58 protein-coding genes and 1 riboswitch (2 of these 59 only partly in view) are annotated in these 57,355 nt (G+C 45.3%); of the genes, 17 read left to right on the forward strand and 41 right to left on the reverse strand.

Annotated features, from left to right (window positions below):
• From BAZ21_RS17840 to BAZ21_RS17860, 5 genes are all read right to left on the reverse strand, one after another.
• Positions 1 to 80, reverse strand: partial view of an aminopeptidase gene (locus BAZ21_RS17840; RefSeq protein ID WP_068503648.1) — the 5' portion only. 871 nt of this gene lie to the left of the window's left edge; the window shows 80 of its 951 coding nt (coding positions 1-80); it begins with the start codon at positions 78 to 80; the stop codon falls past the left edge of the window.
• Positions 81 to 338: 258 nt separating this feature from the next.
• The gene (locus BAZ21_RS17845; RefSeq protein WP_068503650.1) at positions 339 to 1,034 is read right to left on the reverse strand and encodes an AroM family protein; all 696 of its coding nucleotides are present in this window, start codon (positions 1,032 to 1,034) and stop codon (positions 339 to 341) included.
• A 55-nt stretch (positions 1,035 to 1,089) separates the two neighbouring features.
• Positions 1,090 to 2,037 (reverse strand): DUF1177 domain-containing protein, encoded by a 948-nt coding sequence (locus tag BAZ21_RS17850; RefSeq protein ID WP_068503652.1) that lies wholly within the window; start codon positions 2,035 to 2,037, stop codon positions 1,090 to 1,092.
• Positions 2,038 to 2,059: 22 nt separating this feature from the next.
• Positions 2,060 to 3,127, reverse strand: a complete 1,068-nt coding sequence (locus BAZ21_RS17855; RefSeq protein WP_068503929.1) for a DUF917 domain-containing protein — start codon at positions 3,125 to 3,127, stop codon at positions 2,060 to 2,062.
• A 10-nt stretch (positions 3,128 to 3,137) separates the two neighbouring features.
• Positions 3,138 to 4,745, reverse strand: a complete 1,608-nt coding sequence (locus BAZ21_RS17860) for an OPT/YSL family transporter (protein WP_068503653.1) — start codon at positions 4,743 to 4,745, stop codon at positions 3,138 to 3,140.
• 309 nt (positions 4,746 to 5,054) lie between these two features.
• On the opposite strand from BAZ21_RS17860, the gene BAZ21_RS17865 reads away from it, so the two are divergent.
• The 6 genes from BAZ21_RS17865 (at position 5,055) to BAZ21_RS17890 (ending at position 10,504) form a co-directional block, all read left to right on the forward strand.
• Positions 5,055 to 5,756, forward strand: coding sequence for a response regulator transcription factor (locus BAZ21_RS17865; protein ID WP_068503655.1), 702 nt, complete (start codon positions 5,055 to 5,057; stop codon positions 5,754 to 5,756).
• On the forward strand, positions 5,753 to 7,114 hold the full coding sequence (locus BAZ21_RS17870; protein ID WP_068503658.1) for a sensor histidine kinase: 1,362 nt from the start codon (positions 5,753 to 5,755) through the stop codon (positions 7,112 to 7,114). The genes BAZ21_RS17865 and BAZ21_RS17870 overlap by 4 nt, the downstream gene beginning before the upstream one ends.
• A gap of 22 nt (positions 7,115 to 7,136) precedes the next feature.
• Positions 7,137 to 7,730 (forward strand): PepSY domain-containing protein, encoded by a 594-nt coding sequence (locus BAZ21_RS17875; protein ID WP_068503660.1) that lies wholly within the window; start codon positions 7,137 to 7,139, stop codon positions 7,728 to 7,730.
• A gap of 114 nt (positions 7,731 to 7,844) precedes the next feature.
• The gene (locus BAZ21_RS17880) at positions 7,845 to 8,423 is read left to right on the forward strand and encodes a PepSY domain-containing protein (RefSeq protein WP_068503662.1); all 579 of its coding nucleotides are present in this window, start codon (positions 7,845 to 7,847) and stop codon (positions 8,421 to 8,423) included.
• Between the two features lie 159 nt (positions 8,424 to 8,582).
• Positions 8,583 to 9,599, forward strand: a complete 1,017-nt coding sequence (locus tag BAZ21_RS17885; protein ID WP_068503664.1) for an aminoglycoside phosphotransferase family protein — start codon at positions 8,583 to 8,585, stop codon at positions 9,597 to 9,599.
• Positions 9,600 to 9,607: 8 nt separating this feature from the next.
• Positions 9,608 to 10,504 carry a phosphotransferase gene (locus BAZ21_RS17890; RefSeq protein ID WP_068503666.1) on the forward strand — a complete coding sequence of 299 codons (897 nt, stop codon included), beginning with the start codon at positions 9,608 to 9,610 and terminating at the stop codon, positions 10,502 to 10,504.
• Between the two features lie 174 nt (positions 10,505 to 10,678).
• Here the strand turns inward: BAZ21_RS17890 and BAZ21_RS17895 are convergent, their stop codons facing one another.
• Positions 10,679 to 12,574, reverse strand: a complete 1,896-nt coding sequence (locus BAZ21_RS17895) for a PrkA family serine protein kinase (RefSeq protein WP_068503668.1) — start codon at positions 12,572 to 12,574, stop codon at positions 10,679 to 10,681.
• Positions 12,575 to 12,854: 280 nt separating this feature from the next.
• Here BAZ21_RS17895 and BAZ21_RS17900 point away from each other — a divergent pair, with 280 nt between their 5' ends.
• Positions 12,855 to 13,691, forward strand: coding sequence for a DUF2161 family putative PD-(D/E)XK-type phosphodiesterase (locus BAZ21_RS17900; protein WP_068503669.1), 837 nt, complete (start codon positions 12,855 to 12,857; stop codon positions 13,689 to 13,691).
• Between the two features lie 29 nt (positions 13,692 to 13,720).
• On the opposite strand, the gene BAZ21_RS17905 is transcribed toward BAZ21_RS17900, so the two are convergent.
• Both BAZ21_RS17905 and BAZ21_RS17910 read right to left on the reverse strand, forming a co-directional pair.
• Positions 13,721 to 14,974 (reverse strand): aminotransferase-like domain-containing protein, encoded by a 1,254-nt coding sequence (locus tag BAZ21_RS17905; protein WP_068503671.1) that lies wholly within the window; start codon positions 14,972 to 14,974, stop codon positions 13,721 to 13,723.
• Positions 14,975 to 15,023: 49 nt separating this feature from the next.
• The gene (locus tag BAZ21_RS17910; RefSeq protein WP_068503673.1) at positions 15,024 to 15,680 is read right to left on the reverse strand and encodes a response regulator transcription factor; all 657 of its coding nucleotides are present in this window, start codon (positions 15,678 to 15,680) and stop codon (positions 15,024 to 15,026) included.
• A gap of 276 nt (positions 15,681 to 15,956) precedes the next feature.
• Here BAZ21_RS17910 and BAZ21_RS17915 point away from each other — a divergent pair, with 276 nt between their 5' ends.
• Positions 15,957 to 16,364: a hypothetical protein gene (locus tag BAZ21_RS17915; protein WP_068503931.1), complete on the forward strand. Its 408-nt coding sequence runs from the start codon at positions 15,957 to 15,959 to the stop codon at positions 16,362 to 16,364.
• Positions 16,361 to 17,428 carry a phosphodiester glycosidase family protein gene (locus BAZ21_RS17920; RefSeq protein ID WP_068503675.1) on the forward strand — a complete coding sequence of 356 codons (1,068 nt, stop codon included), beginning with the start codon at positions 16,361 to 16,363 and terminating at the stop codon, positions 17,426 to 17,428. Before BAZ21_RS17915 ends, BAZ21_RS17920 begins: the two co-directional genes overlap by 4 nt.
• 83 nt (positions 17,429 to 17,511) lie before the next feature.
• Here BAZ21_RS17920 and BAZ21_RS17925 read toward each other — a convergent pair whose 3' ends face one another.
• From BAZ21_RS17925 to BAZ21_RS17980, 12 genes are all read right to left on the reverse strand, one after another.
• Complete coding sequence (locus tag BAZ21_RS17925; protein ID WP_007429587.1) at positions 17,512 to 17,760, reverse strand: AbrB/MazE/SpoVT family DNA-binding domain-containing protein; 249 nt, start codon at positions 17,758 to 17,760, stop codon at positions 17,512 to 17,514.
• 364 nt (positions 17,761 to 18,124) lie between these two features.
• A complete protein-coding gene (gene trmL / locus BAZ21_RS17930; protein ID WP_025720556.1) occupies positions 18,125 to 18,589 on the reverse strand; it encodes a tRNA (uridine(34)/cytosine(34)/5-carboxymethylaminomethyluridine(34)-2'-O)-methyltransferase TrmL in 465 nt (154 codons plus the stop codon).
• 134 nt (positions 18,590 to 18,723) lie between these two features.
• Positions 18,724 to 19,815: a 3-phosphoserine/phosphohydroxythreonine transaminase gene (gene serC, locus BAZ21_RS17935; RefSeq protein WP_084011740.1), complete on the reverse strand. Its 1,092-nt coding sequence runs from the start codon at positions 19,813 to 19,815 to the stop codon at positions 18,724 to 18,726.
• A gap of 265 nt (positions 19,816 to 20,080) precedes the next feature.
• Positions 20,081 to 21,505 carry a type I glutamate--ammonia ligase gene (gene glnA / locus BAZ21_RS17940; protein ID WP_068503677.1) on the reverse strand — a complete coding sequence of 475 codons (1,425 nt, stop codon included), beginning with the start codon at positions 21,503 to 21,505 and terminating at the stop codon, positions 20,081 to 20,083.
• Positions 21,506 to 21,776: 271 nt separating this feature from the next.
• The gene (gene aroF / locus BAZ21_RS17945; protein WP_068503680.1) at positions 21,777 to 22,814 is read right to left on the reverse strand and encodes a 3-deoxy-7-phosphoheptulonate synthase; all 1,038 of its coding nucleotides are present in this window, start codon (positions 22,812 to 22,814) and stop codon (positions 21,777 to 21,779) included.
• Positions 22,815 to 23,034: 220 nt separating this feature from the next.
• Entirely contained in the window at positions 23,035 to 23,991 is a 957-nt protein-coding gene (locus BAZ21_RS17950) for a 4-hydroxy-3-methylbut-2-enyl diphosphate reductase (RefSeq protein ID WP_068503682.1), read from the reverse strand.
• Positions 23,992 to 24,102: 111 nt separating this feature from the next.
• A complete protein-coding gene (locus BAZ21_RS17955) occupies positions 24,103 to 25,581 on the reverse strand; it encodes a sensor histidine kinase (RefSeq protein ID WP_068503685.1) in 1,479 nt (492 codons plus the stop codon).
• 1 nt (position 25,582) lies between these two features.
• Positions 25,583 to 26,272 carry a response regulator transcription factor gene (locus BAZ21_RS17960; protein WP_068503687.1) on the reverse strand — a complete coding sequence of 230 codons (690 nt, stop codon included), beginning with the start codon at positions 26,270 to 26,272 and terminating at the stop codon, positions 25,583 to 25,585.
• Between the two features lie 147 nt (positions 26,273 to 26,419).
• Positions 26,420 to 28,006, reverse strand: coding sequence for a S1C family serine protease (locus BAZ21_RS17965; RefSeq protein ID WP_068503689.1), 1,587 nt, complete (start codon positions 28,004 to 28,006; stop codon positions 26,420 to 26,422).
• Between the two features lie 195 nt (positions 28,007 to 28,201).
• Positions 28,202 to 28,510, reverse strand: a complete 309-nt coding sequence (locus BAZ21_RS17970; protein ID WP_068503691.1) for a hypothetical protein — start codon at positions 28,508 to 28,510, stop codon at positions 28,202 to 28,204.
• A gap of 83 nt (positions 28,511 to 28,593) precedes the next feature.
• Positions 28,594 to 29,169 (reverse strand): 3D domain-containing protein, encoded by a 576-nt coding sequence (locus BAZ21_RS17975; protein ID WP_068503693.1) that lies wholly within the window; start codon positions 29,167 to 29,169, stop codon positions 28,594 to 28,596.
• A 61-nt stretch (positions 29,170 to 29,230) separates the two neighbouring features.
• A complete protein-coding gene (locus tag BAZ21_RS17980) occupies positions 29,231 to 30,112 on the reverse strand; it encodes a putative sporulation protein YtxC (protein ID WP_068503695.1) in 882 nt (293 codons plus the stop codon).
• 203 nt (positions 30,113 to 30,315) lie between these two features.
• Between BAZ21_RS17980 and BAZ21_RS17985 the strand changes: the two genes are divergently transcribed.
• From BAZ21_RS17985 to BAZ21_RS18000, 4 genes are all read left to right on the forward strand, one after another.
• Positions 30,316 to 30,711 (forward strand): hypothetical protein, encoded by a 396-nt coding sequence (locus tag BAZ21_RS17985; RefSeq protein WP_068503697.1) that lies wholly within the window; start codon positions 30,316 to 30,318, stop codon positions 30,709 to 30,711.
• Between the two features lie 210 nt (positions 30,712 to 30,921).
• On the forward strand, positions 30,922 to 31,416 hold the full coding sequence (locus BAZ21_RS17990; RefSeq protein ID WP_068503701.1) for a cation:proton antiporter regulatory subunit: 495 nt from the start codon (positions 30,922 to 30,924) through the stop codon (positions 31,414 to 31,416).
• A gap of 4 nt (positions 31,417 to 31,420) precedes the next feature.
• Positions 31,421 to 32,647 (forward strand): cation:proton antiporter, encoded by a 1,227-nt coding sequence (locus BAZ21_RS17995; RefSeq protein ID WP_068503703.1) that lies wholly within the window; start codon positions 31,421 to 31,423, stop codon positions 32,645 to 32,647.
• A gap of 85 nt (positions 32,648 to 32,732) precedes the next feature.
• The gene (locus BAZ21_RS18000) at positions 32,733 to 33,596 is read left to right on the forward strand and encodes a YitT family protein (protein WP_068503935.1); all 864 of its coding nucleotides are present in this window, start codon (positions 32,733 to 32,735) and stop codon (positions 33,594 to 33,596) included.
• Positions 33,597 to 33,804: 208 nt separating this feature from the next.
• Here the strand turns inward: BAZ21_RS18000 and BAZ21_RS30260 are convergent, their stop codons facing one another.
• On the reverse strand, positions 33,805 to 33,894 hold the full coding sequence (locus BAZ21_RS30260; RefSeq protein WP_373441561.1) for a putative holin-like toxin: 90 nt from the start codon (positions 33,892 to 33,894) through the stop codon (positions 33,805 to 33,807).
• 102 nt (positions 33,895 to 33,996) lie between these two features.
• Complete coding sequence (locus BAZ21_RS18005) at positions 33,997 to 34,215, reverse strand: hypothetical protein (protein WP_068503705.1); 219 nt, start codon at positions 34,213 to 34,215, stop codon at positions 33,997 to 33,999.
• A 93-nt stretch (positions 34,216 to 34,308) separates the two neighbouring features.
• Here BAZ21_RS18005 and BAZ21_RS18010 point away from each other — a divergent pair, with 93 nt between their 5' ends.
• The gene (locus BAZ21_RS18010; RefSeq protein WP_068503708.1) at positions 34,309 to 34,521 is read left to right on the forward strand and encodes a helix-turn-helix domain-containing protein; all 213 of its coding nucleotides are present in this window, start codon (positions 34,309 to 34,311) and stop codon (positions 34,519 to 34,521) included.
• A 107-nt stretch (positions 34,522 to 34,628) separates the two neighbouring features.
• Here BAZ21_RS18010 and mqnC read toward each other — a convergent pair whose 3' ends face one another.
• The 9 genes from mqnC to BAZ21_RS18060 all read right to left on the reverse strand — a co-directional run bounded on the left by mqnC (position 34,629) and on the right by BAZ21_RS18060 (position 44,921).
• Positions 34,629 to 35,762, reverse strand: a complete 1,134-nt coding sequence (mqnC, locus tag BAZ21_RS18015; RefSeq protein ID WP_068503710.1) for a cyclic dehypoxanthinyl futalosine synthase — start codon at positions 35,760 to 35,762, stop codon at positions 34,629 to 34,631.
• A 400-nt stretch (positions 35,763 to 36,162) separates the two neighbouring features.
• A complete protein-coding gene (locus BAZ21_RS18020) occupies positions 36,163 to 37,341 on the reverse strand; it encodes a trans-sulfuration enzyme family protein (protein ID WP_068503712.1) in 1,179 nt (392 codons plus the stop codon).
• Positions 37,338 to 38,522, reverse strand: coding sequence for a PLP-dependent transferase (locus BAZ21_RS18025; protein WP_068503714.1), 1,185 nt, complete (start codon positions 38,520 to 38,522; stop codon positions 37,338 to 37,340). Before BAZ21_RS18025 ends, BAZ21_RS18020 begins: the two co-directional genes overlap by 4 nt.
• A gap of 123 nt (positions 38,523 to 38,645) precedes the next feature.
• A complete protein-coding gene (gene metA / locus BAZ21_RS18030; RefSeq protein WP_068503716.1) occupies positions 38,646 to 39,563 on the reverse strand; it encodes a homoserine O-acetyltransferase MetA in 918 nt (305 codons plus the stop codon).
• A gap of 115 nt (positions 39,564 to 39,678) precedes the next feature.
• A riboswitch (SAM riboswitch) is annotated at positions 39,679 to 39,805 on the reverse strand.
• 209 nt (positions 39,806 to 40,014) lie between these two features.
• A complete protein-coding gene (locus BAZ21_RS18035; protein WP_256021718.1) occupies positions 40,015 to 40,320 on the reverse strand; it encodes a helix-turn-helix domain-containing protein in 306 nt (101 codons plus the stop codon).
• Positions 40,321 to 41,189: 869 nt separating this feature from the next.
• A complete protein-coding gene (locus BAZ21_RS18040) occupies positions 41,190 to 41,780 on the reverse strand; it encodes a hypothetical protein (RefSeq protein ID WP_141694997.1) in 591 nt (196 codons plus the stop codon).
• Between the two features lie 62 nt (positions 41,781 to 41,842).
• A protein-coding gene (locus BAZ21_RS18045) for an IS3 family transposase (protein WP_141694998.1) occupies positions 41,843 to 42,969 on the reverse strand; the annotation gives its coding sequence in 2 pieces (ribosomal slippage) (positions 41,843 to 42,720 and positions 42,720 to 42,969; 1,128 coding nt in all).
• A 61-nt stretch (positions 42,970 to 43,030) separates the two neighbouring features.
• The gene (locus BAZ21_RS18055) at positions 43,031 to 43,303 is read right to left on the reverse strand and encodes a hypothetical protein (protein ID WP_068503722.1); all 273 of its coding nucleotides are present in this window, start codon (positions 43,301 to 43,303) and stop codon (positions 43,031 to 43,033) included.
• 724 nt (positions 43,304 to 44,027) lie between these two features.
• Positions 44,028 to 44,921, reverse strand: coding sequence for a LysR family transcriptional regulator (locus BAZ21_RS18060; protein ID WP_068503724.1), 894 nt, complete (start codon positions 44,919 to 44,921; stop codon positions 44,028 to 44,030).
• A gap of 205 nt (positions 44,922 to 45,126) precedes the next feature.
• Between BAZ21_RS18060 and BAZ21_RS18065 the strand changes: the two genes are divergently transcribed.
• From BAZ21_RS18065 to corA, 3 genes are all read left to right on the forward strand, one after another.
• The gene (locus BAZ21_RS18065) at positions 45,127 to 46,023 is read left to right on the forward strand and encodes an alpha/beta fold hydrolase (RefSeq protein ID WP_014280407.1); all 897 of its coding nucleotides are present in this window, start codon (positions 45,127 to 45,129) and stop codon (positions 46,021 to 46,023) included.
• 1,058 nt (positions 46,024 to 47,081) lie between these two features.
• The gene (locus tag BAZ21_RS18070) at positions 47,082 to 48,299 is read left to right on the forward strand and encodes a tyrosine-type recombinase/integrase (protein ID WP_068503726.1); all 1,218 of its coding nucleotides are present in this window, start codon (positions 47,082 to 47,084) and stop codon (positions 48,297 to 48,299) included.
• 634 nt (positions 48,300 to 48,933) lie between these two features.
• The gene (gene corA / locus BAZ21_RS18075) at positions 48,934 to 49,869 is read left to right on the forward strand and encodes a magnesium/cobalt transporter CorA (RefSeq protein WP_068503728.1); all 936 of its coding nucleotides are present in this window, start codon (positions 48,934 to 48,936) and stop codon (positions 49,867 to 49,869) included.
• 148 nt (positions 49,870 to 50,017) lie between these two features.
• Here the strand turns inward: corA and BAZ21_RS18080 are convergent, their stop codons facing one another.
• The 10 genes from BAZ21_RS18080 to BAZ21_RS18120 form a co-directional block, all read right to left on the reverse strand.
• On the reverse strand, positions 50,018 to 51,025 hold the full coding sequence (locus BAZ21_RS18080) for an HRDC domain-containing protein (RefSeq protein WP_068503731.1): 1,008 nt from the start codon (positions 51,023 to 51,025) through the stop codon (positions 50,018 to 50,020).
• Positions 51,026 to 51,191: 166 nt separating this feature from the next.
• On the reverse strand, positions 51,192 to 52,070 hold the full coding sequence (locus BAZ21_RS18085) for an ROK family protein (protein WP_068503734.1): 879 nt from the start codon (positions 52,068 to 52,070) through the stop codon (positions 51,192 to 51,194).
• A gap of 18 nt (positions 52,071 to 52,088) precedes the next feature.
• Positions 52,089 to 52,226 (reverse strand): hypothetical protein, encoded by a 138-nt coding sequence (locus BAZ21_RS29070; protein WP_176718170.1) that lies wholly within the window; start codon positions 52,224 to 52,226, stop codon positions 52,089 to 52,091.
• A 17-nt stretch (positions 52,227 to 52,243) separates the two neighbouring features.
• Positions 52,244 to 53,140, reverse strand: coding sequence for a 5'-3' exonuclease (locus tag BAZ21_RS18090; RefSeq protein ID WP_007429553.1), 897 nt, complete (start codon positions 53,138 to 53,140; stop codon positions 52,244 to 52,246).
• A gap of 69 nt (positions 53,141 to 53,209) precedes the next feature.
• The gene (locus BAZ21_RS18095; RefSeq protein ID WP_068503739.1) at positions 53,210 to 53,575 is read right to left on the reverse strand and encodes an arsenate reductase family protein; all 366 of its coding nucleotides are present in this window, start codon (positions 53,573 to 53,575) and stop codon (positions 53,210 to 53,212) included.
• A gap of 48 nt (positions 53,576 to 53,623) precedes the next feature.
• Positions 53,624 to 54,580, reverse strand: coding sequence for an RluA family pseudouridine synthase (locus tag BAZ21_RS18100; RefSeq protein ID WP_068503741.1), 957 nt, complete (start codon positions 54,578 to 54,580; stop codon positions 53,624 to 53,626).
• 21 nt (positions 54,581 to 54,601) lie between these two features.
• Entirely contained in the window at positions 54,602 to 55,165 is a 564-nt protein-coding gene (locus BAZ21_RS18105; RefSeq protein WP_068503743.1) for a cob(I)yrinic acid a,c-diamide adenosyltransferase, read from the reverse strand.
• A gap of 18 nt (positions 55,166 to 55,183) precedes the next feature.
• Positions 55,184 to 55,753 carry a hypothetical protein gene (locus tag BAZ21_RS18110; protein WP_068503745.1) on the reverse strand — a complete coding sequence of 190 codons (570 nt, stop codon included), beginning with the start codon at positions 55,751 to 55,753 and terminating at the stop codon, positions 55,184 to 55,186.
• Positions 55,754 to 55,854: 101 nt separating this feature from the next.
• Positions 55,855 to 56,061, reverse strand: a complete 207-nt coding sequence (locus tag BAZ21_RS18115; protein ID WP_068503747.1) for an aspartyl-phosphate phosphatase Spo0E family protein — start codon at positions 56,059 to 56,061, stop codon at positions 55,855 to 55,857.
• Positions 56,062 to 56,176: 115 nt separating this feature from the next.
• Positions 56,177 to 57,355 carry the 3' portion of an aminotransferase class I/II-fold pyridoxal phosphate-dependent enzyme gene (locus BAZ21_RS18120; RefSeq protein WP_068503749.1) on the reverse strand. 33 nt of this gene lie beyond the right edge of the window, so only the last 1,179 of its 1,212 coding nucleotides appear in the window; its start codon lies beyond the right edge, outside the window; the stop codon is at positions 56,177 to 56,179.

A 57,355-nucleotide genomic window follows, 5' to 3' on the forward strand; every position in this document is an offset into this window, starting at 1 on the left:
ACGAGAAGTGTCTCTCCGGCGGTGAGTCCCAAACATTTTTGCAATACATTTTTACTGATTTCAACACGTTGTTGACTCATATTTCTTACCTCCTATTTTTAGGCTATATAAGCTGATCTCGAAATATTTACATGGGAAACGGAGCAGGCGGAATGGTGCTGGACAAGCGAAAGCGATCGCCTGAAAGCTTTCCGTAGGAAAGCTCACATCGTAAGCCTAAGCTGCTCCCGGATTTCTCCCGTAGTGCATTTATTCAGAAAATCCGGGAGCAACAGCGATAGGAAGCACCATCCGCTTGTGTAGTGACTACCATGTAAGTTTTCAGTCAGCTTATACGCTCACACCATTTCCGATACGAGCTTGCCGATCAAGGCATTGGACAATACGACCGGTACTCCTGCATAACGCGCCACCAGCTCTCTATGTGTCTCCGTATAACCCATACAATCCAGCACAATAAGATCGGCTTGACCCTCGAACTGCCCGGCAGCTCGGCGAAACTCCTCCGCACTGCCACTGTAAGGCGAGGCCGCTGCAAACTGGGGATTCAATCCGTAAGGACTGAATTTCAGCTTGAGGTTATCCTTCTGTTCTTCGAGCGGTCCAATCAGTCCAAGTCTTCTTCCGCTGGACATAGCTTTAAGTACAGGCGGAAGCACATGATCCGGCTCGATTAAAAAAGCCGTTCGAGTGTGCAATCCGGGAAATACGCCGGTACAAAGCAGCAAAATCGTACGTATCCCCTGCTCCTCCATACGTGTGATTTTGTCCTGAAGCAGCGGCTGGATTTTCTCACGTGAAATGACCACCGACTCCCCGGTTGTCAGAAGCGAGGTCAATACATATTCTCCCGGCGACGGCGATAGATGCTGTTGTATATAGTCGGATGAAAGCCCGTCCAGCGCGCCTGCCTGTACCAACTCTGCCCGGCCTTCCAAGGCCCTTTCTACAATAGGGGCCACATCCGACCGGGGGGCTTGCCCAATCGTAATCATCCCTAGCTTATGCATCCTGAATCCCTGCCTTTGCTTCATTTTATTTTACGCTCCTGACGCTAAAGGGCAAGCCTGCGGCCTGCCCTGCTATGCATCAGCCCTGGCTTTGAGCACTGCCTGCTGTCTGTAATATTTTCATAGAGCCATACAATGCGGTGATTCTGGCAAATTCCTGCGGATCATAAAATCTACACGTTCCGTTCGTAAATTCCTTGGCGGTTTCAATCGAAAATCTCACGGCAGTGGCAATATCAATCTCATGACTTGCCCCTGTACCGCATCCCGGTACAGCCGCCTGTGCTGTAATCGCAACACCGACTACAGGTGCATCCGTCGCTACAGCAGGCTGTAAAATCGAATTAATATGATATAGATCGTTGCCATACGGCGTAATATCCTGTGTTGTAACCGGAAAAGTAACAGGCAGTTGTGCCGTAGTCTGTTCCATCAGGCGCAATAAATCCTCACTGACCCGCAAAATATAGCCTTCCTTCACCGTAGGTGAAATTGCGATTCCTTTATGATTGATAACACGATTGCCTTTGGTCGTATCGATGGACAAAATGGCTTCCATCCCGGGATCAATCTCATGGCGATTCATGTCCACAATATCCACAGGTGAATCCATAAAATCAACCGGCTCATGCGGGCGCGTAGGTGCATCCGGGCAAATGTGGGTGGTGACAATCACATCCCCCTTCAGCCTATCACCTTTAATCTGCATGTCTGCCAGCTTTAGCGCAGACGCCACCGCCGCAATCGCTCCATCGGCATCAGATACGAGGCCAATTCGGGATGGACGTGCGCCGATCCCGCCCAGGCGACCAACAATACCGAATGTTGGTGCTGTACCGCCCGAGCTTTTACCTTCTGTACCGGGAATAAGCACATGGATAAAATCGGTACTTCCCTTCGCTCCGGTCACCTGTTTTACGGTTACTACAATATCCTCATATCCAGCAAAAAGCTGCTTTACTCGCTCACCATTCACATAGGCGCTGTCCAGTGCTTCGAATACCGTTAATGTTTGTTGAAGTGCCATCGTTGCGTTCCTCCTGTATATTTTATAAGTAGGGCAGAATTGGCTTATGAATTATTGGCTCAATCGATTGCAGCAGCTTGCTGTTAAACATGGTTGTGCTAAGCAGGAGATGTTCCTTCGGTACTGCAATGACAGCCAGCCGTTGTCCTTTGGCTACGGCAGCTGTAATTACAGGCCTGCCTGTATCGATATCCAAGGTCATGATCAGGTCCGGGAATGTAGCTAACCGTTCCCCGTCAAGCTCCAGCGACATATACTCATTCCAGAAGGTCATTTCGTAGACCCGACCGCTATCCGTTATACCAACCACTCCAGTGTCAAAGCCTCCTGATGTTTCAAGCCGACACTCCGTTACTTCACCTGTAGCGATAACCTTGCCGCCCAGTTCGGCGGTCACGGCAGCAATCGCAGCCTCCCCCCGATGTGCCAGCATCGCTTCTCCGACGGCGATTGCCCGGGAAATGGCTCCCGGGGCACCATTGGCTTTTGCATAAGCAGCAGTCACCGGATTCCTCGCAACTGCTACCAATCCTCCAGCTTCCACCGAGGCTTTACGAACCAGCGAAGCGGCATGCTCCAGGGAACCCGTAATACCCAATTCTATATAATGCTCCCCGCGTCCACCTACGGCAGCCTGATGGCTGACGTAATTCGGCAGCTCGGTTAAATTCATCGAGCCCATCGTTCCTGTGGGATGCGCCCGCCCGTTACATGCAAAATCCACAACCGGGATACCGGTCAAGGCCGACTGAAACCAGCCATTAATCGTTGTTTCGCCGCCATTTTCATTTGTGTGCAGAGCCCGAACGCCCTTTCCTGTCATGGAAGACACTATATTCAGGGCTTTTACATAATGAACGGGCTTTACATATTTGTCCGGCGCAGCCGGAGCACCAACGACAGCCACAGTGACAAAGAGATCGTCGTCTGCAAAATGGTCTATTGGTATTAGCAGCGGCTGTCCTGCTTCCAGAGCCAGCTTTCCGATCCGCAGCCCTTCCTCGATCCAGCCTCCGCCTCCACCGCCCAAGACTGCACCGCCATAAACGGCATATTCCACAATCCTTTTATCCAGCTTTATAGCGTCCATCTGCATCATCTCACTTTTTTAGTTTAAATACGGAGTTAAAGAAGTTATAGAGTGCATCCCCTGCGATAAAACCGGCAGCCAGAATCGTCATAGAAGCTACCGTCTCCTTTTTCCCAAAACGGGTTACAAGATAGCGGATCGCTATGCCGACCAGTACAGCCCAGCATGCGTTGGCTGTCGCAATCAACAGCCCTGTTGCAAACATGACACCCAATTGGCGCTTAGACCCACCGATGAGCTGGAGAATCGCCCCCGGAATCGCCCACAGCAAAAGCTGACTTGCAATCCCCGGTGTAGCCCCGGCCTGAATCGTCGACACATATACCTTATCAATCGGCGGCACCAGATTTTGTGCAAAATAGCTCGGATAAGCCAAAGCTACCGTTACCAGTGCAACCGCAAAAGCGATCAGAGCCGTTATATACTGCTGCTTCCTGCCTTCCCGCTCCAGCTCTTTATCCTTGCCATTGCCACGCAGGATGTAGCCTGTTTTCAAATCGTAGCCCATGTCAGCAAAAGCAGGACCTGTAGCTGCGCTAAACCCGGCCAGCAGCGCCAGCGCCACAGGTGGAAACCCGATCATCATCCCGCCGAGCAAAGTGATAAAAGCGACCGCAAAGGCAGGAAACCAACCGGAATGCATAGCCGCGATACCGACGATAATTTCATGCACAAACGCGGCAAAGGCTGCAAATACGATAAAGCCGATCAACATACCTACCGACATGTGTGTAACCAGTCCGCCGATGATGGCGATCAACAGCGAAATAACCAGATAAGCGATAAAACCGAGTCCAAGCGTACGACGGGCCTCTGCAATCGGACGGGTGTATTCCGCATCCGAGGCTTTATCCGCAAGTATGGCAGTGCCGCCCTTTTTCTTCCCGGAAAAGCCAAACACGAGTATAGCCGCCTGAATTAACGCCACAATTCCCGCCCCAATCATCACGCCATGAGCGATGTAGAGCGCATTAACGTCAATCTGAAAAAGCGGCATGGAATACTGGCGAATCAATAGCCCGATCCCAAACATGCCGAGCGCCCAAATATTGCCGATAAATGCGACCCCAAAAGCAGACATCGGGATGCTCAAATAAGAGCCGACTACCCCGATCAGTGTCCCAATGCCCAGCAAACCGGCACGTTTGCCGCCTTTATCTCCGGCTTTGATCGATTCCGCCGTTGCAACGCCCGGAGCCCAGGTGCCCGAGGCTGGAAACAGCCTGGAATCAAAAATTTTATAAAGTATCGTCGCATCTGCGAACATGGCTAATGCCGCTCCCAGCAGCATGGGTACAACCAAATCAGGCGTTCCCATAAGATAGGGGATTCCAATAGGAATCAGCAGGCTGTTGGCTGCCCCGAAAGTAGCTGAGGAAATGGCGGTTTGCACCAAGTTTTGACGATGAACGGATTTATATCGTAAAAACCAGTTGACTGGAATACGTGCAATCAGCATCGCAACTAACGCTCCGATGATGGCCGTATTCGGGGTTACGCCCAGACTGGTTACGATCTGCATCCCGATAATCGCTCCCAGAATACTTGTAGCTACAATCAGAATAAATGCAAAAGGCTCAAACGTTTTCGGGTGGCGCTTTTCTTGTTCGTGTTCCATATGACCCTCCTGCGTTTTAGATATATTGTTTTTCATCCCTCATAAATAGGTTTAACTTATGTTACTGCAACTTTCCTGCCATAAACAATGTTCCGCCTGACCAAAACAATGACCTGTTTATTGTGCGCCAAAGATAAAAAAGCAAATATAGAGCGTTATCATTACATTTTATTCCTTTTTCATGTCACAAAATATAACACGAACATGAAAATATCTTTTCCCGCTCTCCTCTTGCTTTAAAGTGTCTTAACTGTCCGTATATGCTAAAATACTTCCGTATCGGCTATTCGCCTACAGGAGGACATGAACATGAATCAATCCATTCTGATCGTGGAAGACGAAGATAAAATTGCCCGACTTTTAGAGATCGAGCTTGAATTTGAAGGTTATCGGGTGGTTAAAGAAAAAAACGGAATTGACGGACTGGAGACGTATTACAAAGGCACATGGGATCTGGTATTACTGGATATTATGATTCCTGGTCTCAGCGGCACCCAGCTGCTGCGACGGATTCGTAAGAATGATGCGAACATTCCTGTCATTTTACTAACGGCTAAAAGTTCCATTGCGGATAAAGTGGAGGGGCTTGATTGGGGAGCCAACGACTACATTACCAAACCGTTTGTGATCGAAGAGCTCCTTGCACGTGTACGAGCCGCGCTCAGAGTAGCCGCAACAAAGGACACAGCTCCGCGGATGGCAGACACATGGCTTGGTGCGGGGGATTTACGCCTCCATGAAGGTACCCGTGAGGTTCTTCGGGGGGAGCACGGCGTTGAGCTTACGCCGCGAGAATTTGACTTGCTCGTTCATTTACTGCGACATCAGCGGCAGGTGCTGAGCCGTGAGCAACTATTGGAGAATGTATGGGGGATGGACTATGTTGGCGATACCAACGTGGTAGATGTGTATATTCGGTATGTGCGCAATAAAATCGACCCCACTCGCCAGCTCCCCGAGCTAATCCATACTGTACGGGGTATTGGTTATGTGCTGAAGGAATCATTATGAAGCTGCAAAACAAAATCCATACCTACACCTCGTTGTTACTTGCAGTCTTACTTGTGGCCATTCATTTTTCGGTTTATTTTCTGTTCAGCCAGCTATCTATCAACAGTCGCAAGGATCAGGTAGAAGCCACAGCGGAGAAGATCATTCGCGGTATTCAGCGCGCTCCGGTATCGGTAGCAGCAGAGGATCTTCTTCGAGCCTATGTACCACTGGATGGCATGCTTCGGCTAATGAATCCGAAGGGTGATTTTCTCCCCCCTATCACCTCTTCTTCGGAGCAATCTCTCAGCTTGATGAAGAGTGTTTATGATGAGACACGACAAGTTCGAATGATTACCCATGAAAACAACCGCTACATTCTTGTTTCCGTCCCCATGATTTGGACCAACGGCGAGGTTGTCAATCTTCAGGTGACCGAAAGTCTGCAACCGACGATGCAGACACTGCAGGTACTCAGAATTGTACTTGTAGCTGTCACCGGAATTGCACTCATTCCTGTCATGATATCGGGAAGACTGCTCGGGCGACTGATTACACGTCCCATTACCTCTATGATTCGCACGATGAAAGAGATTCAACGTAGTGGAAAATTCAAACGGCTTTCGCTCGACGCTACATCACGCGACGAACTGGTCGAGATGGGAGAAACGTTTAATGACATGATTGAATTGCTGGAACGCAACTTTGTCCGGCAAGAACAATTTGTCTCTAATGCATCCCATGAATTAAAAACACCTCTTACCATTATTGAAAGCTATGCCAGTCTGCTAAAACGGCGGGGTCTACAGCATCCCAACATCTTCGCCGAGTCTGTTGAAGCTATCCATTCCGAGGCAATACGAATGAAGGACATGGTAGAGCAGCTTCTTCATTTGGCCAAAAACGAGGAACAATGGAATGTCATATTGGAGCCTGTACGCCTGACCAAAGTGGCGACCGAATTGAAAGCTACATTTGAAAATGCCTTTGCCCGGCAAATCCACCTGGACATACAGGCAGACTGCATCGGCTATACCGATGAAAATAAACTAAAGCAACTGCTATTTATCTTTTTGGATAATGCACGCAAATACAGTGACGAGCCAGTACGTCTAACCATCGATACCGTAGGCGATACGCCCCAGCCCTGTATTAGAATCACGGATCGGGGAATTGGAATTCCAGAGGATAAGCTATCTAAAGTATTTGACCGCTTCTATCGCGTAGATGAAGCCAGAAGCCGTGAGGAAGGTGGCGCCGGTCTAGGACTGGCACTGGCTACAGGAATTGCTCAAGCTATTCACGCACAAATTGGGCTGGAAAGTATACAGGAAAGTGGCACAACAGTAACGATCATCCTCCCTTCCGTTCCAAAATAATAAACTTAAGGAGGGAATAACGATGAAAGCCATTTATGTGTGGATCATTGGGGGGACGGTGGCGGCTATATTGATCACCTTTTGCCTTTTACAGTGGCCTTGGGCACGGTCGTTGGCAGCTTCGCCCTTGGAAGAAAAAACGGTCATCCAGTCCGTATTGCATCAGTATCCCGGCGAGGTGCTGGAATCCAGACGCCTGGATAATTACTATCTGATCAAGTTGGAACGAGAGAAAGGAAAATACGATATAAAGGTCAACGTCTATGACGGTATCATCGAATCCATTACGCGGACGCAAGCTTATACTGATACCCGACAGGAGCCCCAGGATCACAATCCTGTTTCCCCACCAAGTAAGGACATATCGGGTCCAGTCAGCAAACCTGACCCAGTGTCTCTCGTGATCACAGAGAAGGAAGCAGCCCAGCTTGCTGCCAAGGCAGTTAACGGAACATCCGATGATATCGAGCTTCACCGTAACGAAAAAGGTCTCTATTATCTCGTTGAGGTTGAGATAAAGGATGGGCGTGAAGCTGTCGTGCAGGTTAATGCAGTATCGGGCTCTATCGACTCTGTCACTTGGGAAAAAGAAAGGCAGGACCGCAACGACGAATAAGCTGATTAGCATCACTCCCATGTCTTCTCATTGTTTTCTCATGATTTTATTATGTTCCTCTCATGTTCAAAAGATAAGCTGTATTCAAGCTTACAGTACAGGGAGGAATTATAAATGAAAAAAAACTATACATTAGGAATTATGGCAGCGACGGTGCTGCTTGGAGTTACGGTTACGGGCGTATCAGCGAATGCCGTTTGGGCTGCCAAACCTACGGACCTTATTGGAGCAACAACCGCTGCCAATATTGCAAAGAAGGCAGTCGGCAATCATGCGCAAGTTAAAGATGTCGAACTGGAGCGTGAGAACGGAAGGACCTACTATGAAGTGGAGCTTCAGCAGGGCAATAAAGATTGGGATATCGATGTAGATGCTTACACTGGAAAGACCATTCGTTCCCATTCTGAGCTTAACGATGACTCAAATGACAACTCCTCCTTCAACAAACCAAACCACGTCACCATAACCGAGAAGCAGGCTGGGCAAATCGCGCTCAAGAACGTGCCTGGTACCCTTCTGTCTACTAAATTGGATAAGGAAGACGGGCGGTTCATTTACGATGTAAAGGTGCTTACCGATGAAGGCACCGTTGAATTCGAAATCCATGCTACATCTGGAGCAGTCGTGGATATGGACGAGGATTTTGATGATGACCGCTATGATGACGACCATAATGAATCACTCAGACCATAATTGGCTTACATAATACAAAGTTAACTCAAACGGGGCAGCGAACTTTCGCTTTCCCGTTTTTTTGACCTGCTCAATACACACCTATTACCTCATTATGAATAGACTGATAACTAACAGAGGATTACCTTTTTCTTTTATCACAAGTCAAGTGAGGTACTTATGACGAAATCCTATACCAAAGCACAGATTCGCAATATCACCCGTCGTTTTGGCCTGATTCCGTTAAAATCAAGCTTAGTCTCATCACTATACCGAAAAAATGCAGTAATCCAAGTGAGAGCCAAAAAGGGAACTTATGCATTAAAGCCCTTTAGCCGTACTAAGATGATCCGCTCAAATACAATTCAACAGATGGAGCAGGCTGCAAGCATGGTCAGGCTTTTGAAAAAGAGAAAGTATCGCTACATGCCCGCGTGGCTTCCGACACATTCCGGGAAGCTATGGACTTTATATCAAGGAACGCCATTTTATGTGAGTCAGTGGATCAAAGGGCGGGGATTGGGGACTGCTGAAGATTTTGAAAAGCTTGGATGGGCACTTGCCACGCTTCATGCCACGCCCATCGGCTTGCATCGGATTGGAAGGGGAAGATCCCCTACCTTTCAGCAATTGCGGATATGGAAAAACCAGGACCGTCTTTTTCAAAGCAGAATAAAACAAATCAGCCGTCATGACACAAAATCCCGCAACTGGTACAACGCTTTCGGCAAAGACTGCAAACGTTTATCCAGGCGGGCATGGAGGGATTTACAGGACGCCTCCATTACCAGGCTGCTTCAGAAGGAAAAGCGTTCACCCTCTTTGATACACAGTGACATCACGATTCCTAATGTCATTATTTCAAATACTGGTCAACTCAAAATCATTGATTGGGATCGGGTTAAGGTCGGCTCAGTCTATGCAGATCTGGCAAAAGCCCTTATGAATACGACCCAATTCAATCCTGAATTTGTGCAATCCCTGCTGAAGGGATACCAAAAACGCAAGCCACTCAGCCGAACTGAACGAAAAATAGTTACAGCCCTGTATAAACTGCCTCGGGAAGCGTGGCATGCCTCTCGACACCCCATTCGCTCAAGAGACCGCGAGATTCTGGACAATTGGGATCAATCGTGGCCCCTTCGTTTACAAATCATTCATATTTTGCAGGAATGGTCCATGTATAAAAGAAAGTGAGGATCAAAATGTCGATTTTATCAAACGTTGAGCAGATGTACGGAATCAAAATTCAACGTGCTCGTCAAAAAAAGGATATACACAGGATCGAGACCGCCAGCATGACCTATTGTTTAAAACCCTACAATTTTCCAGAAGATGAAATTCGTTTTATTACACGTGTGTTGTCCTTCCTGGATGAGCGCGGGTTTACTCGTAGCCAAAAGATTTATCCGACAGTACAGCAAACCGCTTATATGACCCATGAAGGCGTTTCGTATACGTTAACCAATTGGGTTGATGGACGTAGACCAAAATTTACAAAAAGAATAGATTTCAAAAATGGTATTTCCACCTTAGCCAAATTTCACTCCAGCGCCGTAGGCTTTCCTGTCACCGAGGCTCCGGCAGCCAGAATACGTTACGAAGGCTTGGGTGATGAAATCGCTGGATACAAAAAACGTCTCAGTCCCTACAAAGGCACAGCACATCTCATAGCTCTCTGTGAGGAAGTGACGAATCGTTTACAGCAGCCCAAGGTTCGAGAAGCAATCGACTCGGAGCAAAAAGCCGGCGCATTTATACATGGCGACTACAATTACCCCAATCTGATTAAAGACAGACAGCTCAAGATTCATTTAATCGATTTTGAAAATTGCTCCCTGCACGTAAGGATGAAAGACTTGTCCCATCTTCTTCATCGAAATTGTCTTTGGAACGGGACAAAAATGCTGCGCGCGGTCGACTACTATCAACGATATCGTCCGTTAAGCACCCGTGATTTACATTTGCTTCACGCGCTTCTAATCTCTCCCTATCACGTGGTCCGCAACATCAGAATAGGCGGCATCCGTTCTGCTAAGCGTGTTATTCCATCATTAGCGCAATTGAACAAATACCGACGTGAGCTTAGAGCGCTGCTATAAGCTGCCTGATTGAACCAGCAGGAAACAGACCTAACCAAATGGTCTGTTTTTTTATATGTGTCTTCTGATACAACAGAATCCGGCAGCACCTGAAACTTCCTGTGCTTACCGGATTCCCCATAAAATGTTCATTGATCGAACCGTGCTGATACTGTCCTTGCTTTCCTCAAATTATTACCGGTTTAAGAGACTACCTACATACCGCAACAAATCGTTAGCGCTGGCCGCTGTGTAGCCATGCTCCTCAATCAGCCGCTTGATGACCTCATTCATCCGTTTAAGCTGGTTAGCATCAGGTGTTTTGGTCGAGGTCGTAATCTTCACAATGTCCTTCAGATCTGCAAACAGCTTCTTCTCGATAGCCTCACGCAGCCGATCATGATGATGATATTCAAACTTCCGGCCCTTGCGTGAATACGAGGAAATCCGGATTAATATTTCTTCGCGGAATGCCTTTTTCGCATTTTCTGACACCCCGATCTGCTCCTCAATCGAGCGCATAAGCCGCTCATCCGGGTCCAGCTCCTCATCCGTGAGTGGATCGCGGATTTTAGACCAATTGCAGAAGGCTTCGATGTTATCCAAATAATTGTCAAACAGCGTCTTGGCTGATTCCTCGAACGAGTACACAAAGGCCTTTTGTACTTCTTTTTTTGCCAACTCATCGTACTCTTTGCGGGCCACAGAAATGAAATTCAGATAGCGCTCGCGCTCTTCCTTTGTAATGGAAGCATGCTGATCCAGACCATCCTTGATCGCTCGTAAAATATCCAGTGCATTAATCGATTCCACATTTTGCTTAATTAATGCACTGGAAATACGATTAATGACATACCGTGGGTCTACCCCGGACATGCCTTCCTCCAGAAATTCATTTTGCATTTCCTTCAGGTCGGCTTCCTTGTAGCCTTCGACCTCTTCACCGTCGTACATACGCATCTTTTTGACCAAATCCATGCCCTGCTTCTTCGTTTCTTTCAAGCGGGTTAGCACGGAGAAAATGGCAGCCGTTCGCAGCGCATGCGGAGCGATATGAATATGCCGCATGTCACTTTGCTCAATGAGCTTGGCATAAATCTTTTCTTCCTCCGACACTTTCAGGTTATAAGGAATCTGCATTACAATCATCCGCGACTGCAATGCCTCGTTCTTTTTATTCGCAATAAAGCTTCTATACTCCGACTCATTGGTGTGAGCCACGATCAATTCATCTGCACTGATGAGCGCAAACCGTCCAGCCTTGAAATTTCCCTCCTGGGTCAGGGACAACAAATTCCACAAAAACTTCTCATCGCATTTCAGCATTTCCTGAAACTCCATCAACCCGCGATTCGCTTTGTTCAGCTCTCCGTCAAAACGATATGCACGCGGATCGGATTCCGAGCCATACTCCGTAATCGTGGAAAAGTCGATGCTGCCTGTCAAATCAGCAATATCCTGAGACTTCGGATCAGAAGGGCTGAACGTACCTATGCCAATCCGGTTTTCTTCCGATATAAATACCCGCTCCACGCCCACCTTTTCGATATCGTCATCAAATTCCGTACGCAATCTCATCTGGCAGGATGGGCAGAGATTACCTTCAATGCGCACACCGAGCTCCTTTTCAAATTCGGGACGCAGCTCATGAGGAATAAGATGAAGTGGATCTTCGTGCATAGGGCAGCCTTCTATGGCGTACACGGCTCCTTGATCCGTTCTTGAAAATTTCTCCAGACCCCGTTTTAACAAAGTGACCAGCGTCGATTTGCCCCCGCTGACGGGACCCATTAAAAGAAGGATACGCTTGCGCACATCAAGCCGCCTGGCTGAGGAATGGAAGTATTCCTCCACCAGCTTTTCCAGTGCACGATCCAGCCCAAAAATCTCCTGCTCAAAAAATTTATATCGCTTATGTCCCCCAATCTCTTCTACACCAAAAGATTCAATCATCTTGTAAACCCGTGCATGAGCGGTCATCGCCGGCGTCGGGTCTTTCTTGAGTATCTCGATATACTCTCTAAAAGTGCCGTTCCAGGCCAGACGGTTGCTTTCCGCCCGGTACTCCGCAATGCGTTCAAAAATATTCATGCTCGGTTCCTCCCATGGCTGCGTAATGACTATCCTCCACTCCTGATGGTAATGGCTACACTCGTCACGCCTTTCAGGATATAATGGTATCCCCTAAAAAAAGTGTAATACATACCTATGCAGATTGATTTCAGAATTGACCTATTTTTGTGACAGGTCTCCCTGCTTTTTCGAAAAACAAAGGGATATACTGTGCTAAAATATACAACAACGACGCGGACCTGACGCATTATGGTACAATATAAGCTCGGAATAATGGGATAAAGGAGCGGGAGAAGCAATGGCGGTTCGGCATGAGACGGAGCTATACGCTCCGATCAAAGCCTTTTTTGAGAGCTTGGGATATGAAATCAAAGGAGAGGTGCGCAACTGCGATTTGGTGGGTATCAAGCTGGAACAGCAGGAGCCACTGATTGTGGAGATCAAAAAGACGTTTAATCTGTCGCTTGTGCTGCAAGGCATGCAACGTTTGAAATTAAGCAGCAATGTATATGTGGCCGTAGAACGAAATCGTGCAAAAAAAGGGGCTGTCAATCAGCGCTGGAACGAGTTGGTTGGACTGTGCCGTCAACTGGGACTTGGCCTGCTTACCGTCACCCTTTTTAAGACCAAGCCACCGCTCGTAGAGATACTGTGCAAGCCTGCGGGCCCCAACGGCCATGAGCGCAAAACGACAGCGGTTCGCCCCGGCTCGCGCAAGGAGAGGCTGCTGCGGGAATTTCACGCACGCAGCGGTGACCACAACACTGGCGGCAGCACCCGGCGCAAGCTGGTCACGGCCTACCGGGAAAAAGCGCTACGTGTAGCCGCAGCCTTGCAGAGCCTGGGGGAGGCCTCCCCTGTGCAGCTCGCCCGTACGGCTGCCGTCAGCGGAGCGGCTGCTGTCCTGCAGCACAACTACTACGGCTGGTTTGAGCGCGTAGCCCGTGGCCGCTATAAGCTAACCCCGTTCGGCGAAGCGGCTCTGGGCGAGTATGCGGCGGTGCTGCAAGAGCAAGGAACTGAAACGGCCGCAGCAAAGGCCGTAGAGCCTGACAAAAGCGACGCGCAACATCGAATCGCAGAAACGCCAGTCCCTTACTCCTCCACTGCTGCTGCGGATACGGAGGATGGCTGACATTGGGCGGTGGAATGCCAGTATTCCTGCTAGCTTCGGGCGGTAAACTCACTGATCGTCTCACCGATCAGATTCATGCCCATAAGCAGCTGCTCGCGGCCCGGATGGCTAAAATTAAGGCGAATATGGGACGCCCCCTCACTGCCAACCGCACACAGCGCCCCTGGCATAAAGGCTACGCCTTTGGGCAAAGCCGCCTTTAACAGCAATGCGCTGTCCAGCCCATCGGGCAGCCGCACCCATACATACATGCCGCCTGACGGAATGTGATACGTCACGTCCTTCCAAAACGGACGCTTAAGCAGCTCCAAAATGAGCTGAAGTCGTGTTGAATATTCTTTGTTCAGCATCGCCAAGTGCTCGTGCCATTGGAAACGCGAACGGGTCAACAGCTGAAACAGCAGCCGCTGGTTCATCGTACTGGACTGCATATCGGCCAGCTGCTTCAAGGCATACATTCCTTCAATCAGCGGAGCGGGGCCAGCCGCCCAGCCAGTTCGCAGTCCAGGAGCGACCGTTTTATTAAATGAACCAATATATAGCACTTGACCGCCCTGACCCGCATGATCCAGTGCAAACAGCGAAGGAAACGCCTCTGCAAATTTCCGACTCTGTCCATGCGGACTCTTGTCAGGGGACTCGTTCTTTTGCTTAAAATGCAATTCACCGTAAGAATCGTCCTCTACGACCAGCACCTGATGGTGCCTGCATAAATCCAAAATTTCCTGCCGTCTTGCCGCACTCCATAGGAAGCCGGTCGGGTTCGTAAATGTGGGCGTAGCAAAAAAAAGCTTGGGGCGATAGCGAATCATTAAAGCTTCAAGCTTATCGGGAATTACACCTTCCTCATCTGATTCAACAGGCACGACCTGCGCCCCTTGCATAGACAGCACCTGCAAACATCCAGGAGAGGTCGGATTTTCGACCAACACCGGATCACGCTCATCCACCATCAGCCTTACGATCAGGTCAATGGCCTGCTGACTGCCTGTTGTTAGAAGGATTTGCCCTGGAGGTACCCTAACTCCCTTACGCTGCTCCCACTCTCCCGCAAGCCATGCCCGCAAAGGAAAATAACCCTCCGGTTCACCATACTGGAGGGCATCAGGGCCGGAACCAAACACATCATGAGCTGCTTCTTCCAGCAGCTTCACCGGAAACAGCTCTTGTGCGGGTAATTCTTCAGCCAGAGATATAAAGGAGTGTCTTCTTGCATTTTCCCGGATATGACGCACTGGAGAAGCCAACATTGCAGCCGTTCGTGAAGCAAAGGAATATTGCATGAACATCCTCCTTCTCCTGTAAATAGGTCACTGCCTCCGGGCTGACGCGTCAGGCATACAGCTGCTTCGTCTGACGTGCATATAAGGCATAACGTTCAATGGCCTGCGCCCGGCTGGACACACCTAATTTGGCATAAATTTTACGCAGATAATTATCAATGGAGCGCCGACTTACTTCGATCTCGATAGCAATTTTGTCATATGTAACGCCTTGTACAATACGTTCCATAATGAAAACTTCGGTTTGTGTCAATTCATCAAAAGGCTCAGAAGCCACTAACGGCAAAAACGGCCAGTTCCCGCAGCGAATCCAGTCCATCGGTAAAGAAGCAAATCCTTCGCGTAAACCGTTGATCAAATGAATCAACTGGTTTGGTGATGCCTGTTTGGACAGCATTCCATTCGCTCCCAGCGAAATCAATTGCTGAAACAACGTAATATTATCCTCATCCGTCATAATAACAATATGGCTGTCCGGAGACAAGGCCCGCATTTGGGTCAAAAACGGTTCAGCGGTTCCCTCAGGCAACCTGTAATCCATTAAAATAATTTCCGGCTGGATGGAACAAGCCAGTTCCAGGCCTTCCGTTCCGGAGGAGGACATCCCTCTAACAAGTAAATCTTGCTGATCTTCCAAAATAAGCTTTGTTCCCAGCATACTTGTAGGATGGATATCTATAATGACCACCTGCCATACTTTTCTCATGTCTAAACCTCCTGAGTTTACAAAAAAATACATCGTTCGCTAAAATAGATCTAAAATTGGAGATTGCATATGTAGGAATTGCGCGAATGTGAACGTATAGGAAGCGAGAACGGTTTAAGGAAATTGTATCCTAGGACTTCCTTCCGATGCAATCTCTTTTTCCAAATATTTTTTATACTCCTATTTCGCTTTTGCGAAATAAATAGGCCCATGATAGAATTGGAACTGCAAAACAAAGACTGGAAATTTGACTTTACACGGGAGTTGAAAAATCATATGCAAGTTTCACCTGAACGTCCTCTTGCCGAAGCTCGGCGAGGCCATTCAAGAAAGGGGTTGCCCGTAAAGGCATTTCTGCTATTTTGGTTTATACTTATTATACTAGGTGCTCTCGCAACCTATCTGTATAGCAATCACTTGAAGCAGCAGATGCTAAACGAGATGCAAACCCATACAGACCAACAGATTCAAGCACTTCAATCCGACTATGAAAAGCAGCTAACCACACTTTCCAAGGAAGTTAGCGACTTGCAGGGCAAAGTGCAGTCCTTCAATGAACTGCTGACCTTTACGAAGGACAATGCCAATAACAAAACCGATAACAGCAATAAGCTTTATACCCAATTAAATGAAGTCAAGCAGCAGCTTAATATACTTCAGAAAAAAATGGACTTGCTAAAATGAACATAGATGCAAAACAAGTGAATCGGTTCTTTATGTTAGCCCTTGCTCCTTTTATCGGTTTGTTGGGGTGTATTTTGTTAGTGCATCCCCCTTTGAGTTTTCCAGTGCCCACTGCTCCGGGCCTGCAAAAAGCCGAAACTATTGTACAAACGCAATCCGTAAGCAAGCAGCTTGATGAAGCCAAACAAACGGCAACGTACACCTTGTCTACGATTCGCCGGACATCCGAGCTGTATAAGCAAACAACCCAAACGATGAATCAGCTTGTCCAAGCAGCCTCTACTCAGTCCAAGCGTCCCGCGATCATCTATGATCGACGCATCACCGCCAAGCTGGGGGTTCCCTATGAGCGTGTAGACAGCAACCGGATTACCATTGAATTGTTCAAGGTGAACCCAGGGATTTATCACGGCTACGCCATGAAGGTTAAACTGAAAGATCCTACCGCTATGAAAATGTCTCTGGGGAGCGACAAATTGGGCGGCTCTGAAACAACTATGCGTGCTGTCTTGAGACACGGAGCTGTCGCCGGCATCAATGCAGGCGGCTTTGCGGATGGAGACGGCAAACGCTATCCATTAAGTACTACCGTCTTGAACGGCCACTACCTTACCGGCTTTCAATCCAGTTTCAAGGATTTGTCATTCGTTGGATTGAGCAGCAATGGCAAGCTTATCGGGGGCAAATTTTACAGTCAAGGCGCGCTGGATAGCTTAAAACCTGCCTTTGGGGCTACCTTTGTTCCCGTTCTACTCCAAAAGGGACAGAAGATGCCTATCCCTGAGAAGTGGAAAATCTCGCCTCTGCGGGCCCCACGGACGGTCATCGGCAACTATAAAGACGACCAACTGCTTATTATCGTCGTAGACGGCTACAATGAAAGCGGGGGTTCAGGTGCAACGCTCGAAGAACTACAAGGGAAGATGTACAATCTGGGTGTTCAGGATGCTTATAATTTGGACGGAGGCGGCTCCTCGTCGCTCATATTGAACGGTCGAGTCGTTAACAAGCCATCAGATGGTCAACTTCGTCCGGTCCCTACTCATTTTTTATTCTATAAATAATAAAAATAATAAAATATGCTTGTCGAAGTATGGCTCAATTAAAAAAAAGCATCACGAACGAATGTCGTGATGCTTTTGCCTCATTAGGAGGAGTACTGTGTCATTTCTGTCAGACATTGAGCACAAATATAACGGTCTTTAAAATCGTTTACTTGATCTATTGAACCGCAAAATACACATTTCGGACGATAACGCTCCAAAATAATATGGTCACCCTGAACCAAAATTTCGACAGGATCTCCCTCATTCATTTGATATCTTTTGCGCAGTGACTTAGGCAAGACTATTCTCCCCAATTGATCAACTTTACGCACTACACCAGCAGGTTTCATCGTGATCGTACACCTCTCCTATTCAGTAATAACTTACAGTTTACTTTCCCTGCGAAAACTAGGTACAAAGACACTATTCTTTATGTAGTATTCGCTGTCTTTTTGTCGAATCCTGCTGATCACAGGAAATTTTATTACATTTTTTCATAAAATCATGAACCATATCAAAGTATGGCACAGAATGTCTATAATATTTTTATCGACCGGAAAGCCAATTATCATTAGCTCTAATAGAGAATTTTGCAAATTTCGACAATATCACCTTTATTCAAGCTTAACAGTCAGATTCATCTAGTCAAATATTGCGCAACTTTCATTAGCAACTTAGGTCCTGGTTCTTTATTCACAGTTTACGTGACTTTATTTACGATAAACCTGGAAAATCCATTTGTCTCAACGCTTCATACACGATAATCGCAGCGGAATTCGACAAGTTTAGAGATCTTACTTTATCTGACATAGGCATCTTAATGCATGTATCTGGATTCGCTGCTAACAGCTCAGGAGGCAACCCCTTCGTTTCTTTACCAAATACCAGAAAGTCTCCGTCCCGGAATGAAATATCGCTATAGCGCTGGTTTGCTTTTGTCGTCGCATAAAAAAAGCGGCCTTCCTGATACTTCTCCTGTACCTCAGCAAAAGACTCGTGGTATTCAATATGGACAGCATACCAATAATCAAGTCCAGCCCGTTTTAACGTGGCATCGTCGGTACGGAAGCCCAGCGGCTTGACCAGATGCAGATGTGTTCCAGTTGCGGCACACGTTCTGGCAATATTTCCTGTGTTAGCCGGGATTTCCGGCTCGACAAGTACAATATGTAATGGCATTATGTTTCGTTCCCTTCATCTTTTATCATCTATCCCCCACACTACTAAAGCCTTCCCCTATACACGTTCAGGGAAGGCTTTACTTTTACTTTTTCGATTTCAAATCGCGTGTATCGAAATATATATCCGTAAAATCAACGGTTACGTTGCTTGAAGCTATCCATAAACTCCGCCAATGCTTGACAGTTCTCCAGTGGAACAGCATTGTAGATCGAGGCGCGAAGCCCTCCTACACTGCGATGTCCCTTCAATCCGATAAACCCGGCCTGCTCGGATTCCTTAATAAATTGTTTTTCCAGATCCTCATTTGCAAGACGGAAGGTTACATTCATAATGGAGCGATCTCTGCTGTCCACACAGCCACGATAGAAGCCTTCGCTGCTGTCAATACGGTCGTAGAGCAAAGCAGCTTTCTGTTGGTTTACACGCTCAATGCCTTCCAGGCCACCTTCCTCCTGAATCCATTTCAGCACTTCATTCACCATGTAGATAGCAAAGGATGGCGGTGTGTTGTAGAGAGAGTTATTTTTTTCATACGTGCTGTAGCGCAGCATCGTAGGAATGGTGGACGGCGAGGATGTCAACAGCTCTTCACGGGCAATGACGACCGTTACACCGGAAGGTCCCAGGTTTTTTTGCGCGCCTGCGTAGATCAATCCAAATTGAGTAACATCAAACGGCTTGCAAAAAATATCACTGGACATGTCGACAATCAACGGTACGGAACCCGTATCTGGAAATTGCTTGAACTGTGTACCTTCAATCGTCTCGTTGGACGTCATATGTACATAAGCAGTATGCTCAGGCAAGTCCAGAGATTCCACATTCGGAAGACGCATGTACTTCTCATCAGCAGAGGATGCGGCAATATGAGTCTTGCCCAGCAGCTTGGCCTCTTTGTATGCCTTGTCGGACCAGCTACCTGTCATTACATAGCTTCCGATCTGTCCTTCGCTCAGGAAATTCAAAGGCAGCATTGCAAATTGCGTACTGGCGCCCCCTTGCAGGAACAACACCTTATAGCCCTTCGGATTGCCCAGCAGAGATAACAAACGTTCCTGTGCCTCATTATGAACAGATTCATACACAGCTCCACGATGAGACATTTCCATGATAGACATTCCTGTCCCCTGAAAATCCACGAATTCAGCTTGTACACGTTCCAGTACCTTCAGCGGCAATGCCGCTGGTCCTGCATTAAAATTGTAGGCTCTCTTACTCAACAATTTCCCATCCCTTCTCTACCTTGTGTGGATATTATCGCTATGATAGCAGTATTCATAAATGCGTTCAAGACTTGTATAAAAATGTTTTTGAATTCATTTATGATGTGACAAAGCTGTGAATGTTATCATATTTGACATCTTCACTTTGTGATATTCACTTTAATGTTAAAAGGTCCCCGGCTATGAGACCGGAGACCTATCTTGAACAACAACTTTTATCCGTAGGCTAATGATTGTTCTTCAAGGCAGCTACGCTGCCGATTTATTAGCAGTCGAAATACAGGCTGTATTCGTGCGGATGAACACGGATGTTCACCGATTTGGCTTCAGAACGTTTGAACTCTACATAGTTGTCAATAAAGTCCTTCGTGAATACGCCGCCTTCAGTCAAGAATTCGTAGTCAGCTTCCAGAGCGTCAAGAGCCTCATCCAATGAAGCTGGTACGCTGCGGATTTTACCTTTTTCAGCGTCAGACAGCTCATAGATGTTCGTGTCAAGCGGACCATAGCCCAATTCGATTGGGTTCAGTTTACGCTTAATGCCATCCAGACCAGCCATCAGCATAGCCGAGAAAGCCAGATAAGGGTTAGCTGTGGAGTCCGGTGTACGGAACTCGATCCGACAGCCTTTTGGCGTAACAGCCGCTACTGGAATACGTACAGCCGCAGAACGGTTACCTTTGGAGAATACCAGGTTAACCGGCGCTTCGTAGCCTGGAACGAGACGCTTGAACGAGTTGGTGCTTGGGTTTGTCAAAGCGATCAGTGCAGGTGCATGGTATAGAATACCGCCAATGTAATGAAGAGCCATTTCGCTCAGGTTAGCATAAGCACCTTTTTCGTAGAACAAAGGAGTGTCTCCATCGAAAATGGATTGGTGAACGTGCATACCGCTTCCGTTGTCTCCGAAGAGTGGTTTCGGCATGAATGTTGCCACTTTACCATATTGACGAGCTGTGTTGTGTACAATGTATTTATAAACGAGCAGGTTATCTGCTGTTTTCTTCAGTGTATCAAAACGGAAGTTGATTTCCGCTTGGCCTGCTGTAGCTACCTCATGGTGATGGCGCTCAATTCTCAGACCTGCTTCTTCAAGCAGACGGCACATTTCACTACGGATGTCTTGTTGGGTGTCTACTGGCGCTACAGGTACATATCCGCCCTTCACTCCCACTTTAAAGCCCAGGTTGCCGCCTTCTTCCTTACGATTTGTGTTCCAAGCTGCTTCCTCGGAATCTACGAAGAAGGAAGCGCTGTTCATGCCGCTTTCGTAGCGAACATCATCAAAGATGAAAAACTCGGACTCAGGTGCAAAAAATGCTGCTGTGCCCACTCCTGCGGATTGCAAAAATTCCTCTGCCTTTTTGGCAATACCACGAGGATCGCGGTCATATTTTTCGCCGTCCGGCGTAGCAATATCACACAGAATATTCAGTGTAGGATGCTGAGTGAAAGGGTCGACAAAAGTGGATTCTGGATCAGGCAGCATAACCATGTCGGATTCCTCAATACCACGATAGCCGGGAATGGAAGAACCGTCGAAAGCAACACCGTTAACAAATGTATCTTCATCTACTTCGGAAGCTGGCAGTGAAATATGGTGAGCACGACCAGACAAATCTACAAAACGAAAATCTACCCACTCAATATTATTTTCCTGAATTGTTTTCAATACGTTTTCCACGGACATGTCTTCTTCCTCCCAATTTTTCCGAACATTAAGTCTTATACAACACTGAAATGTTCATGATCGAATGTTTTTTTCTGTCGTCATTATAAATCTCAAACATGACACGGGTCAATAGCTATGTAAGGTATTTTTTAAACTAATGTTAGATATTCTTACGCCCTTGATAACATTTGAATAGCACAAAAAGCCCGAAACATCGGGCTTTTAAGTGATTTTAATCTTGTTACTGCAATGCGTCAAAACTTTTATGCAATGATGTTAACTATTCGTATTAGGAAATGGTACTAGGGGTATGGAATGTTTTCCCTACTGCAGGGGCAAGCAATTCCAAATCTTTCAGCAAATCTGCAAATTGATCAGGGAACAGGGATTGTACACCATCGCCCGTCATCGAGTTGTCAGGGTCTGTATGCATCTCAATAATCAGTCCGTCAGCACCGGCAGCTACTGAAGCCTTCGTCATAGGAACAACCAGCTCACGCCGTCCTGTGCCATGGCTTGGATCAGCAATAACCGGCAAATGGCTCAACTGCTGCAAAACAGGGATCGCAGACAAATCCAGCGTATTTCTGGTGTAGGTTTCGAATGTGCGAATACCTCGCTCACATAGCATAACATTCGGATTTCCGCCCGCTAAAATGTACTCGGCAGCATTCAGGAACTCGTCATAAGTCGAGCTGAAACCGCGTTTAAGCAACACTGGCTTGCCACAGGTTCCCAGCTTGCGCAGCAGATCGAAGTTCTGCATGTTGCGTGTACCTACTTGCAGAATATCCGCATATTCCGCACAAATATCCACGTATTCCGGTGTCATAACCTCTGTGATGGTCAGAAGATCATGTTTTTTGCCCGCTTCGGCCATCATGATCAAGCCTTCTACCCCAGTTCCCTGGAAGCTGTAAGGCCCCGTACGCGGCTTAAAAGCACCTCCCCGAAGGACTTGTGCACCCGCAGCTTTAACCAATGCGGCAATCTCGTCAATCTGCGTAGCAGACTCAACGGCACACGGCCCACCCATAATCACAAGCTCGCCCCCGCCGATATTTACGCCTTTTATGGAAATGACCGTATTTTCGGGATGAAAATCACGGCTAGCCAATTTGTAGGACTTCGATATTTTGACTACATTTTCTACACCCTTCATTTGACGCAGGTGTTCAGCCAGCTTGGGCTCTACGCTGCCGATCAATCCGATAATCGTGCGATCCGATCCGCGTGAAACATGGGCCTGCAAGCCTTCTTTTTCAATAACTTCAACAATGGCATGGATATGTTCTTCAGGTGTTTGAACACCGGCGATAACGATCATATTTTTCTTCCCCTCTATAAAACATATTTTATGGATCACTATGACATTATGACACTTAAACGCTTGTTCGCTTTTAAGCTTTTATTCGTTAAAGTAAATATACCTGTTTTGACTTTACTCGTCAAGGCTTAATTATTACTCGAGATTATCTTTATGATAACAATAAAAAAGCCGCTATCCGGGTGTTACTCCTCGAATAGCGACTAAGGTCAATCCTAAGTTATTTCGTCGTTTTTGACTTTTCCCGTACAGGAGGCAACAGTTTTTTCATATCAATGTTCCGCTGAATCTCCCATGTATCAGGGTTAGCCGGATCATACTGCTCCAGATACGTAATGACCTCTTTCGTAATCAGCGTAGGGGTGGAAGCTCCGGATGTGACCGCTACCTTCGCAACGCCCTCCAGCCACTCCCTCTTCAGCTCTGTTACATCGGCAATTCGATAAGCCGTAGTACCGGCGATCTCCTCGGACACTTGGGCAAGTCTGTTGGAGTTATTGCTGCGCGGATCACCGACAACGATCACCAGGTCCGCCTGTCCAGCCTGCTCGGCTACCGCCTCCTGACGCACTTGCGTTGCCAGACAAATTTCATTGTGTATCTCTGCACCCGGGAACTTCTCCAGCAACTTCTTCATAATGTGCTTGATGTCCCATTGGCTCATGGTCGTCTGATTTGTAATGAGGATTTTGCCCTCAGACAGCGCAAGCGTGTCGATTTCCTCTTCCTTTTCAATCAGATGGACATGATCCGGCGCAATTCCGATAGCTCCCTCCGGTTCAGGGTGCCCCTTTTTGCCGATATAAATAATCTGGTATCCTTCTGACGACTTCTCCCGAATCAGATCATGGGTCTTCGTCACATCCGGACAGGTAGCGTCAACCGTAGTCAGTCCCTTGTCTCTTGCCAGCTTGCGAACCTCTGGGGATACGCCGTGGGCGGTAAAAATAACGGTCCCCTTCTCCACCTGGCTTAGAATCTCCATACGGTTCGGGCCGTCCAGTGTAATAATCCCTTCATCTTCAAAGGAATTGGTGACATGGCTGTTATGCACAATCATGCCTAGTATATAAATAGGCCGGGGTAAGTCCAGGTTTCTGGCAGCCTGACGAGCCAATACCATGGCATCGACTACGCCGTAACAGTAACCCCGGGGTGAAATCCTGAGTACTTCCAAAAATAGCACCCGCTTTCTTCGACACAGTATACTGCTCCAATAACTGGGCAGCTGTGGGCATTCAAGCCTCTACCGGCCAATTCTATGATGTCGTTGCCTTCCTATTATAGCCTATTCCAAAGGCGCGGAAAAGCTGACCGGAAGCCAGATGATGAATGTCGTTCCTTCTCCTTGGCGTGTAACCACTTCCACTGACCCGTGATGTTCATCGATAATCCACTTGGCAATAGACAGTCCCAGACCGATTCCCTCCGTCACGCCGCGTGACTCATCCGCCCGGTAAAAGCGGTCAAAAATAAAGGGAACCTGACTCTTGTCCATCCCGATGCCCGTGTCACTGATCCGCAGACCCACCTGCCCCTGATAAACAATGGCATCAAATCGGACGATGCCTTCAGGAGTATACTTGAACGCATTATCAATAAAAATAAATAGCATCTGCTGCAAATAATCCTTGCTACCTTCCATATAAATGCCATTCAGCAGCGAAAAATCGCCTACATTCCATTCGGCTGTTCGCTCCAGAAATTGAGCACGACGGGCTACCTCATTTACAAGCGGTTCCAGCGCGACTGGAGTCTTATCGAATGTTTTCCCCGTATCCGCTCTCGCAAGTGACAGCATATCGCCCACCAAACGACTCATCCGCTGGCCTTCATCGGCCATGTCATTCAGTGCCTCCATAGACAGCTCTCGAATCATCGCTTCATCCATATTCGGTCGCTCTCCCGGTTCAGTGGTCCACATTTTGACCAAAAAGTCAACATTGCCACGAATCGTCGTAAGCGGTGTACGCAGCTCATGGGAAGCATCGGCCACAAAACGACGCTGTGCACCGTATGCATCCTCCAGCTCCTTATAAAACGCCTCTGTACGTTCCAGCATATTGTTAACCGTCCCGATCAGCTGCCCAATTTCATCTGCTGGTCCTTCATATTCAATACGGACACTCAAATCGTTACTGGATTGAATCTGATTTGCCCCCTCAATCACCTTGACCAGCGGCTTCATGGACTTGCGAGCCAAAAAGAGACCTGAGGTTGCAGCAGCGAGTAGAGCAAATAACGAGCCGTATACAAGCACACTTTGCAGCCTGTTCATGAGCCGATCCTGTGAGCCCGTAAATTGCCCTATCTGGAGAAAGCCAACTACCAGCCCTAACTCATCGGATTTGATCGGCTGCTGATAAATCATAAAGGAATCCCCATCCACACTCACACGCCGAATCCCCTCATTTTGGACTGCTCCTACCGCTGTAGATGGCACTGGGAAGGTAATATTAAGGTCTTTCATATTTTGGGTCGTTTTGGTTACCCCGGATGTGTAATTATAAATTTGTACATATAGCTGAGAGTCATCAATTCCACGTCCCTGCACTAAGCCCAAATCCAGATTGGGGACTTCAAACAATCCCCCTTTGATAGTAAGCAGCAGCTGCTTATTAATACGTGGCGCCTGAGTCATAAGCTGACTTTTCACTTCATTGTATGTGTAATAATAAACCAGTCCGTAAATAGCCAGTCCAAAAATGACAAGCACTATCGCCAAGATGCTCGAATACCAAGCTGTCAGCCGCCACCGAATAGACATATTACACATCACCTCTTAAAATATAACCGGCTCCCCGAATGGTGCGAATGAGTCGTTTGCCGCCATCCTGTTCCGTTTTTTGTCGCAGCATGGCGATATACACCTCCAGCACGTTTGATTCCCCACTATAGTCATAGCCCCAAATTTTGTCCATAATCAAATCGCGTGACAGCACACGCTTCGGGTTCTGCATAAACAAATGGAGCAGCTCAAATTCTTTTGCTGTCAGTTCCAAACGTTTGCTGCCACGAAACACTTCACGTGATTCGTTATCCAGCTGCAGGTCCTCGAAGGTAAGCCGGTTTCCGTTATTGTCCTGCTGTTCGGTTTTACGCCGCAAAAGCGCCCGCACTCGTGCCAGCAGCTCCTCCAGTGCAAACGGCTTGACGAGATAATCGTCGGCTCCCAAATCCAAGCCCTTAACCCGGTTCTCCACCTCGTCCTTGGCTGTAAGCATCAGGACGGGTACCGTGCTTCCGCCCTCACGCATGCGACGGCATACCTCAAAACCATCCACCTGCGGCATCATGACATCCAGCACGACAACATCAGGCTCAGCTGTCAGCATTTTATTCAATCCTTCTGCTCCGTTGGCGGCAGTCAGCACTTCATAGCCCTCGAAAGCCAAACCTCTGCGCAGCATGGACACAATTTTCTCATCGTCATCAATAATCAGAACGGTAGAACGCATACACGATCGAACTCCTTTATCATCTTCTTTTCACTCTATTGTAGCAGGAGTAGACGCGTGTAGCACCTTGCCGCCGCATACAGCAAGAAACGGAAGGGCTCTTCCTTCCGTTTCCAGTTCCATGTTCATTTGTATAGAGTTATTAGCTTATTGTTGAAGCGTCGAACTAAAATCATTTTTGTTGCCTATTTTCAGTTGAATATCCTTTTTCTGTCCGTCTCGTTCGATGTTAAGTGTCAGTGCTGTACCTACCTTTTGTTTTTGAATAAACTGGATCAGCTCTTGTGATGTGCTATAAGGCGTGCCATTGGCTCCGATAATCACATCGTAAGGACGCAAATCTGCCTGATAAGCAGGCGATTTGTAAATAATATCGCGCACAACCGAACCTTCGGTCAAAGACGTACCCAATTCCTTGGCTACTTCAGGGCTCAAATTTAACAGACTAGCACCAATGAAAGGCACAGGTTCTTTCGGAATCGGCTGATTATTTTTCAGCTTATCGACAACTTCCAAAATCGTATTGGAAGGAATCGCAAAACCAATTCCCTGTGCGTCTGCACTCACAGCTACGTTCATACCAATAACCTGTCCTTTCAGATTTAGCAGCGGTCCACCAGAGTTACCTGGGTTAATGGACGCATCCGTCTGTATAAGATGCTTGTATTGCGTCGGTTTTCCAGTTGATTCACTATTAATCGTGATCGTACGTTCTTTCGCACTCAGCACTCCGGCTGTTACCGAATGTTCAAAGCCTTCAGGGTTACCGATTGCTACCATCCACTCGCCGACTCTAGCGTTATCGGAATTCCCCAGCGTTACCGTTGGGAAGTCATTTTTACCGTCTATTTTAAGTACCGCCAAATCAAGGTCTGCATTTTTACCTAACACCTTAGCCTCATACGGTTTATTGGTTCCTTCTACAGTAACCTGAACGACGCTTGCACCTTCAACAACATGGTTGTTGGTCAGGACATAGCCCGATTTATCAAAAATAAAACCGGAACCGATACCAAGCGGAGTCAGTTGTCCGCTGTTGCTGCTGTCGTTCCTATTACTGCTGTTTCCATCGCTATTTCCATCGCTGTCTCCATACTGATTTCCAAAGAAATATTGGTACAGCGGGTCATTAAAATAAGGGCTGCTTTGTCTGCCACTTGACTGCTTGGCAAGCGTTTCGATTTTGACGACCGCAGGTCCCGCCTTTTCAACAACAGATTCAACATCAGCAGTACCTGAAGGCATCACAGCCGGAACTGCACTTGGCGAAGAACCCGTCGATCCTGAATTTGTCGTTTCGCCGCTTTCCGCTGCCGCCGAAGTTAGCGCCGTCTCGGGTGTAAACATATTGGTTCGGTCAGCTGTATACATCAATACCGTAATAACCAGCATTCCAGCCAAAAAAGACAGGAAAATCGTTTTGATTTGTGACTTGGGCTTATTCGGCTTGAACTGCCAGTTGCCACCATTCCGACCTGAACCGTCCTGTTGCTCAGGCACAGCTCGATGGTAGGAGGGAGGAAAAGGTCTTACCGCCTGCGGTGGTGTAATCTCTACGTCCTTCTCCATCAACTGCTCTTCTTTGCGTTGTCCGTCCGATTGAACTGAAGAAAAAGGGCCATAGGAATAATAATATGAGGAACCGCTTGATTCGTTTTGTCGAGTTGTTCTATCAGCATCAACCTGATCGTTGTCGTTCCGGCGTCCGGAATTATTATTTTTGAATTCGTCCATTGTATATCTCCTCCCAAACCCTAGACTTCAAGGTGGTGTTGTTTAACTGACTTCATTTTGCACCTTAAACCTTAATTCCACCTTAAAAAAAATTAAAAAGCAGATAAATCCTTAGACCTATATGTACTTAAACCTGTTCACGTCATACGAAATGCCCCGGAGAATTCCGAGGCATTGTCGATTGTATATGCTTTTTTATTTCGTGTTAAAGTTTTCATCGAACTTTTGGTTCGGTGTTTGAGCATTACTTTGAACTTTGCTGCGACTGGCGTTTTGTACTTTTTGCGCTACTGCGCTTGTACCTGCCACATCTGTTGCAAATTCTTCACTATACTTCTCATTTGGTGTCTGGTAGTTGTCTTGAATTTTATTTTGTTCAGACTTCTTCACCTTTTGAGAAACGACACCTACCGAATTGTCTTGTGCAAATTCTGCTTTAAACTGATTGCCTGCGCTTGCTTTGGCGCCTTGGTTCATGTTCGAGCTTCCGCCTTGATTTGGCATAAATCTCAACCTCCCAGTATGTTTTGTGGGATAGCTTATCCCGCAACATAGTATGTGAAGTCAGAAAGGACAATATTCAAGGATTAAATGGAAGCATCCAGTGTTGAGCTTGGAATGGATTTATGCGTTTCTATCGCTTTTTGGAGCGATTGTATCATCTTTTCCGTACATTTTCCGTTCCCTTTTTTTATAATTTGAACATTCACATCTTTCTTACCCCATTCGGAATACACTTGCCGGGTTGTTTTAAAATACAAGTCAATTTTGTTGCCCTTAATTGCCGATCCTGTATCTGCTACAATGCCGTAGCCGTAGCCTGGAATGTACAAAATGCTGCCCAAGGGAAACGTCTTGGGATCAGCCGCAATCGTGGACAGTGTGTTTTTGTCGCGACGTACTTTTACACCGGAATACGTAATACCGTAACCAGGATGATTTGGCCGTTTGCCAGTGGATTCATATCCTGCTGTATATCCTGTTGCCGTGACCGTCATGGTCGTAATGACCTGCTCTTCGGGTGGGGCTAAAACAGGTGTTGATTGCCATTTCTTATGCTGGATCGGTTCTTTGTGACCGTATACTTCATTACCCGACATGATCACACAGCCTGCAATGAGGACGGTGCCCAAAATCCGTTTCCATACCAACATGGATCTCATAAAAAACCTCCCCTTGAGGCAAAGGCTTTCCAGAAATCCGTTGGATTATACAAACATTTTATTATTTTTGAACATCCTGACCTGGATATAGTCTACTCAGCTTTACCTTATCTTCAAAAATATGCAGCAGCGTTCGCACAATAGGGGTGTGCTCATCGTGTGTATGCAATATAATGGAAGCAGGGGAAATCGAAATAAGGGTGCTCACAATTCGATCCTCAACCTCCATTTCCAGCTCAATTCCCGGCATCTCCACTATGATGTCATCTGCATCGGGAGTCGCTATAGGGACCATGGCGCTATCGAGAATGGTAAAATCATGCCCGCCTTGATGAAGCACATGCACGAGCGGAACTTTACTTTCCTGAAAAAATACAAAGTATTTGAGCAGTCCCATAAATTCTTCATACTGCCGATCTGCCCAGAATTCCTCCATGGCATAGTCGACGATTTCTTCAAGCTCTTTTTTATACGCGTGCAGTCTGAATTGAATAAGCCCTTCCAAGTTCATTACACGAAGCTCCTTGAAATCCTTTTCCAGGAGAGCGGTCAGTTTACCATGGCGCTTTAAACGTCCTCTTGGGCCATCATCATTTACCAGGGAGCGAATCATGCTGCGAATTCGGGTCGTGTCCTCTTTCTCCAGCAGCGAACAGGCTTTGGTGAGAATTTGATCAAGCAGTTCCCACTCCTTAACCTGGATAATATAATCCGCTATCGCCGAAGACATGATGCTGTATACACAGGGAAGAAAGCTTTCAAACTCCGAATTGCTCTCCGTGCCCTTGCAGGTCCATGCCACTTTGTTTTCCAGCTGTCTGAAAGTGAATCGAAATCCGCGCCGTGACATATGTAGTCCCTTGGTTCTACTTTTGACCACCTCATAGAAACGGTCGGCTTCCTGTTCTCCGTCTGTATTGGTCCACACTGTAAACAGTTCCATTGGCTCACTCCTTTCGATCACTGCTTTCAGTATATGGCGGCCTCTGTAGGGTTATACGAAGTGAACGACTGGAAACAGGAAGTCATATTTATAAGGGAATAATCGGTTTCATCAAGAACAAAATCGAAAGACGTTTGAATATTTAAGGTGGGGTATGTTAAGGTTATAGTAATATGAATTTTTCACAAGAGGGAGGGGATAAGATGTCAACGATGCTGAACATACTGCGTACATGTATGATCGTCATATTGAGCCTCGTTCAGATTTTGTCCCTTCCTGTGACATTCCATGCAGAAGATACCACTCAATCCCTGCAGTTTACTGCTGGCTCTTCTTTGATGCCTTATGCTGAGGCCTCCTCGTTGGAAACGGATTCCCACGGGCTGGAGCATCACTCCAAACCAGCTATTCGTAAGTCCTCCCCATTGCTTCATCTGGTGGTTGCTGCGGCCAAATCACTCCCTTTTGTCATTTTGATCGCGCTTGTCCTGCTACTGAGCATCCCCAAGCTGCGTCTGCCTTTCATCCCCGTCATTTGCAAGCTGAAAAAGCAATTGTGCTTGTTTCCCATCAAATTCACCTCCAGTTATGTGGCTTAACCTCTCCTTTTTGCATGGCATACCACACATTTGCATGTCTATTTGTTGATTTTCCCCAATAAGTTCTAATAAGAAAAGTTTATTTGGTATTTTTATGAAATTAAATAAAATTTATACAATTAATTCATATTCCATATCACACTCAAAGTATGTGATTTATTTCCCATATCATTTATTTCAAATAAACGTATCATACAGGAGGCTTTACAAATGGATATTCGAGAGTCTATTTTACCAGGAATCGGGATTAAGTATCGAATAGATGCTGAGAGCGGCGACCGAATTGTCATTATTATTCATGATGACGGCAGGCGTGAGTTGTACCATTTTGATTATGAGGATCTGGAACAAAGCATTTCCATGACCACCCTGAATGATCAGGAAGCGCGACAGGTGGCCTCCATCATCGGTGGCATGACGTATAAACCCAAGCAGCTTGAAAGCGTAGAAATGACATTTGACAATTCTATTATCGAATGGTATAAAGTGGAGCCCCACTATGCAAGTGTTGGCCAATCTATCGGTAATCTGGATATAAGGCAAAATTCGGGCGCTACCGTCATTGCTATTGTGGAGAAAAAAGGAAAGAAGTTTGTAAATCCTGGCCCTGAAGTGGTTATTAATGAGGATGCCACTGTGGTCGTTATCGGGGAACGTGATCAGCAAAAACGCTTTAAACAAATTCTTATGAACGGAAGCGGGTGATTGGATGGATCATCTGGTATTTGAGGTTGGGTTGGCTATTGCTCTAATCGCTGCAGCCGGGCTTATTTCCTCCAGGCTGCGCTTCTCGGTCATCCCTTTTTATATCCTGATTGGAATGGCCGTTGGACCGCACGCGATGGAGCTATGGCATTTTGATTTCCGGTTTATCGAAAGCGCCCCGTTCATTGATTTTATGGGCAGAATCGGAGTGCTGTTTCTACTCTTCTACTTGGGTCTGGAGTTCTCAGTAGGTCGCCTGATTAAATCAGGCCGCTCCATAGCTTTGGGCGGTACTATTTATATCGGCATCAATTTCACACTGGGGCTGGCTCTTGGCTTCCTGAGCGGTTTCCCCGTTGCGGAGACGCTGGTCATCGCCGGGATTACGACAATATCATCCAGTGCCATTGCTGCCAAGGTGCTGGTGGATCTCAAGCGGACCGCCAATGCCGAAACCGAAATGATTTTGGGCATTATTATGTTTGAGGATGTTTTCCTCGCCGTATACATTTCCATCCTCTCCGGATTGGTGCTCAGCGATTCATCCTCGCTCGGGGGTGTGCTGCTATCGGCGCTGATTGCGCTTGGTTTTATGCTCGCTGTCATTATCATCGGTCGAAAGGCCGTTCCTCTGTTAAATCGAATTCTGCGTATTCGCTCCAATGAGGTATTCGGGCTTGTTGTTTTTGGCTCCCTGTTTCTGGTGGCCGGTTTTTCGGAAACGATTCATGTGGCGGAAGCCATCGGAGCCCTGCTAGTCGGTCTGGTACTGGCTGAGACAGAGCATGCCAAACGGATTGAGCATTTAATTGTGCCCTTCCGCGATTTCTTCGGTGCCCTGTTCTTCTTCAGCTTTGGACTTTCCATTGATCCGTTATCCCTCGGAGGAAACGCAATATGGCTGGCACTGGCAGCGGTCATTCTTACGCTGTTCGGTAATATTTGGGCCGGGATGCTGGCTGGGCGCACGGCCTCCTTATCGCCCAAAGCATCCGCCAATATTGGTTTGACCATTGTCGCGCGCGGTGAATTTTCGATTATTATGGCCAATTTGGGTAAAGAAGGCGGTTTGCTTGATATTGTCCAACCCTTTGCAGCCATTTATGTCCTCATACTGGCGATTCTTGGTCCGTTGCTGACTAAGCAATCCAAACCTATTTTTAATATACTGAACAAAATATTCAAATTCAAAGACCCTCGCCTTCGAAAGGAAGAGAGTAACACGATATAACTATAGAAGCTGGATACGACAATCCATGAGGAGGGAAGGCTATGCCGCACATTGAAAAGCATGCCGAAGCTCTATGAAGCGGCTTGTGAAGTCCGCTTCGGGAGATGCGAGCAGGTTCCCTGTCTTTTATACGGTGATTGGCGGGATTACGGCATCCGTCGGTCTGGAATTGTTTTTACATCCGCATGATATGATCGCTGGAGGCGTCACGGGCATCTCCAGACTCGTGTCGCTTTATACGCAGGAGCATTTTGGGTTGCTGCTATTCGTTTTGAACTTGCCATTGATGCTGCTGTATTCACTGTCTACCCACAAGCCCATGCTGCTTCGGGCACTCCCCGGCTTGTTCGCCTTTTCAGGCTCAGCCATTATTCTGTCGCCCTTTCCGGCAGTGAGCGGCCATCCGGTTGTATGTGCTTTGGGAGGCGGAATCTGTATCGGGCTTGGCGCAGGGCTAGCGGCCCGTCACGGTGGTCTGCTCGATTCACTAGGGCTGAACGAATCTGACGATGGCCGCCCATCGGCTCTGTTTCTAACACAACGGAAAATTCCGCTGATACAAATTGTGATGCTTTGTAATGGTCTACTGCTCATTACGGCTGGCTTCGTGCTAGGCTGGGAACCAGCTCTGTACTCAGCCTTGTCCTGCCTCGCCGCCTACGAAACGACTCGGCTGATGTTTACTGGTCTGACCCGCATGGTTTGTGTCATCAGCAACAACCAGCAGACTGTCGAGGATGCCCTGTATCGCAGGCTTCGTTTACAACGTATTTCTGCGGGAAGTCCTGTTCAGAAAAAGGATGAAATTAAGAAAGATCTGGTCGATGAAAAAACTGAAAAGACTATTGTCTATCATGTTCATCTTTTGGATTTGCAGCGCTTCAAGGCGATCATTCAAATGACAGACCCGCAGGCTGAAATGATGTATATGAAGCGATGGAAGGTGTAGCAAAAGCCAAGGATATTTACCGTAATACTCTTTTACTCCATTGTCACATTGGTTGGCAATATGATAAAATATAGCTAAGATGTATACACTAAAAAAGAGTAAGGATGTTGTAGCATCCTTACTCTTTAGCAACAGCCGCTTATAAGGGCGGTGGCTGTTCAAAGATTTGTCGATCGAAATAGACCGTTTACCTTTGTGAGAGGACGGTCTATTTCTTTTTATGGAAGGAAAGAATCAAGATCACTAAGGTTGCAAATTGAATCATCAACATCAGCGTATCTTTAACCTCCACAGGCATCACCTCCTTTGCAGGAGACTAGCCGACCGCCCATCTAAGCCATTCTGTTGTTAAGGGATATTATACCATATAGATATTATTAAAAGTAGAAAAATGACTTTTTTAAGTCTTAATTTGAGAATAGTACCCTGATACATAGTTTTGTGACTCATCTTCTGCCCTTTCAATAGCTTGAATGAAGGTAAATAAAGGTTGATCTCTTTTGTACTGAATAGCCTTTTCACCTGTGCCCCCTGCCGCTCTCCATTCCCAAAAATTGTGCACATCAACCGTCTCAAGAAAATAAACTGACAAGGCTTCGATTGGATTAACAGCATTCATTTTTATAAAATCCTCGTCGGAAAGTTGATCGTACTTAAGATATTCGTTCTTCATTATCGGTATATTGTCAATCTATATTCGGAGGATATTTATATGTTAAAGTTCAGAATTAAGTTAAAAGAAGTTCTAAAAGATCGTGGAATAACACAGAAGAAACTAGAGGAACTCTCGGGAGTTCCACAATCCAAAATATCTAATTTGTGCAACAATAAATTTCAAGAATTGAATATTAACAACATTGAAAAAATTGCCCATGCATTATATATCAAAGACATTTCTATATTAATGCGATTTGAAGAAGAATAATATGTAATTATAAACAATTCAAAAAACGCTTATCTACTCTAATCCCTCTACACGGATTAATGATAGATAAGCGTTTTAATGATTACGAAATATGAACGAATGTATTTTTAATTTTGCATAATAAAATCATGCTCAATGCTGCTGGCACTGTCAAATGTACGAATGATATCATAACGGGTGTTACGCTGTGCCGGAATATTACCTGTCTCACGAATCAACTGTAAAATGGACTCGATGTTGACCTTATAGGTTGCGCCTGCGGCGGAAACGACGTTTTCCTCAATCATCGTGCTGCCAAAATCATCGCAGCCATAGTAGAGAGATTTTTTGCCGATTTCGGGTCCCATGGTTACCCACGAAGACTGAATATGCTTGATGTTATCCAGTACAAGTCGACTGATCGCAACAGTTTTCAAATATTCCTCCGGCGTCTGGCGCTCCTTCTTCAGGTTTGTGTTGTCTGGCTGGAAGGTCCAGGGAATAAAGGCCAAAAACCCTTCTGAATTATATTTATTTTCAATACATTCGTCCTGAGCATCACGAACACGCAGCAAATGCAGCGCACGCTCCTCCATCAACTCACCAAAGCCGATAACCATCGTAGCAGTCGTGTTCATACCAACCTTGTGAGCTGTTTGCATCACATCCATCCAATCACGCCAAGAGCCCTTGAGACGGCTGATTTTGCGGCGAGTACGGTCATCCAAAATTTCTCCGCCTCCACCCGGCAGTGAATCCAGTCCGGCCTCATGAATGGCTCGAATGGTTTCTTCCATGGAAAGGCCGGATTTTTCTTTCATTTTATGAATTTCAGCCGGCGAAAAGGAGTGCATCGTAATATCGGGAAAACGCTCCTTGATACCTTTCAGCAAATCCGTATAATAATTGAACGGCAGATTCGGATTTACACCGCCTTGCATCAGAATTTCGGTGCCTCCTACATCCTGCGTTTCCTTGATCTTCTGAAAGATCACCTCATCCGGTAGAACGTAGCCCTCATCTGAACCTGGTCTGCGGTAAAAGGCGCAAAAACGGCAATATACGTCGCACACGTTTGTATAGTTAATATTTCGTCCGATGACAAAGGTTTTAACGGGATTCGGATGCATGCGATTCATGACTTTATTCGCCGCATGACCGATTTTCTCTACCTCATCTGATTCAAACAAAGCAACGGTATCCTCTAAATTCAGGCGTTCGCCGCGCAGGGCTTTATCTAAAATATGGTCGATTACACTCATGGTGTATCCTCCTTCGCTTTCACAGGGCGACGAAATGAAAGACAGGACTTATGAACGAGAATGCTTTCACAAACCTGCGTTCGAACCCTGCCGTAATGTATGTTCATGACTGGCCTTGTATGTTGTCTGTGCTATTTAGCATAGTAAAACCTATTGATAATACTAACATATCTTTAGGTAAGGAACCATACTTATTCCCGCTTCTTTCTGCTTTTCACCTTGAGAAATATGCAGCTACCAGCTAATTTTCAACAGTATGTGCAACCATTTTTTAGGCTGTCTTTCAGGTCACTCTAAAGAAAACAGCAAGCCTCCTGTAATACTGGAAACTTGCTGTTTAGTACTGTACATATTCGCTTCCTGCATGAAAACGCCAAGATGCTGCTGAGATGCTGGCGCTCTAACTTAACGCCTCGTTCAGATCGCTGATCAGGTCGTCAATATCCTCCAGACCTACTGAAAAGCGAAGTAGTCCGTCCGTAATTCCTCGCTCCAGACGTACACTATGCGGCATAGCCGCATGTGACATCATCGCCGGGTAAGACAGGATGCTTTCCACAGCTCCCAGACTCACCGCGACAATTGGAATACGCACGCGACTGAGAACTTCTTTTGCCCGCTCACCAGAACCTACATCAAACGATATCACTGCACCATAGCCGCTGGATTGGCTCTCGTGAACAGCACGCCCCGGATGATTCTCCAGCCCCGGATAGTACACAGCCTCAATATCAGCTCGGTCGTTCAGCCAGTTCGCAAGCTTTGCCGCACTCTTTTCACTGTGTGCCATACGAGCTTCCAGTGTCTTCATGCCGCGCATGAGCAACCATGACTCTTGCGGGGCCAGCACAGTCCCCATCCCGTTTTGGAGCTGCTTGATTTGTCTCCCGAGCGATTCGGTACGTGCTACCGCAAGTCCTGCCAGCACATCGCTGTGTCCGCCGAGAAACTTGGTCGCACTGTGCAGGACAATATCGACGCCATGCTCAATCGGACGCTGATAATAAGGTGTCATAAACGTATTATCCAGCAACGTCAAAAGTCCGTTGTCCTGTGCCCAAGAGGCTACTCCTGCGATATCAGTAATTTTGAGTGTAGGATTGGACGGGGTTTCTATATACACAGCCTTTGTATTTTCCTGCAAAGCCTCTTTTACAAGGTTGAGGTCCGTCATGTCTACAAAGGTCGTTTCAATATTCATCCGTTTCAGTATGGTGGTCAGCAGTCGATACGTTCCTCCATATACGTCTTCCGTAACAATGACATGATCTCCGGCGGACAGAAGCATAAATACAGTGGAAATGGCCGCCATCCCCGATGCAAAGGCAAAGCCTCTGGCCCCGCCTTCTAGCAGAGCAATATAGTCCTCCAAAGCTTGTCGTGTCGGATTACCGGAACGGCTATAGTCATGCTGTGGAGGGTTATATATATCATGATGGTGAAAGGTAGAAGCCTGATAGATGGGAACACTCGACGCACCTGTTACACTGTCAATTTCAGAGCCAAAATGCAGCAGCTTGGTAGCGAATTTCCGCTCCTTATCCAGAGTTTGCTCGATTTTCTTTACATCCTCAATCATTGTTGCTCCCCTCCTTCAACTTCCTGACGTGCCGCTTCCAACGCCGAACGCAAATCTTCAATTAAATCGTCTGTATGCTCAATGCCTACGGAGAAACGCAGCAGCCTGTCATCTACCCCAACTGCATCCCGAATTTCTGCCGGTATATCGGCATGTGTCTGCACAGCAGGATAGGTCATCAGCGATTCTACCCCGCCCAGACTTTCGGCAAAAGCAATCAGCTTAATGTTACGAAGCAAGGGCTCCACATAGCGAGCATCCTTTACTTTAAAGGAGAAAATACCTGTGTTGCCGCTGGATTGTTTGTTTTGTATCTCCCGACCCGGATGACCTTCGAGCCCTGGATAAAATACTTCCGCCACTGCAGGGTGGGTCAATAAATAGTTAGCAAGTACCGTCGCATTATGCTCATGTCGATCCATACGCAGCGCCAGCGTTTTCATGCCCTTCATCAATTGATAGCTGTCTCCCGGGGAAAGCACAGCTCCTATAGAATTGTGAAGGAAGGAAATTTCGTCCGACAGCTCTTTGCCCTTGGTTACAATCAAACCTGCCAGCACATCATTGTGTCCACCCAAATACTTGGTTGCGCTATGTACCACAATATCGGCACCCAGCTCCAAAGGACGCTGGAAATATGGTGTTAGCAGCGTATTATCTACAATGGTAAGCAACTGACGTTGTGATGCCCATTCAGCCACCGCTTGAATATCCGTAATCATCATCAACGGGTTCGTAGGCGTTTCTATGAATACAGCTTTGGTATTCGGTCGACATGACTGTTCGAGTGCTTCAAGATCGTTTGTATCCACATAACTTGCCGTCACACCAAATTTAGATAGAATGCGCTCCAGCAAACGATATGTCCCGCCATATAGGTCCAGCGATACAATGAGATGATCTCCCTGTCCAAACAAAGCAAATACCGTTTGCAGTGCCGCCATGCCGGAACTGCATGCAAAGCCTGCATCACCAGATTCCAGTGCAGCGGAAGCCTCTTCCAGTACCTTTCGCGTCGGATTGGTCGTCCGAATGTAATCAAATCCTGTGCTTTGGCCCAGACGGGGATGGCGGAACGCCGTAGCTTGATAAATCGGATAATTAATAGCCCCGGTTACTGGCTCCTCCACTGAACCGATCTGTGCCAATCTGCTTTCGATTTTCCACTGCTTCTCACTCATATGAATCCTCCTATTAACTTCCATATTAGATGCTGTAACATATACTGCAAATGGATGATCAAATACTATACTGCTGCGCTACTGCAAGGTGGTACTGCAGAAAGGTAAATTTCAAGCCCCTTTTTAAATCTGGGGCCCGATATCGTAAGGTGTTTCTTGGTATACATAATAGTTAAGCCAATTAGAAAATAATAAATTGGCATGCGCACGCCAGATAGAGGGCGGTGTGCGTTTAGGGTCATCGTCCGGAAAATAGTTTTTGGGGACTTCAACATCCAATCCTTTAGCCACATCACGATCGTATTCCCATTTCAGCGAGAGTGGATCATATTCGGAATGGCCAGTTACAAAAATTTGTTTACCATCACACGTGGCGACCAGATACACTCCGGCTTCCTCGGATTCGGATAAAACCTCTAATTCGGCAATGTGATCAATATCCTCCCGCCGAACCTCCGTATGCCGGGAATGAGGAGCATGAAAAAGTTCATCGAAGCCGCGCAACAGCTTCACTTTAGGCTTAATAACCCTGTGTGGAAATACGCCAAAACATTTGAAGTCGAGTCCGTATTTAGGGACCCCGAAATGATGGTATAGACCTGCCTGTGAGGCCCAACAGATATGCATGGTCGAAGTGACATTCGTTTTCGTCCATTCAAAAATTTGCTGGATTTCCTTCCAGTAGTTCACATCTTCAAACTCAAGCTGCTCTACCGGGGCTCCCGTAATAACCATACCGTCAAAACGACTGTTCCTGATCTCGTCAAACGTTTTATAAAACATGTTCAAATATTCTTGTGATGTATTTTTGGATACATGGGACTTCATGTGTACCAATGTAACGTCCACTTGCAGCGGGGTATTGCCGACCAGTCGCAACAGTTGGGTTTCTGTTGTCTCTTTTGTAGGCATCAAATTCAAAATGGCGATACGCAACGGACGAATGTCCTGGTGATAGGCCAGGCTTTCATCCATTACGAAAATATTTTCGCCCTCCAGCACTTCCTTGGCAGGTAGTGTATCTGGAATCTTAATCGGCATGTAACTCACTCCTCGTTAGTAAGTTTTGCGAAAATCGTCATGTTGAGATGCCGGGCATATAATAAAAAGACCTTTCTCAGTTAGAGAAAGGTCATATTTGTATCCATATGCGCCTCTCTCATCTGTCAGGGCAACACGCTTGTATACAAAGCGCACGTCCTGCAAGAATTAGCACCGTGCGATTAGAATCGCCGGTTGCCGGGTATCATCGGGCTAGTCCCTCCACCTGCTCTTGATAAGAAAATGACTTTTAATTAGCCTTAATTAACCTCAGAAAACCTTATTGTATCAACGGTTTTCCTTGTTTAACTTGCTAATTAACCTTATTTAGTTTTAACTAGAATTAACTATTTTTTAGAGTTTCGTGACCACTGTGTGATCACTACAGCAATAAAAAATGAACATGCTCAACATCTAGATGATTGATTGCATGTTCATAATTATACACAAATTATTCAGTTCCGCAAGAGGACTCGATTATGTATTTTGCAAAGAATACTTTGGCAACTCGTATCTGTTTGCCAACTTTCATAACTGGAAATTTCCCCGATTTCATTTCTTGATAAGCTACATTTTCACCCACCATAAGTATTTCTTTAATATGATTTACATCTAAAAGTGGGGGATATGATCCTAAAGCTTTCAACATTTCTTCTTTCATGTATGTATTAACTTCCTCCTGTTTAATTTCTGCTTGTTTGTCTTTCTGCTGAAAAACTACAATTTCAATTCTAAGGCTTCCTAACTTGCTACCCATTCACCAGACTATTCCCTAACTATAAACACGTCTTAAAATTGCTTCTAGCTCGTCTAAGCAATAATAATTGTCTAGTAACACCATGACCACTTCATATGGATAGATGGATAGATGGATAGTCATCATCCATTAATGCTGTCATAATGAATTGTTTTGGCTCTTTATGTACTCCATCTGTACTCAATTGACCTGCTACAATGGCATATTCGTTTGTTTACCTTCACTTGTTTGCTCAAATGCCAATTTTATAAACTATCCATTGAATACTAGCCAGATGAATCCGTAGATTAAAGACATTAGCCCTATAATGCCCAACAAGCAAAAAAGTAAAAGCATAAGAACAAATTTTTACCTTCCATAATAACCACCTCATTAAAGAATATAGAACAGGTAGAAGAAGTCGGCTACTTCGTTTTCACCTAATCTACAAACCGCCTCTATGGTAAGTCTATGCGGCTACATGTAAAACGTAAAGATGAGTCCCTAAATTAATTCTGTCGCTCTAATCCCTATAGATTTATCTCTAACTCACAGGTATTGCCCTTACCAATACAAATGCCCTATCCAAGGCGAAGTATCTTGATTTTCTATAGATTATTCAGAAAAAGGATGTACTAAAGACAAGTCAACAATAATCCATTTTGACCAAGTACATTGCTTATTCTGTTATCCACCTGTCAACTAAATGAGCCTACTAAAGCACCTCATAATGTTACTACTCTTTAGTCTAATGATATGAGGTGCCTAGAGATGACCATTTAGTTGACACTTTTAATCTGATATTTTGTCGCTCTGACACTGATTTTCTATAAATTTATGTACAACAAAGCAATGGAATCAAAATCAGCTTCCACAGGTAACAGTAGGACTTATTGTTTTGCTTTCGTCCTCTTTTTCTTGTCCCACTTTTTTATGTTCTTCTCAATCTGTTCTTGATAGGCTCTCAAAAAAACAGTCTCTTCTTGCAAAGTATTCATTAGATGATGCTCAAAGTATTTAGATCCTTTTCCATTGTTCCTATAATCTGAGTAAAGTATGTATTGTCTATTCATCTCTCGAATCAGCTTATTTAAATAATCCTTATCATAACCTATACAATCAGCCATCTTTTGAATGCTCATAAACGATTTTCTTTCTATATTGTTCTGCCATTTTTTCAATAAGCAATAAACAGGATAATAACTATGATTCAATCCTCTACTTTTATACACATCAAACAGATTTAAATCTACACTTATATAATAGTCCGACTCGGTTACAGGTTTATCGTATGTAATATTTTTATCATTAGTTTCTTTAGTAGTATTAGGAACATCAGTTGCTACAATATGCAATATGCGATCATCAGGGATTGTCTTGTCAGTATTTAAAAACCGATCCCATCTCGTTACATTCTCAAAATCTATTATCCCAAGCTTCTTTAATAGCCTCAAACAATCAAATGTCTCTTGCTTACTCAATTTCGTTTCTTTTCTTATGTATGATATAGAAGTTAAAAATGTATTGGATTGTCAACACTAAACTAGACAATTTTTTTGTGGTGCCTCTGCTTGAACTCAGCCGGACTCAAGTAATCCAGAGAACCGTGAATCCGAATATGGTTGAACCAGTGTACATAGTCATGTAATTCTGTGGTTAGCTCAGCAAGACTTTCAAAATGACGTTTCTTCACAAACTCCGTTTTGAAAATTTTAAAAGTAGCTTCCGCAACGGCATTGTCATAGGGGCAGCCTTTCATACTCAAAGAACGCTCAATCTGAAAAGCCTCCAGCGCATCGTCGATGAGCTTATTCTTGAATTCATTGCCTCGGTCGGTATGGAAGAGCTGAATGTCATTTAGGTTGCCCTTAATTGAAGCCAAAGCACGGTAAACCAGCTTGGCATCCTTGTGGGGGCCTGCACTGTAGCCGATAATCTCGCGGTTAAACAGATCTACAAAGAAGCATACGTAGTTCCAATATGAACCCACTCGGACGTACGTCAGATCGCTTACGACGACAGATAACTCCTGCTCTTGTTCAAATTTCCGGTTCAATACATTCGCTTGCTTAGCTTCATTACATTTCGTGGAATGAGGCTTGTACTGAGCGACCGTATACGACGAAACCAGCCCATATTCCTTCATGATTCGTCCAATTCTCCGCCTAGATACCATAAAGCCTTGCTGGTGCAACGTTTTTTTAATCTTACGCGTACCGTAGTTTTGACGACTGGTTTGAAAAATGTCTACAACGATAGAGGAAATCTCATCCTCCGATGTAGCCTCGACCTTGCCCTCTTCATAATAGTAGGTGCTCCTCGGGATTTTTAGGACGTCGCACATTGCTGATACCGAGTATTTATGTTTATTCTGGCGAATGACATTTACTTTCGTCCCATGATCAGCGCGGCTTGCTTTAAAATGTCATTCTCCATGAGCAGTTGCTTGTTCTGTTTTCGAAGTTCAATCAGTTCTAATTCCTCTGGAGTCCGGTTGTCTTTCTCTTTGAAGGATCCAGATGTGGAACTCTGTTTCACCCATTTATCCAACGATGAAGGATTCAAATCATACTCTTGAATGATATCCTTTCGTGCTTTGCCACTTTGATATAGCTGAACCATCTGCGCTTTAAATTCAGCGCTAAAGGTACGTCTTTCTTTTTTAGTCATGATCCGTTTGCTCCTTCTAGGTTGGTCTGTAGTCTACTATATTAGACCACAATTTTTCTGTCTAGAAGAGTGTAGCCGATCCAACTATTACACCTATACAAATCACTGTAATTAATCCTGCTACTATCATATGTAATGGATCAACAATGTAATTCTGTATCTTATTCATTACACTATATCCATATACGGGAACGTTACCGTCAATCAAATAAACGCTACTCTTCACGCGATAGCCAGTTAATTTAAGAATCATTGCAGTAATTGTAAATATGCCAGCTACATACCCAATTGCATGTAAAATATTTATTACACCTTTCTCTAATTGCCTATCCAAGTTAGTGACCTCCTTTAGTTTTAAAACTGACCAATAGAAATATATAGATTGATACAAACTTGTATAGGAATAATATACCATGTATCAGTATGCTTATTCCAATACACATAGTTGTGATTGTTGTATTTGGTGAATTACTTCGGGCAAGTTTTTGTCCAATGTTGATTTCAGTTACAGATTAACCTTTGCCAAAATTTTGGCGACCTTTCCGTTAAGGAAAATTTTCCGTATCAGTATAGCATCATTACATCGTGGAAAACAATCCACAATGTCGCTCGTTTTCTCCAATCGACTCAGCCACATCCTTCATAGACCGCCCGTCCAAAGGTCGGGCGCTTTGATCACCATTGTTTCAGATGGACATTTTGACCATCTGCTTCTCTATATCAAGGTAAAATCCAATATAGGAAAAAAAGTGCATATTGAGAATACGACTAATTGGAATAGATTTGATTTAGCGTAACGTCAATTTGACGTGTTGCAGGCAGAAGGTACGATGTCGTACCAAACTGTTCAAACCATCCGATGTCGCACGATTTGGATACAAAAAAATCCAGTCACCGTCAATATGGGGGCAACTGGATGGTAAAATTGGTGTTTTATACAGACTTGAGTTTTTGCATTGTTACAGAAAATTTAAAACATGCCTTTTATATTTACTCTCCAATTAAGCATAAAAGAAATTCTCACTGAACAAGTTTTATATAATAAATACACTACTTATTCATATATCTGTTAAGAAACACATGAGTTCAGATTGGAATTTTTTCGCAGTAAAGCTACACTCACGATTTTTATGAATTATTAAACCATGCGTAAAGCTTATTTGGGAATCAAATGGAATAATATTTAGTTTCCCAGTCTTTAGTTCGTTGTTAACCGCTATTTCAGGGACTAAGGCAAAACCTTTTCCACAGCTTACATATTGTTTGATCATCTCAAGACTAGGTAACTCTATTGCATCTTTAACCATAATACCGGCATTTTTCAAAACATCTATAGCAGACGTATGATACAAACAAGATGTGCCACTACTAATAAAAAGTTGGTCATTTAGAATCCGAACTCCCTCATTGCTCACTTTCTGAGCTATATCCTCAGATGCAACAAAAACGATCGTTTCTTCTATAATTGGATAAAAAATAATATCATGGCGACTCGGGTTTTGAGGAACAATTCCAAAATCCAACTCATAATCTAGTACACCTTTTAGAATATCCTGATGTGCTCCTTGTTCTATACGCAAATTTACGCTTGGATAGTTTCTTGTGTATTCCTGAACAAAGGGAAGCATCCGTGTAAGAAAGAAAGATTCTTGTGTTCTGATACGTACTGTTCCGCATGGCTGATCTAGTTCATCCATACTTTCTTTAAGAGATTGACTTAAGTGAACATACTGATAAGCATATTTGGAGAATACTTTTCCTGCTTCCGTAAGTTCTATCCCTCTTGGATATCGATGAAACAATTTTTGTCTACAAATTTTTTCCAACTGTTGGATATGAGTTGTTACTGTGGATTGAACATAACCTAAACGATCTGCAGCTCGACTGAAGCTTTTTTCTTCAAGTGAGGTAATAAACGCCAGAAAAAAACGACCTTCTAATGAATTTATCACATCGATCACCTTTCTGTATTTCAATTCGAAATAATAGACATTTGATTTATTCGTTAGTCAAATATGTATTTGTATTATACGATAACCCTAGTTCAAAACCAATTACCATAACATCATAATTCACAGAACCATCGTGATGTTGGTTAGAAAGAAACTCTACAGAGCATCTTAATATTAATAAAAATATCACAAGGAGATGTGCAAAATGAAGATTAGTTATCATCAGCAAAAGGTTGGAGATGTTGAAGTTTTTTATCGTGAGGCCGGCCCTAAAGATGGTCAAGTTATTTTATTATTACACGGGTTTCCATCTTCAAGTCATATGTTCCGTGACCTAATTCCTAAACTGGCAGAACAATACCGTGTCATTGCTCCCGATCTGGCTGGGTTCGGTCATACAATAACTCCGCCGCGCAGTCAATTTAACTTCACATTTAACAGCCTGTTCCAAGTTATTGAAGGCTTTACTGAAGCACTGTCTCTCAAACAGTATGTACTTTATGTATTTGATTATGGTGCACCTGTTGGTTATCGTTTGGCGGTTGCTCATCCTGAAAGAATTCAAGCAATTATTAGTCAGAATGGGAACGCCTATATTGAGGGATTTAGTGACGAGTGGGGATCCTGGGAAACTTATTGGCACTCTCCAACACCTGAAAATCGTGAAGCATGTCGCGATTCCTTGACTCCTGAGACCATTCGAAACTTTCAGTATTTACATGGAGCTGATGCCAGCCTTGTTTCACCAGATGGGTATTCTCTAGATATTGCTTTCATGTCGCGTCCAGAAGCTGAAGAAATCCAACTGGACTTGATCCTTGATTATAGAACAAATGTGGATCGTTATCCTGACTTTCAGGCTTATTTCCGTAAGTATCAACCTAAACTCTTAGCCGTATGGGGTAAAAATGACCCTGCCTTCCTCCCTGCTGGAGCTGAAGCGTATAAGCGTGATATTCCATCTGCGGAAGTCCATTTACTTGATACAGGGCATTTTGCTCTCGAAACACATGCTAAAGAGATCAGTGAGCTTATTCAACAATTCTTAAGGAATGATAAAAAGAATAACCTCAATGAACCGATTGATACTACTACATTCTAATTGCTCGGCTTCTTAGAAAAACTCCCATCATAATAGGCATAGAAAAATTTTGTTTTTCTACTGCCTACTGTGATGGAAGCATGTACACGATCATTATCGATGTTACTTTAAACTTCATCACTTGAGGAATAATAAGCATGTGCATGGTGATGACTAATCTGGATATAAAAACCCTTCATCAATACAATGTCAACGTAAAAAAACTCAAATGCTTACTTGCTATCTTTAATAAGTCTACAGAAATAAGCTCTTATTGTGCATACGGTATTAAGGGTGATTGAACTTGATCACAAGGATAATCCATTTATTTCGGAATGTTACTTTTAATTTTAACGGTCATCTTATTTAGTTATTGTAACTACGCTAACCCGCCTGTAAGTTGAAACAAAAGCAGCTGATGCATTGATCAGCTGCTTTCTTGATGTTTTTTCTTGTTATCTGTGTGATATTAAATATTCCCCTTGGAGAGATCGTATTTAGCATTCTATTTAAATCAACAGAATTATAATCTTTTGCCACTCTCTTGGCTAAATCAATTAGAAATAATTGATCTTTACCTCTTAGTCTACGTTCTACATATTTAGACTTACCCGCAAAGGCCTCGCTTTATTCACCATCGTCTAAGCCGTAACTAGAACAGATGTCTGGTATATCGTATGATTTCACCTCAGATGCTAGAAAAGATGCTATATGTTGAACTAACTCTATATGATTCATTTTTCACCTCGAAATCTGAATAATGATGAAATAAATCTTTAATAATAGGAACAATATACCATATATCAGCACACGTTCGAGTATAATTTTTTTGATTCCTTACACTTTACAATGATATACTCCTGAGACGCTCTCACGTTCGTTCTAAGGCTGATATTCACGTTATGAATAGGAAATCTCTCAAAATCCCCGTAACTCTCACCTGTGTTGGCTTAACGCCTCGTTTGAGCTTATCTCACTTACTATCCTCACATCAAAATAAATTATTTACACATCTAATTTAATATGATATATTTAATTATTAACCAAAATAAAATAAAGAAAATATTAGGAGAGTGCTTATGGCAATAGGATCTGTAAAACTTGACAAGAAAACTGGAACATATTATTTCGTTGTGGACGTTGGGAAGAAAGGGGAACCACGAAAACAGAAAAAAGAACGAGGATTTAAAAAAAAGAAAGATGCTCAGGATGCATTGACTGATTTATTGAATCAGGTAAATAAGGACGAGTATATTGAACCAAGTAAAATAAAAATTACGGATTATATGTTGGATGTGTGGATAGTAGAGAAGGTTCAGAATAAACATATGACACGGCTTACCGCAGATTCATATATATCCTATATTCATAATCACATTGAACCCTGTTTTAGAAGTAAGACATTGGGAAAGTTGACTTCGAAGGATATCAAAGGATTAGTGAATTATCTAAAGACGAAGAAGAGTCCGCAGAACAACAAGCCTCTTTCTGATTCAACAGTTCAACGTATATACAATATTGTTGTGACCGCATTAAATTACGCTGTTAAAAATGAATTGATAAAAAACAATCCTGCTGAAAAAGTAGATCGACCCAAAATAGCAAAAAGAAAATTGACCATATGGAATATTGAACAGATACAGAAGTTTTTGAGCAGTTTCGAATATAGTCGTCATTATGTTGCTTTCTTTCTAGCTATACACACAGGGATGAGGCAAGGTGAAATACTTGGACTTCCTTGGAGCAATGTTGATTATCAGAATAAAATAATCATGGTGACCCAAACATTGGAGCATGATGGGAAGGGCATTAAGCAGGGAGCAAAAACTTCTTCAGGAGTTCGTCCAATTGCTGTTTCAGATGAAGTGATTGAGGTATTACAAAAGCAACATGAAAGAGTTCTTTTGGAAAAGGAACTGGCTGGAGAAATGTATGTGGACAATGATCTGGTGTGTTGTACCAACATTGGTAAACCAGTATTTCCTGACACATTGACAAAAATGATGCGAAGGAAGATAAAAGAATTAGAACTACCACACATTAGATTCCATGATCTCAGGCATACATCAGCTTCATTAATGTTATCCATTGGTGTACATCCAAAGGTAGTTTCTGAAAGATTGGGGCATAGTAGTGTAGTTATTACATTAGACACTTATTCACATTTGCTTATGAATATGCAATCAGATGCAACACAAGGATTGAGCAGTTTGTTGAGTAAAAAAGAAGAAACTGAACCACTAGAAATTGAACAAGAATTGCGTGACCAGAAGTGTGACCAACCAGTTGAAGTTTAGACGAAATAACAAGCAAAACCATTGATACATAAGGATTTTTTGAGAAGGCTATAATAAAAGCATCTTATCTGCTCTTGATAAGATTTCGCTATATTCTTTTAGGTTTACAATGTTCTTTTTAAACACTTTAATGCATCGGCTGGGCTTCGTCAAGATGGGACTTGTAAATTCGTGTCCTCCATTCACATTTTGTCTACCCTTTCCATAGGTTAAATCATCCCCCTCATATTGCTGAAGATCTTGTCACTACTGTTGATTTAGCCCATGATTTTGCGCTTGAAAGGCCGTAGGCCGAGCGTTATACTATACAAGTGCTATTAGGCAAAAATATGGAGCAACAGTGCAAATTTTGAGTGCTTTCTGTGGTACTGTGGCAACCTAAAAAGAACATTTGTGAGGTGAATCCGGAATGGAAGGCGACCCGAGTCCGAATAGGCGGCGATCCCTGAACAACAGCATAGGAATGACTTCAGCTTGCCGAAAGACGGGACGCCAGGCTCTGCATGCTCCAAAAGCCGAAGGTTTTTGATGGGAATGCACGCTTACCCGAACCGGCTAACTGGCTAACTGAGTCCATTCCTTATGCTTAAGGTACACGTATTTCCGTTGCGACGGAGCATAAGGAGTGACATATATGAAAATCCGTTTGGTAAACAACGGGGTTTTTACCCCTGTCGAAGAAATTGAAATGGCACTTACTGCACCAGCAGAAGGCTTCTATTGGATTGATGCCGATGTCGATGATCTGGCAGTGCTCCAGCCTTTATTCTCCATGCATGATCTTGCGGTGGAGGACTGTTTGAGTGAAGAAGAGCAGCGCCCGAAGATTGAAATTTACGAAAGTCATTATTTTATCGTTGTAAACAGTATTCGTTTTGATGATGAAGAAATATTTTTACGTGCTCTGAACATTTTCCTCGGACGTCATTTTATCATTACGGTGACCAAGCAAAAAATCAATGAGCTTCGCATCCTTAAGCCTTTGCTTTGGGAGCAGGAAGTCAGTCAACCGGACCGTTTTATGTATCTGTTGATTGACTTGATTGTTGATAACTATTTTCTGGTTGGTGACCGGATTGAGGTTCGCATTGAAAAACTGGAAGAAGATATTCTAATGCATACGAAAAAGTCGCATTTGAATGAGATCATCGGCCTTCGCAGTGAGATACTGTGGCTGAAAAAGGTGCTGGGACCGCAAAAAGAGGTCATTAATACCTTGAATAAACGGGATTTACGGCTCATCGACGATCAATTGCAAAAGTATTTTAGCGACATTTATGAAAATGCTGTGAAAATTTCGGAGACTTTCGAAACTTACCGCGACTTGATGGGTAACCTTCGAGAAGCTTATCAATCCAGTATTGCCAACCGTGCCAACGATATTATGCGCGTGTTTACAGCAATTACGACTATATTTATGCCATTGACGGTTATTACCGGAATATATGGAATGAACTTCGATAATATGCCTGAGCTTCATACACATTATGGCTATTTTATTGTTATTGGTGTTATGGTGGCGCTGGGTGTGAGTATGTTCTTTATTTTCCGCAAAAAGGACTGGGTTTGAAAAAGAAACGAGTGACCAAAGCAGCAGCCGTATCCGGTCAGGATATAGCTGCTGCTTTGTTTATTGTTGATACTATGTCCTATCTCACAAAAAGCACCGACCTATTTTACCTTTCGGCGAATGATCGGTGCTTCCGATTTTGATTAGGTTATCCCACATGTCGATCTGATGTCCCCTGATGGCGGAAACGGATACGGATTAGACGCAGACGCTCATAAACTTGATCCAGCCCTGTTTCTGCCGCCTTTTCCTCGCCGTACACTTGCAGCATGACGGGCTTGAGCAGCGTATCCCCCAACTCTTCATAGGCAGACCAGATGGCTTCCTGCTCTTCCTTGGATACGTTCACCAGTTCCTTACGGATTAGCTTCTCCATATCAAATCCATCCCTGTCCAGATGCTCCACAGCTTCAATCATCTCTCTACGATGCAAGCCTGCCTTCATTCCGATGTGCTCCAGTGAAAGACCGTCTGAAATACCTTCAATAATCGTTTTTGTCAGGCTGAATTTGTTCAGCTCCTGTCTGTACTGGTTCTGTTTTTGTTTGTACATCCATGACAAAAAAACTTCTTCTTCCAGCGTCTCGGTTACCCAATTCAGCGGAAATGATGTGGTCCGGTCATTTTGTGTCGTAATAGCCAGTAGCTCCTTCCCATATTGAGACATCTTGCCCTGGCCCACACCAGGCAGCTCCAGCAATTCCTCTTCCGTATGGGGAAGATAAACGCTAATGAGTCGGAGCAGCCGATTCGTAGCGATAAAATAAGGGGCTTTGCGCTCGGTGGCTGCCTTTTGCCGTCTCCACATTGTCAATTGCTCATATACATCGTCACGCGGAAATAAATCGCAATAACAGTACAGCTTTTGCAGCGATTGCCCCCGTCCTGCTGCTCCTTCCTGCTCATGAAAAACCCCATGGATCAAGGGTCTGTAGCCCTCAGCCATCTTGAGCGCCAGCTCATGGCGGTACACATGCAGCAATTCCTGCCACAAGCTGCCCTCATACCAAAGATCATCCGTGCTTTCATCCAAGCCATGGTGCGTACTCCAGCCAGCACTCCATATCCCTTCATGCTGCCCAATCCATACCTGGGCAAAGCTCTCATCGCCATGTTCATTCCGTTTGGACAAGCGATTTAAAAATACAATCTCCATGATTTTCCTCCCTGTGTATCGTATTGATTACAGTCCCGCACAACGCAAAAACACAAAAAAAGCACCTATCCCGCGTATTCGCAAGAAAGGTGCTTCCCTTTTTGAGCCGTACTATACTGTTGCCTATATGATAACCGTACCTTGAAGTGTAGTCAACCAGAAATTCTCAACGACTTAGCTTTTCCTTTGCCAAAGCAAGAGCACCGCACAATCCGGCATTGTCACCCAATCCCGGACTTACGATATATTGATCAATGTCTGTTGTCAGACTCGGATGCTGTACATAGCCGTTCAAAAGCTCTTGAAGCTTGCTACGAATGAGCGGGAACAACTGCTCCTGTTTCATTACGCCTCCGCCCATAATAATCTTTTGCGGTGACAGGATTAATACATAGCTCATCAAAGCCTGTGCCAGATAATACGCTTCCATTTCCCATGCCGGGTGATCAACAGAAAGTTCATGCCCCTTAACCTTCCATCTTTTTTCGAGCGAAGGACCCGCTGCCAGTCCTTCCAGACAATCTCCGTGATAAGGGCATGTACCCTCATAAGTATCCTCTGGATGACGACGCACCAGAATATGCCCCATCTCTGGATGTGATAATCCATGAATCAGTTTACCCCCAACCAAAGCACCTGCCCCGATGCCTGTACCTATCGTAATATACAGACAGCTGTCCAATCCCTTGGCTGCGCCCCAGATGGATTCACCTAATGCGGCTCCGTTCACATCGGTGTCAAATCCCATCGGTACATCAAAATGCTCTTTCAGCTTGCCAATCAGATTGTAATTTCCCCAATGCGGCTTGGGGGTTGTCGTAATATAGCCATATGTATCACTGCCCTCGATAGGATCAATCGGTCCAAATGACCCTACTCCCAGCGCTTCAATACCCTTCCCTTCAAAAAATGAAATGACATTCTCCATCGTTTCCGCTGGTGTGGTTGTTGGAAAGCTCGCACGCTCCAGTACCTCTCCCTGTTCATTGCCGATTCCACATACAAATTTAGTACCGCCTGCTTCAATTGCTCCCAATACTGTCATAGCTTCTGTTGTCCCCTCTCAATCGTTGTCCGTTTCCCTCTCCACTATATTCACCTGAAACGTGCCGAAGGTCAATCCCTTGATCACAAAGGATACTAACGCTCCAAACGTCAGCATCCTCACAGGTACTTTGCCTGAATATACAATGCGAAGCATGGCTGCCTCATTATGATCTATGATCCGGTGGCAACCCCCATCAACGTACATAAGCTTTTCATTTCAAGCTGCTCAAACTTGTCGACAATTTGCACATGATCCAGTGTCAGCAGACAGCTGTCCAAAGCACACGCTACAGGCACATCACAATGGATTTTAGCAAGCTTGCGTGAAAGATGCAGCATATCCAGATCGCTCTCAATCTTTTTACGCACCGATGGCGTCAACTGATCCAGATTCTCCAGAATACCTTCAATGGAGTCGTATTCCTGCACCAGCTTGAGCGCTGTTTTCTCACCAATACCGCGTACCCCCGGATAATTGTCGCTCGCATCCCCCATTAAGCCTTTGATGTCCACCACTTGGCGCGGCTTAAGCCCTTTTTCAGCCAACAATGTCTCCGGGGTATACACCATATAGTTGCCGTGGCCTTTTTTCATAATGATGACCCGTGTCCGCTCATCCACCAGTTGGAGTAAATCATGATCCCCTGAGAGAATCATCACATCCATGTCCTCATTTTGCGTATAATGGCGTGCAAGCGTACCGATGCAATCATCCGCCTCAAAGCCTTCAGCTCCAATGTTGGGAATGCCAAGGCTGTCCGTCACTTCTCGTATCAATGTAAACTGGGGAACCAAATCATCCGGTGCGTCAGCTCGGTTTCCCTTATACGCAGCAAAATGCTCCCCGCGAAAAGTCGTTCCACCCATGTCCCAGCAGCAAATAACATGGGTGGGATTAAACGTTTGGACAGCATCCCAAAAATATCGAATAAAACCATATATGGCGTTTGTTGGTACTCCAGCTTTTGTGCGACGAATATATCCGTTTGCGGCAGTTGCATAATAAGCGCGGAATAGCAGAGCCATGCCGTCAACCAGCATTATGGATTGTTCATTACGTTGTGTCACAGATTGTATTGCTCCCATTCATATTATTTAACCCCAACAGTATACCATATCGCGGAGCGGAATTGGGCGTTATTGAGCCCCCCATGTCTCCTCAAATGTTTCCTCTTTGAAGCCTATCGTGACTTTGTTCCCGTCTGTTACGATGGGACGCTTGATCAATCTTCCATTCGAGGACAGAAGTGAAATTTGCTCTTCACGGCTCATATCTCCAAGCTTGTCCTTCAATTTTAACTCCTTGTATGCCTCACCGCTCGTATTGAAAAATTTCTTGAGCTCCAGTCCGCTTTTACGGATCAAATCCTCCAGCTCCTCCGGTCCGGGCGGTTGCTCAAAAATAGGAATCAGTTCCGTCTCATATCCTTTGTTTTGCAGCCATTTTACTGCATTACGGCAGGTGCTGCATTTGGAATACTGGTATATTTTCAGCTGGCTCATCGTTAGGTTAATCCTCCATTTTGTTTCAATCACTGATTGTAGATTTGATTACGAACGCCCTTGCATTCTCAGCAGCTCCTGCATTTGGGCCATATCATCCGGTAGAGGAGCATAGAACGTCAGTGGCTCCCCTGTCACAGGGTGTACCAAGGACAGCTCCGAGGCATGCAGCGCTTGTCTGGGCATCCGGGCATCAAGCTGCTCATATTGCTCACGACGCGCTGTGTCATCGGGTATAGCCCGGTACATTTTGTCTCCGATCAACGGGCAACCGATATATGTCATATGCACACGAATTTGGTGGGTGCGCCCGGATTCCAATTTTAGCCCCATACGGCTCCCTTCGTTCCATGCTTTCTCCAGCTTATACAGCGTCAAAGCAGGATAACCACTCGGAGTCACCATTCTCAAATGCGGATCATCCGGATTGCGGTCAATCGGCCCATCCACCCTTCCTTCCTGTTGCCCAGGACGCCCGTGCACCAGAGCTGTGTAGCGCTTATCCACCGTTCCCGCAATCATCTGCTCCGAAATATGCTGGTGTACATACGGATTTTTAGCCACAACGAGCACACCCGTCGTCTCCTGATCGAGACGATGAACAGGACGGAACCGGAACATCTCTCCTTTGGACTGCCAATAATGCACAACTCCGTTAGCCAAGGTGCCTGTGTAATGTCCATGTGTCGGATGAACAATGATTCCCGCCGCCTTGTTTACGACCAACAGATGCTCATCCTCATACAAAATGTCAAAAGGAATGGGTTCGGGTAAAATATCATCGGAACGCTCGCGCTCCATGCGAATTTCCACCCGATCCCCAGCCTTTACTTTTACGCTGATGTACACTCGTGTCCCGTTCAGCATGATCCCTTGCTCTGTTAGCTTGAGTTTGGATATCAGCTTCCGCGAAATGTTCATTCTTTTCTGCAAAATCGTCTTCAACAGCATGCCCTCCTCTTCAGGAGGGATCAAATACACGATAGGTTCATAGTACAAGTCCATCACAAATGCCCGGTTGCCTCCTTATTTGCGGAACACTTTTTTACTCCGCACATATTCGACATCGGGTACGCCCTGACGCACATTCGCTGTGCGGGCCACGACAAAGAAATAATCGGAAAGACGGTTCAAATACCGACGTACCGCAGGATTAATTTCCGTGTGCTTCCCCAGTGTGACAGCACGGCGTTCCGCACGGCGACACACTGTACGGCAAACATGTAGCGTAGAAGACAATGTGCTGCCCCCCGGTATAATAAACCGCTCCACCTTCGGATTTTCCTCCTGACATGCATCAATCCAGCCTTCCAGCCGCTCTGCCAGCCCGTCCTTCACCTTATATTTGCTTTCATTGATTTTGACAAATGCCAAATCCGAGCCGCAATCAAACAGCTCCTGCTGTATTTCCTCCAATTGGGTCCGGATATCCGCAAACCTTTCTCCTTCGGCAAAGCTGATGGCTTGTCCTACAAAGCTGTTCAGCTCGTCGATTGTGCCGTATGCCTCCACACGGTCATCATCCTTGGACACCCGACCGCCGATCACCGAAGTTTGTCCCTCATCACCTGTTCTCGTATAAATCCCCATCGTACTCCATCCCCCTTATCATTCCGTGAGTGCTTTCAGCACCTTGATAGCCTCTTCCTTATTGCTTGTACGCGGAGGCACGGTAGCAAATAATGTTTTTGAGTTATATTTTAAGTCCTTGAACATCTTCATCTGATCCACAGGAATCCCGTATAAATGAGTTTCCTTGATCACATCTGTGCCTTCTTCCCCCTGCCCCTTCTTCTCAAATACGCCCCCCTCGAACACACCCCGAGCATACGTTTTTTTGTCAAAGGCATCGTCTAACGGAAGATTCGAGCCATTCTGTCCATACAGCTTCATATCCTCTTCCGGTAAAAGAAACAGATCATGCTCCCCAGCCGCATACTCAACGACCAGTTTCTGCTGGTTGTACAGCGGGCTGACTGAAATTTCGATATTGGGAGCCTGCCCGCCCAGCTTATCCTTAAGCTTTTGTGTCAGCTCATCACGAACGACTGAAGCATCCCCTTTATCCATAATAAAAATGGAAAAGCTGTCCTTGTCCCGTTCACCACATCCGGCCAATAGTACGAGTGCCAGCATTCCGATAATCCATGGTGACAGCCATTTTATCCCTGCTCTCATCTGTGCGCCCCCTCTTCCATGCCACTAATATATCATAAGTTGTGAACGCAAAAAAAGAAGGCCCTGCGGCCTTCCTCGTACGTTCAGCTGGCTGCACACGGTCACACCTTGCACTCCGTACCATTCAGCTTCATGTATTCATTGATTTTCAAATCGAGCTTGCAGCTGATCTCGATAACAAGATCAGAGGTGAAGGACTGCTCTTCCTGAAACGTCCGCATCATCTCATTGCGCAGAAGCAAAATTTCATCTTCCAGAGAAATGTCGTATCCTATTGAACGCGACGATTGATATCCAACATATGACATGAGCATTCCTCCTGCAATTTGAAAAATTGAACTTCCTGCTTTCGATTTCAAATTATAACATATAAATTTAGAAATAAAAGACTATTTTTTATTTTTTAACCATAAAAAAATAATTTTAACCTTCTTTTTTTACTTTTTCTACAAAATGGCCGATCCGATCCAGGGCTTCCGTCAGCTGACCGACAGAAGTCGCATATGAGCAGCGAAGGTAACCTTCGCCTCCCAAACCGAACACATTCCCCGGCACAGCCGCAACCTTCGCCTCAGTCAAAAGGCGCTGTGCAAATTCATCCGAGCTGAGTCCCGTGCTTTGAATACTAGGGAAAACGTAGAAGGCCCCCCGCGGCTCGTGACATTCCAGACCAATGTCCCGGAATCCCTCCACCATCAGACGGCGACGCTGATTATAGGCTTCCACCATCCGGTCCTTCTCGCCCAAACCATTCCGCAAGCCTTCCAGGGCCGCAACTTGCCCCATGGAGGGCGCACACATGACGGTGTACTGATGGATTTTGAGCATAGCAGCAATCAGGTCGGGATGCCCGCATGTATATCCAATACGCCAGCCTGTCATGGCAAAGGCTTTGGAAAAACCACTAACGAGAATCGTACGATCCATCATACCCGGCACAGAAGCAAAGCTGACGTGCTTATCGCCATAATTCAGTTCGGCATAAATTTCATCCGAAATAACGATTAAATCATGCTTTTCCACGAGTTCGGCAATCGGAAGCCAATCTTCATAAGTCATCGTAGCTCCGGTCGGATTGCTCGGATAGCATAAAATCAGCACCTTGGATTTAGGTGTAATTTTAGCCTCCAGTGCCTCAGCGGTCAGTTTGAATTCATCCTTGGCAAACGTTTCGATGCCTACCGGAATTCCGCCCCCAATCGAAGTGATTGGAGAATATGAAATATAGCACGGCTCAGGGACGAGAATTTCGTCGCCGGGTACGATTAACGCACGCAAGGCAAGATCAATCGCCTCGCTGCCACCAACCGTCACAATAATTTCCTTTTTCGGGTCATAACGGACATCAAATTGCTCATTCAGATATTCACTAATTGCTTCACGCAATTCAGGTGTTCCCGCGTTGGACGTATAGCTGGTAAAGCCTCGCTCCAACGAATAGACGCAGGCTTCCCGCATATGCCAAGGGGTGGTGAAATCCGGTTCACCTACCCCAAGGGTAATAATATCCTTGTTGCTCCCCACCAAATCAAAAAACTTACGAATACCCGAAGACGGGATTTCGCGTACCAGTGGGGACAAATAGGAACTCATGGCTTTGTT

It is taken from the genome of Paenibacillus kribbensis (assembly GCF_001705305.1).
GTDB lineage: Bacteria > Bacillota > Bacilli > Paenibacillales > Paenibacillaceae > Paenibacillus > Paenibacillus kribbensis_B.

What these genes read in the sequence shown, in the direction of transcription:
- BAZ21_RS17845 (WP_068503650.1), bottom strand. Translation starts at nt 1,034, where the DNA reads ATGAAGCAAAGGCAGGGATTCAGGATGCATAAGCTAGGGATGATTACG.
- BAZ21_RS17850 (WP_068503652.1), bottom strand. Translation starts at nt 2,037, where the DNA reads ATGGCACTTCAACAAACATTAACGGTATTCGAAGCACTGGACAGCGCC.
- BAZ21_RS17855 (WP_068503929.1), bottom strand. Translation starts at nt 3,127, where the DNA reads ATGGACGCTATAAAGCTGGATAAAAGGATTGTGGAATATGCCGTTTAT.
- BAZ21_RS17860 (WP_068503653.1), bottom strand. Translation starts at nt 4,745, where the DNA reads ATGGAACACGAACAAGAAAAGCGCCACCCGAAAACGTTTGAGCCTTTT.
- BAZ21_RS17865 (WP_068503655.1), top strand. Translation starts at nt 5,055, where the DNA reads ATGAATCAATCCATTCTGATCGTGGAAGACGAAGATAAAATTGCCCGA.
- BAZ21_RS17870 (WP_068503658.1), top strand. Translation starts at nt 5,753, where the DNA reads ATGAAGCTGCAAAACAAAATCCATACCTACACCTCGTTGTTACTTGCA.
- BAZ21_RS17875 (WP_068503660.1), top strand. Translation starts at nt 7,137, where the DNA reads ATGAAAGCCATTTATGTGTGGATCATTGGGGGGACGGTGGCGGCTATA.
- BAZ21_RS17880 (WP_068503662.1), top strand. Translation starts at nt 7,845, where the DNA reads ATGAAAAAAAACTATACATTAGGAATTATGGCAGCGACGGTGCTGCTT.
- BAZ21_RS17885 (WP_068503664.1), top strand. Translation starts at nt 8,583, where the DNA reads ATGACGAAATCCTATACCAAAGCACAGATTCGCAATATCACCCGTCGT.
- BAZ21_RS17890 (WP_068503666.1), top strand. Translation starts at nt 9,608, where the DNA reads ATGTCGATTTTATCAAACGTTGAGCAGATGTACGGAATCAAAATTCAA.
- BAZ21_RS17895 (WP_068503668.1), bottom strand. Translation starts at nt 12,574, where the DNA reads ATGAATATTTTTGAACGCATTGCGGAGTACCGGGCGGAAAGCAACCGT.
- BAZ21_RS17900 (WP_068503669.1), top strand. Translation starts at nt 12,855, where the DNA reads ATGGCGGTTCGGCATGAGACGGAGCTATACGCTCCGATCAAAGCCTTT.
- BAZ21_RS17905 (WP_068503671.1), bottom strand. Translation starts at nt 14,974, where the DNA reads ATGCAATATTCCTTTGCTTCACGAACGGCTGCAATGTTGGCTTCTCCA.
- BAZ21_RS17910 (WP_068503673.1), bottom strand. Translation starts at nt 15,680, where the DNA reads ATGAGAAAAGTATGGCAGGTGGTCATTATAGATATCCATCCTACAAGT.
- BAZ21_RS17915 (WP_068503931.1), top strand. Translation starts at nt 15,957, where the DNA reads ATGCAAGTTTCACCTGAACGTCCTCTTGCCGAAGCTCGGCGAGGCCAT.
- BAZ21_RS17920 (WP_068503675.1), top strand. Translation starts at nt 16,361, where the DNA reads ATGAACATAGATGCAAAACAAGTGAATCGGTTCTTTATGTTAGCCCTT.
- BAZ21_RS17925 (WP_007429587.1), bottom strand. Translation starts at nt 17,760, where the DNA reads ATGAAACCTGCTGGTGTAGTGCGTAAAGTTGATCAATTGGGGAGAATA.
- trmL (WP_025720556.1), bottom strand. Translation starts at nt 18,589, where the DNA reads ATGCCATTACATATTGTACTTGTCGAGCCGGAAATCCCGGCTAACACA.
- glnA (WP_068503677.1), bottom strand. Translation starts at nt 21,505, where the DNA reads ATGTCCGTGGAAAACGTATTGAAAACAATTCAGGAAAATAATATTGAG.
- aroF (WP_068503680.1), bottom strand. Translation starts at nt 22,814, where the DNA reads ATGATCGTTATCGCCGGTGTTCAAACACCTGAAGAACATATCCATGCC.
- BAZ21_RS17955 (WP_068503685.1), bottom strand. Translation starts at nt 25,581, where the DNA reads ATGTCTATTCGGTGGCGGCTGACAGCTTGGTATTCGAGCATCTTGGCG.
- BAZ21_RS17960 (WP_068503687.1), bottom strand. Translation starts at nt 26,272, where the DNA reads ATGCGTTCTACCGTTCTGATTATTGATGACGATGAGAAAATTGTGTCC.
- BAZ21_RS17965 (WP_068503689.1), bottom strand. Translation starts at nt 28,006, where the DNA reads ATGGACGAATTCAAAAATAATAATTCCGGACGCCGGAACGACAACGAT.
- BAZ21_RS17970 (WP_068503691.1), bottom strand. Translation starts at nt 28,510, where the DNA reads ATGCCAAATCAAGGCGGAAGCTCGAACATGAACCAAGGCGCCAAAGCA.
- BAZ21_RS17975 (WP_068503693.1), bottom strand. Translation starts at nt 29,169, where the DNA reads ATGAGATCCATGTTGGTATGGAAACGGATTTTGGGCACCGTCCTCATT.
- BAZ21_RS17980 (WP_068503695.1), bottom strand. Translation starts at nt 30,112, where the DNA reads ATGGAACTGTTTACAGTGTGGACCAATACAGACGGAGAACAGGAAGCC.
- BAZ21_RS17985 (WP_068503697.1), top strand. Translation starts at nt 30,316, where the DNA reads ATGTCAACGATGCTGAACATACTGCGTACATGTATGATCGTCATATTG.
- BAZ21_RS17990 (WP_068503701.1), top strand. Translation starts at nt 30,922, where the DNA reads ATGGATATTCGAGAGTCTATTTTACCAGGAATCGGGATTAAGTATCGA.
- BAZ21_RS17995 (WP_068503703.1), top strand. Translation starts at nt 31,421, where the DNA reads ATGGATCATCTGGTATTTGAGGTTGGGTTGGCTATTGCTCTAATCGCT.
- BAZ21_RS30260 (WP_373441561.1), bottom strand. Translation starts at nt 33,894, where the DNA reads ATGCCTGTGGAGGTTAAAGATACGCTGATGTTGATGATTCAATTTGCA.
- BAZ21_RS18005 (WP_068503705.1), bottom strand. Translation starts at nt 34,215, where the DNA reads ATGAATGCTGTTAATCCAATCGAAGCCTTGTCAGTTTATTTTCTTGAG.
- BAZ21_RS18010 (WP_068503708.1), top strand. Translation starts at nt 34,309, where the DNA reads ATGTTAAAGTTCAGAATTAAGTTAAAAGAAGTTCTAAAAGATCGTGGA.
- mqnC (WP_068503710.1), bottom strand. Translation starts at nt 35,762, where the DNA reads ATGAGTGTAATCGACCATATTTTAGATAAAGCCCTGCGCGGCGAACGC.
- BAZ21_RS18020 (WP_068503712.1), bottom strand. Translation starts at nt 37,341, where the DNA reads ATGATTGAGGATGTAAAGAAAATCGAGCAAACTCTGGATAAGGAGCGG.
- BAZ21_RS18025 (WP_068503714.1), bottom strand. Translation starts at nt 38,522, where the DNA reads ATGAGTGAGAAGCAGTGGAAAATCGAAAGCAGATTGGCACAGATCGGT.
- metA (WP_068503716.1), bottom strand. Translation starts at nt 39,563, where the DNA reads ATGCCGATTAAGATTCCAGATACACTACCTGCCAAGGAAGTGCTGGAG.
- BAZ21_RS18035 (WP_256021718.1), bottom strand. Translation starts at nt 40,320, where the DNA reads ATGGGTAGCAAGTTAGGAAGCCTTAGAATTGAAATTGTAGTTTTTCAG.
- BAZ21_RS18065 (WP_014280407.1), top strand. Translation starts at nt 45,127, where the DNA reads ATGAAGATTAGTTATCATCAGCAAAAGGTTGGAGATGTTGAAGTTTTT.
- BAZ21_RS18070 (WP_068503726.1), top strand. Translation starts at nt 47,082, where the DNA reads ATGGCAATAGGATCTGTAAAACTTGACAAGAAAACTGGAACATATTAT.
- corA (WP_068503728.1), top strand. Translation starts at nt 48,934, where the DNA reads ATGAAAATCCGTTTGGTAAACAACGGGGTTTTTACCCCTGTCGAAGAA.
- BAZ21_RS18080 (WP_068503731.1), bottom strand. Translation starts at nt 51,025, where the DNA reads ATGGAGATTGTATTTTTAAATCGCTTGTCCAAACGGAATGAACATGGC.
- BAZ21_RS18085 (WP_068503734.1), bottom strand. Translation starts at nt 52,070, where the DNA reads ATGACAGTATTGGGAGCAATTGAAGCAGGCGGTACTAAATTTGTATGT.
- BAZ21_RS29070 (WP_176718170.1), bottom strand. Translation starts at nt 52,226, where the DNA reads ATGCTTCGCATTGTATATTCAGGCAAAGTACCTGTGAGGATGCTGACG.
- BAZ21_RS18095 (WP_068503739.1), bottom strand. Translation starts at nt 53,575, where the DNA reads ATGAGCCAGCTGAAAATATACCAGTATTCCAAATGCAGCACCTGCCGT.
- BAZ21_RS18100 (WP_068503741.1), bottom strand. Translation starts at nt 54,580, where the DNA reads ATGGACTTGTACTATGAACCTATCGTGTATTTGATCCCTCCTGAAGAG.
- BAZ21_RS18105 (WP_068503743.1), bottom strand. Translation starts at nt 55,165, where the DNA reads ATGGGGATTTATACGAGAACAGGTGATGAGGGACAAACTTCGGTGATC.
- BAZ21_RS18110 (WP_068503745.1), bottom strand. Translation starts at nt 55,753, where the DNA reads ATGAGAGCAGGGATAAAATGGCTGTCACCATGGATTATCGGAATGCTG.
- BAZ21_RS18115 (WP_068503747.1), bottom strand. Translation starts at nt 56,061, where the DNA reads ATGTCATATGTTGGATATCAATCGTCGCGTTCAATAGGATACGACATT.